Origin of the sequence: Paenibacillus sp. MMS18-CY102 (assembly GCF_009789195.1) — a bacterium.
In the GTDB taxonomy this organism is placed as follows: Bacteria; Bacillota; Bacilli; order Paenibacillales; family Paenibacillaceae; genus Paenibacillus_T.
This window is the reverse complement of the sequence record NZ_WSTC01000012.1, coordinates 115,343-158,169: the sequence shown is the minus strand read 5'-3', so window position 1 is coordinate 158,169 and position 42,827 is coordinate 115,343. Positions and strand designations below refer to the sequence as shown.

Genomic DNA, 42,827 nt, shown 5'->3' with positions numbered 1-42,827 from the left:
CATTTTCGGGTATAGTAGTCATCGAGTAGGGTCCTTTCTTGGTGGTCTCAGCAACCCCGAGGATACCCTACTTTTTTATGTTCTGGGAATACTCCAGATCATGGTACACAGACTATTGTACGTCATCAGCTAGAGCACGAATAGGGCAGAAAAATGTACCCTAAACAGCCCCCAGCCCTGCTAGAGCACGAATAGGGCAGAAAAATGTACCCTAAACAGCCGCCGGCCCGTCTAGAGCGCGAATAGGGCAGAAAAATGTACCCTAAACAGCCGCCAGCCCAGCTAGAGCACGAATAGGGCAGAAAAATGTACCCTAAACAGCCCCCAGCCCAGCTAGAGCACGAATAGGGCAGAAAAATGTACCCTAAACAGCCGCCAGCCCAGCCGGACAACTGTGCCGGTTGCCGACCGGGCAGGGATGCACCCGCGAATGCCTTGACGTACATACGCCGTTGCGAAGCAACTCTCTCTACATACAATAGCTTGTAAAAGTAGCAGATACGCTACTGCTCTCGTTAGCGATTCTGTTCATGAGGAGGTGATCGAATGGAGCGTATCGCGACAGGTGGCATCCGATCCCGCAAGGCTCCGGGCAGCAAGCGGCCGCGGGCTGCCGGATTGCGGCCGCGCGCTTCTTCGCGCAAGCGTGGCGTGGCGCAGCAGCAAGCCAGGCGCGCACGCCGCAGGACAGCTGGAGCTATTGCTGCTCCGACCGAACAAGCAGCCGAGCGTTCGCGAGCAGTGCCGCTCGTATCCGTCGTGATCCCCGTAATGAATGAACGCCATACGATCCGCCGTGTCGTTCGTGAAGCGTTGGCGGTACATCCTTCGGCAGAAGTGATTGTCGTTGCCAATGGTTCAACAGACGGCTCAGCTGGATTGGCGAGGCGTGCAGGCGCGCGGGTTATTGAATACGCCCATCCGCTGGGGCATGATGTAGGCCGTGCAGTAGGTGCAGCCGCTGCGCAAGGCGAGGTGCTGCTATTTATTGACGGCGATATGGTTATCCCGTCGGCGCAGCTGCGGCCGTTCATTCGAGCGGTAGCATCCGAGGGCGTCGACGTGGCTTTGAACGATTATTCAGGACCTACGGCCAAAACGGTTGTTCATGGCGTTGTGCTCGCCAAACATGCGCTGAATACGCTGCTGGAACGGCCGGATTTGAATGGAACCTCATTAACAGCAATTCCGCACGCCATGAGCCGCGCCGCTTTATCGATTATCGGAGCGGAGGCTTTGGCGGTTCCGCCGCTCGCACATGCAAGAGCGATCAAGTCTGGATTGCGCGTGGAGGCTGTCAAACGAATTAACGTTGGCAAACTGAATCGTCCTAGACGTGAGCGTGAGCGTGTTCAGCCTCTGGAAACGGTCATCGTTGGCGACCACTTGGAAGCGATCGATTGGTTGACCGAGCGGAGCGGCGAGCGTGGCGGCTTTCGCGATCCTTACAGGAGGCGGCAATATGCGAGGTGAGCATAAGCGAATGAATAGCAGGCGAAGGATCAAAAAAACGGAGCCGCGTGCAGCGGCACCAACGGCCACGCTCAAGGGCAGTGCCGCAGCCGTCATTATGGCGCACAACGAACAGGATACACTTCCTCTTGTCCTTAACGAACTTGGGAAGCTGCCCCTTGCAGAAACAATCGTCGTGTTGAACGGCTGCACGGACAATAGCTTTAGCAACGTCCGGTCATTCCCCGGCGTAACCGTCGTCCATTATGCGGAGAAGCTTGGGCATGATGTTGGCCGTTCAATCGGGGCTAGGCTAACCAAATCAGATATCGTCTTGTTCGTTGATGGAGACTTTCGCATTGGTGCAGACCAGTTGCGAGCGTTTCTTGTAGCAGTGGATCGTGGCGCAGACGTTGCGCTCAACAATATAACGCCATACTTACCGCTATTCCGCGATTGGGATGATGTGACGAGGCTCAAAGCTTTTCTGAACCTTTCAATGGGCCGGCCGGATCTGCTGGCGAATTCCATGACTTCCGTTCCCCATGCGCTCTCCCGCCGTGCAATTAATGTGATCGGCAGCTCGCTGCTTGCCGTGCCGCCGAAGGCACAGGCGGCCGCATTGCGTGAAGGGCTGGCCATCCGAACGGCATGCGCAGTGAACGTATTCGGGCCAAACCGGCTTCGCGGCAACAATGTGGGGGCTAATAACGATATGTCCCGCTTGATCGTCGGCGATCATGTCGAAGCGCTTAAGCATGTCATGGAGAAGGACGGGCGTAGGCTGGCCCATCTGGACACGATGCGGCAACGGGCCGGACGGTTAAGGAAGCCAAGCCAATGACGAAGCCAATGACAAGCATCATTATTCCGACCTATAACGGCCTGGGGCTGCTTCAGCGCCTAGTCCAGTCCATTCGTGAGCATACGAATGAGGCGGACACTCCTTATGAACTCATCATTGTTGATAATGGATCGCTCGACGGCACAGCACAGTGGTGCATCGGCCAGAAGCTCACGTTTCTCTCCCTAGGCTCGAATGAAGGCTTCCCAGCTGCGTGCAACAAAGGGCTGCGGATTGCGGCAGGTGACCAGCTTATGCTGCTGAACAACGATATCGTGGCGACGCCGAACTGGCTATCGAACCTATCGGAAGGGCTGAATGAAGAGCCGAACATCGGGCTCGCCGGTCCAGTTACGAACTATGCGAGCGGCGTGCAACAGGTCGATTATCGATTTGAAACGTTGGAACAGTTTATGGGCATTGCCACAGAAGTGAACGAGCCGAATCGGAACAAACGAGAGCGTGTCATGCGGCTAGTCGGCTTATGCCTTCTGTTTACTCGCGAAGTGTACGAACGGGTCGGCGAATTGGATGAGCGGTTCTCGCCGGGCCACTATGAGGATGATGACTTATGCTTGCGCATTCGGATGAATGGCTATGGTTTGCTGTTATGCAGGGATGTGCTCGTGTATCACGAAGGCAGCGCGAGCTTCCGCCATACCGATCAAGATGCGCTTGCACAGCTGCTGGCGGCGAACCGCCAGAAATTTGTGGACAAATGGGGCATTGACCCTAGCGCATTCGTTACTAGTTAAAAGCAATAGGATGGGCAAGCCAACTGATCGGTACAGGAGGGGTGTAATTTTGAAGGCTGTTATATTAGCCGGTGGAACTGGAACGCGGCTGAAGCCGTTAACCGGATATTTGAATAAGCATATGCTGCCGGTCGGCCGTTATCCGATGATTCATTATGCGGTGGCAAAAATGCAGGAGGCAGGCATAACTGAGATCATGCTCATTACGGGCCGAATGGCTGCCGGGATGTTCATTCAGTATCTAGGCAGCGGCGAGGAGCTGGGCGTGTCGCTGACCTATCGAATTCAGGAGGAGGCAGGCGGCATTGCGCAAGCGCTAGATTTGGCGGAGCCATTCGTAGGAAGCGGCGAGAAGTTCGTACTGTTGCTGGGCGACAATCTGTTCGAGCATTCGCTGCGGCCTTATGCGCAGCAGTATGAACGGCAAGAAGCAGGTGCGATGGTGCTGCTGAAACAAGTAGAGGACCCGCATCGTTACGGTGTGCCGACATTCGGCCACAGTGAGGGCGGCCCAATCATTACGCGCATTACGGAGAAGCCGGAGCATCCCGATACGGACTACAGCGTGACTGGCATCTATTTTTATGACTCGGCCGTTTTCTCGCTGATCGGGGACCTCGCTCCATCCCAACGCGGGGAGCTTGAGATTACGGATTTGAACAATGCTTACGCGCAGCGAAGCTTGTTATCCTTCGCAACACTCGAAGGCTGGTGGGCGGATGCAGGCACATTCGAGTCGCTTCATGAAGCAGCGCATCAAATGTTGGGTAATCGAAGCAGCGACGGTGAAACAGAGCAAGGAGAAGGAACGGGGTGAAGCGATGCGTCAGCCACGAATGAAGCCAGCAGTCGCAAGCTCAGGACGAAGCGTACGGAGCCTTCGGCGCCCGTTGCGTGCCGTAGTGCCGACGGAAGGTGCTAGGCGGAAACGAAAGGCTGCGGCTGTTGTGCCGGCCAAACGCCGCCGCAAGGCGCGCCGCCGCTCATCGAAAGGAACGCAAGCGGGCTTACGTCTACAGCCGGTTCCGGCGGCAGAGCCAATGTTCGCGGATGCCGTGAAGCCATTGGCAGCAACACAACCGGCGCCAGCGCCTCGCCCGATCGGCGAGAATGGGGTCGAGGACCCGTTTGAGGATGCAGTGTACGCAGCAGGCGAGCAATGGTTGGAGAAGGCAATTCCCGCGAATGCGCTGCTTCCCGATATCGAGCTGCGCGATGTGATTGCCGCAGGGGTAGAGAAGCTCCTGCCTACAGCGATACCGTTGCTAGATACCGAGGCTGTTTATCATGAGCTGGAAACGGCAATCCGGGATTCGGTGCCTTGCTCCGTCATTCGGATTGGCGATGGCGAGCTGATGGCGTTAGCGCAGGATGTCATCTATCCAACGGGCACGATTATGCAAGAAGCCCCTTACTTGCCGTATGCGGGGGTAACGCCGCCGGATCTGGCTGCACGTGATTTGCTGGCGCGAGCAGTGAGCAGTGCCCATATTGTTGGCGTGCCGCTTTCGCGCCGCAAATATTTTCAACCGCTCCTATTCCCCGTGCTAAGAGAACATGGCATTCCCGTGCGCCAGCTTCGAATGACGTCATCAACGATTAACTACAGCCTCTTTCAAGCGGGGCTGCTGCAGCCGCTCATTCGCGGCAAACGCCTGCTGCTCATCGGCAATACCTGTCCATCGCTGGCGAATGTGCTCAATGGTGCAGGATACACCGTCTCCGGAGTCATTGCGCCGGTGAGAGGGTTTGCCGACATTGAGCGGGTGATGGCGGAGGCACAGGCGGCGCAGTTCGATCTAGCGTTGGTCGCAGCCGGCATACCGGCAACGGTGATCGCATGGCGAATTGCAGAGGAGCTGGGGAAGGTTGCGCTTGATTTTGGCCATATGGCTGACGCTATCGTCAAAGGCCAAATACAGCTTTCGCCCTAAGAAATGGGAGAAAGGATGAAGGGCATGAGAAGCACCGCAAAGCCGCTTCGACGCTCGAATCGCAGAACAAGGCGCAGTGCGCCAAGGCAAAGGAAACCGGCCGAGCGGCTGCAGCAGCGTTACGAGAGAGGATATAGCGCGGGCTATGATGAAGGCCAACGCTCGGGATTCGAGAGTTTCGAGACTCATTTTGAAGGCACGAGCATTATCATTCCGACCTATAACAAAGCGAATTATTTGAAGTCCTGTATCGAGAGCATTGGCGACCATACGGATTTGCCCTATGAGATTATCGTCGTCGACAACCATTCGACCGATGAGACGAGCGCTTACTTGCGGGAAATCGGTACGCAGGTTCGCTATCGTATTCTGGACAGCAATCTAGGGTTTTCAGGTGCTGTAAATGCGGGCTTAATGATGGCAAAAGGGACGACTGTGCTGCTGCTCAACAATGACACGCTAGTCACGGACAACTGGCTGGATAATATGCTGGCTTGCCTGAACAGCGATGCGCGCATCGGCATGGTTGGTCCGGTGACGAATTATATTAGCGGCGACCAGCGTGTCGAGGTTCCTTATGAGGAAATTGAAGACATGTATGAGTATGCGAAGCACAATAACCAGACCGATCCTAGCAAGTGGCAGCGCACCGACCGATTGACGGGCTTCTGCTTATTGTTCCGCCGGGAACTGCTGGAGCGGACTGGCTACTTTGACGAAGGCTACGAAATCGGCAATTACGAGGATGATGACTTTAACATTCGTGTACGGTTGCAGGGCTACACGCTCGTCATTGCGCGCGATTCGTTCATTCATCATTACGGGAGCGTGAGCATGAAGGCGCTCGGCAGTGAATTCGAGTCGGTTAACGAACATAATATGCAGTTTTATATGGAAAAATGGGGAAATCCCTTCGAGTGGGTTCATCGCGTGAATGAGCAGCGCCGAATCAAGGAAGAGCCGAAAGATGGGCTGGTTGCGATTCCCCGGGGGGAATCTGCTTTCTATCCTGAAGGCGTGCTGGTCAAAGGAGTCGGGGACATCGTGTTCTGGCTGGAAAATGGCCAGCGGCGGCCGCTAGAAGGCGAGCTAGCCTTGCCCATAACAAGATTGTCCCAATTGGATATTCGCCGGTATTCGATCGGGCAGTCCATTCATGCAAGTGAATTGGAGGCACGGCTCCGTGCAGCCGAGCTTCAACGTTCGATATTTCGAGACGGTACGGTCGTAATGGGGGAGAGCGGAAACATTCGCTTTCTAATAGAAGGTAACGTTAAACGGCCAATCGTAACAGCTGCTGCAGCGATGAAGTGGGGCTTTGATAGGCGCAAGGCTTTAACATTAACAGATTCGGAGTTGGGCGAACTGCCGGAAGGGCTGCCCATCATTGCTCCAATTACCCTTCGCCAGCTGCTCTAGCGGCAGATAGCCAAGTGTGCCGGAGTCACCGCAATACATTCGCCGCATATGCTGGTAACAGCAAGGCATGGGGAGAGGGGCAACGCCCGTGGAGGATCCAATTGATGCGTTGATTGAGCATGTATCCCACACGAATCGCCAGCTGGTTAGGGTGTTGGAAGCAAAACGGCATGTTGCTGTCCGTATGGCGCAGGTCGTGCATGCACTCCCGGACGAAGATCCCGAGCTGGGCGGGTTCGCGGGGCTGCTCGATCAAGCTAATGGCGTGACGAACAGCGTCATTGCGTATTTGAATAGCGTGGCAGAGCTCCAAGAGATGATGGCGGAACAACTGTACCACGTCATCATGGAGATGGAAGAGGATGAAGAATAGCCTTTTGGCAGGGGAGGTTGCTTTGGACAATGGCGGACCGCGAACAGGCTTATAAGCGTATGCTCGACACCGCCGCCAAGCTGCAATGGAACGTCTCGATGATTCTGGAAGCGAAGGCGGTAGAAGCGGAAAAAGTACGAAACTGGATGCTCAATCATGTCTCATCGGATTCCTTCAATGAGCAACACCAGCAGTTGAAAGAAACGATGCGGCTGCATGACCAGATCGTTGAGGTGATCGATGGCTTGACGAAGCTGGGCCGGGGCATGAATGCGATTATGAAGGTTGCGTTGGAGCATGGGCTGGACAGCGGCGACGACGGCAGTAATCTGTTCGGGGGCGGACAATCAGGGGGCAGGTTGTGAGCCGATTACAGCATAAAGAGCGTGCCGTGAAGCTGGAGCTGGTGGCAGCTATTGCGCGGAGCCAGCACGCGCTTGCGCGAATATTGGAATCGATCGCAGACGTTGCAGAACGCTCCGACCCGCTCGCCCGCTCCTTGAAGGAGAATGTCGAGCGGCTCGCGCGCATGCAGCAGATGCTAGTGGAGTCCGCTGCTGGGACCCGGCTTGGCGAGCAGCGGCGTGGGCGGCCTGCAGGGCCGTGGCTGCAGCGGAAGGCGTGCATCAGCAGCCGGTTGGTTAAGGAGGATGAAGAATGAGAGCGAGCAAGAGTGCGAAGCGGGCAAGGCGGCCGGCGGCAGGGACGAAGAAACGAAGCCGGCGGATTGTAAAGCCGCGTGCCAGAAAAAGAGCCTCCACACGCAAGCCTAAGCCGGCTGCGAGAAGGCGAGCCGCGGCTGGGCGGAAGCGTCCGGCTCAAACGGAGCAAGGAGCGTACAACCAAGGGTTTGACCAAGCGTACAATGAGGGCTACAATGCGGGCTTTGCCAAAGGCTTCGAGGATGGTCATCAGCTTGCCTATGAGCAGCAGCCATAATCGGTGGGGGCGCCTTCGAATGCCCGGTTAGCGCCATGCGGATGGGAATGGCCCATCCAATGGTTGCCAATCGGGTTATTTGGCATGTATGGACAAGCCGAATAACGAATGGGACATTCGCCAATTTTGCCGGACACGCGGCACATACCCTATGTGTGTTCGACATGGAGAGCATATGGTGGAGATGAGGTGAACCGTATGAGCCGGAATAGGCGAGCTGGCATCCATAGCGCGATGCCAGGCCCGGTAATTGTGCCCCATGCCGATGCAGCGGTCGCAGGTTTTGAGGCAGGCTACCGGATGGGCTGGCGCGATGGCGCTTGCGAAGCTGTCCTTCGCCATACCGCGATGCCCGTTGCAAGAAGAAGGAACGTAAGGGCGATCTATGTGCCACAAGGGTTTCAGGCGATTGACGAAGGGGTCACGCACGCACTCAGGGAGACGGTCAAAGAGCTCCATGTCGTTCCGGCGGAACGGATGGCGGAGCAAGCAATGCTCATTCGTCCAGATCTCGTATTCGTGCTTAACGGGCTGCATGTGTTTCCTGATAATCACTTCGAGCAGATTGATACGATTCGAGCCGCCGGCATTCGCACTGTGATTTGGTTCGCTGATGACCCTTACGTAACGGAGGACACGGTCAAAGTGGCTCCGCATTACAATACGGTTCTGACGCATGAGCTGAGCACGATCCCGCTCTATCAATCGCTTGGGTGCAGCGATGTGCATTATATGCCGCTCGCCGTTCATCCTGCGTTGTTTAAGCCATTCTCCGTTGCTCACGCCTATCGGTCAGACGTTTGTTTCATCGGTCAGGCATTCTGGAACCGCGTAGAACTGTTCGATGCGCTTGCCGAGCAATTGGTCGGTTTAAAAGTGTTTATCGCTGGGGGGCTGTGGGAGCGCCTAGCTTCGTATGACCGTTTGAAGCGGTTTATTCGGCAAGGCTGGCTGCCTGTTGAAGAGTCCATTCAATATTATAACGGCGCTAGAATTGTCATTAATATGCATCGAACGACTGAAGCGGGACTGGATAATAAGAACACCTACCAATACCCCGGGAGGTCGATTAATCCGCGCACGTACGAGATCGCTGCATGCGGTACGCTACAGCTGACGGACATCCGGGATGATTTAATCCAGCATTACCAGCCGGGAATTGAGCTCGACACGTTCCAAAGTGCGCAGGAGCTAGGCGAGAAAATTCGTTTCTATCTCGCGAACGAAGAGCTGCGCAGTGCGATTGCCGTGAAGGGGCTTGCCCGAACATTGAGGGAGCATACTTACATGTCACGGATGGAGCAGGTTATGCAGGCGCTCGGTTATTTTAATTAAACTCAGATGGATCGAGAAGGAGGTGGCTATTTTGGCTACGCCGAGAAGTCAGATTATGCGGCAGGCCAGCCGAGAAGCGGCGTTCCGGCATGGGCGGGAGGAAGGATTCCGCAGGGGCTGGGACCATGGCTATTGGTACGGCAGATGTGAATCGCTGCTGCGGACACTGCCGCAGGACGTTCGTGTCACGCCAGCTCATGTGTTGTTCGTTGCGACGGGCAAAGGATTCCCTTATTCTCCGCTAGACGAATCGATCGCACAAACGCTTCGCGCTTTAACGGCAAGGCTTAGCATCACCACGTCCAATCAGCCCGTTGCGGAAGTAGCAGCCCGGCTCAAACCGGATGCCGTCATCGTGCTGGACGGGCTGGAATTTGATACGGAGCAGGTTGACGAGATGCGTCGCCTGGGCATTCGAACCGTTGTCTGGTTCACGGATGACCCTTACTATACGGACATAACATCCCGGCTCGCGCCGCATTATGATGACATTTTTACGCTGGAGCGCACTTGTGTTGATTATTATCGCGCGCTTGGCTGCAAGAATGTCCATTATTTGCCGCTTGGTGTAGATCCAGCTTCCTTCCGCCCGATAAATCCGCCCAAAGCGATGCGGCGGGAAATTAGCTTCGTCGGTTCGGCCTATTGGAGGCGCGTCGAATTCTTTAATCAAATTACGGGCTATTTGTCCACGAAGGATACCCTCATCAGCGGAATTTGGTGGGAGCGCCTGCGCGATTTCGCTATGCTCGAACCAAAGATCGCGCTTGGCCGCTGGATGGATCCCCAAGAGACTGCGCATACGTACAATGGGGCCCAGATCGTCATTAACATGCATCGGGCGCATGATGATGAAACATTTAATAATAACAGCGCGAACATAGGGGCCGTCTCGCCGAATCCCCGCACCTTCGAGATATCGGCTTGCGGCACGTTGCAGCTGACGGATTTACGTGAGGATTTGCCGTTGTACTATACGCCGGATGTCGAGATTATTACGTATGCTTCGCCAGAGGAAATGGTCGAGAAGATTGATTATTACTTGAACCATGAGCAGGAGCGGCAGCAAATTGCACTGCGCGGATTGTACCGGACGATGCGCGACCACACGTATACGAAGCGCTTAGAGACGATGCTGTCCATATTGTTCGGCTAAAGGAGGCGGGCAGACGCGCAGCGCGGCAGGCGCAGTGTCTGAACCGCCGATTTTTGTGCATTTGTTGAGGGTTCATCTGTCGTGCCATGACGGCCGTCTCGCCAATATATTGTACTACCTGGGATTGTTGTGAACATTGTAGTGGAGCATCAACTGTTAGGAGGTGAGCGTCTTCTTGCGTTCCAAGCCGCAATTGTACGTCTTCTCGCATATTTGCAGCCCGGCCTATGTCACCGGGGCGGAGAAGCTTCTGCTGTTCATGCTACAAGAGCTTAAGCCGTATTTTGCATGTACACTCGTCGTTCCGAATAATGGCTATCTGTCAGAGCGAGCGGCTGCTGCCGGCATTTCGATCTTCGTGCTTCCTGTGCCGCTCGCGGTCTCGCTTTATTTGGCGCAGTCTCATCTGATGGAAGAGCTTCACCAATTCCGCAGCACGCCCGAGTATGCTGCTCTCGTGCAATTGCTGGCTGAGCGGCGCCCAGACGCGGTGCTTGTGAATACGTCCGTTCATCCGATGCCGGCGATAGCGGCCAAGGAGCTAGGAATACCCGTCGTATGGATGCTGATGGAGACGATTCGGCGAACGGCATTTACTGCCCAAGCTGTCGGGGTCATCGATCAATATGCCGATTGGATCGTTGGCATCTCGGAATCGACGCTGGAGCCGGTCCAATGGGCTTGCCCGCATCGGAAGGAGTGGCTGCTGCTGCCGCCGTCCTGGAATGCGCAAGATTTGCAGCCATCGATGTGGCAGAAGCACCGGGAGCGCCGGCGCGCGAATCTGGCGATTAAGCCGCATCAGCAGCTAATCGGATTTATAGCCTCGTCCATTTATGAGAACAAAGGCTATCTCGCTTTCATGGAGATGGCAGTTGAACTGATAGGGCGTTATCCCAATGCTATGTTCCTATTAATCGGCAATCCCGTCGATGCGCCTTTGTTTGAAGCAGGCATGGACCTTGCGCGCAATAAAGGCGTGTTGGACCGGTTCCGCTGGATTCGATTCGAGGAGCAGATCGAGACGGTCTACCCGGCTTTCGATTTGGTTGTTGTGCCAAGCTTGGCCTCAGAGGGGTTCGGGCTGACAGCGCTAGAAGGGATATTATTCGGCAAGCCGGTCGTCGCCTTCGCCGCAGGAGGGCTTGCCGAGATTATGCGTGCGACTGGCAACCAGGCGTATGCGGTGCCGACTGGATATGTGCGGGGGCTTATCGCCAAGGTGAGTGAGTTGCTCGATGACAGGAAGCAAATGGAGGCGGTCGCTAGCCGCAACGGGCATGCAGCGGAGATGGCTTACGGCCTTGCTGCTTATCGAAGCCGGCTGATGAAGCTGCTCGATGCGATGGATTTCAAGGTGCAAGGTTTGCCTCATTTGATGAAAGGCAGTTCGCCAACCGTCTACCTGTTCGAGAATGGCCAACGCCGCCCGTTCACCACCGATACGGCGCTGTTGGAAGCGGGCTACACGTTCGAGCAAGTGAAGCAAGTGGACGATGCAACGCTGCATGCTTTGCCGCTCGGGGAGCCGATTGGCCCGTTGGCCGTGGAGCCTAGCGCGCTGCTCGCCCAGTCGGCTTGGCCGCCTTCATCGCCTAAGCAGCGCCGAGGGGCGCGAGCAAGGCGAAGGGGCAGCCGCAGCAGTGGCGGCAGCCGATCGAGAAGGCTTAGCCGCCGAACCGGCAAATCGCAACGCCGGAGGCAAGCAAGCCGTTCCCGCAGGGCAGGAAGCAGAAGAAGCAGACGTCGTTAATTGCTGGAAGAGAGGAGAGAAACAAGATGCGCGTCATGACCATACTCGGCACCCGTCCCGAGATTATTCGGCTCAGCCTCATCATAGCAAAGCTGGATCGGCTGGCGGAGAAGCATGTACTCGTTCATACCGGGCAGAACTTCTCGCCTTCACTTAGCGGCATCTTTTTCGAAGAAATGGGCGTTCGGTTGCCTGACTATACGCTCGCGGCCGGCAAACAATCGCTTGGCGCCCAGCTATCGGCGACATTCGGCGAGGCAGAGAACGTTTTTTTGCAAGAGCGGCCGGACGTCGTGTTGCTGCTCGGGGATACGAATAGCGCATTGTGCGCAATCGTCGCTGAACGAATGGGCATCCCCGTCGTGCATATGGAGGCAGGCAACCGCTGCTTCGACTTGAAGGTGCCGGAGGAGAAAAACCGCCGTGTCATCGATGCCGTGTCGACCATTAATATGCCGTATACATCCTACAGCAAAGGCAATCTGCTGCGGGAAGGGTTTCCTTCCATTCGGGTCGTGCAGACCGGCAATCCGATCTACGAGGTGCTTACACACTACAAACCGCAAATCGACCGCAGCGATGCGCTGCAACGGCTGGGGCTGGGCAAAGGCGAGTATGTGCTCGTCACCGCGCATCGCGCGGAAAATGTAGATGACGCCGCTCGCCTGCAGTCGATCTTCGATGGGCTGAATCGGGTAGCGGAGCAATTCGGCCTTCGCATCATCTGCAGCGTTCATCCGCGTACGCGCTCGAAGCTGCAAGCCGAGATGCAGCAGGGGCTTCATCCGCTTGTTGAGCTGCATGAGCCATTTGGGTTTTTCGATTTTGTGCAGTTGGAGCAGCATGCGCGGCTGGCAATTACGGACAGCGGAACGGTGCAGGAGGAATGTTGCTTGTTCGGCGTGCCGACCGTGACGATTCGCGATACGACGGAACGGCCTGAGACAGTTGATTGCGGCAGCAACGTGGTATGTGGCTTATCACCGGAACGGATTGCAGGGGCAGCGGCTGTCATGATGGGATTGCCGGCAGATTGGGAAAGCCCGGAAGGTTACAAGGCGGCGAATGTTTCGGATATTGTGGTGAAATTTGTGCTTGGAGGGAAATGGCATGTTTAATAATACGCGTATTCTAGTGACCGGGGGAACGGGTTCATGGGGGTACGAATTAATCCGTCAGCTGCTGCCGCAAAATCCGAAGCAAATCATCGTGTTCTCGCGCAACGAATCGAGCCAGGTGGCGATGAGCCGGACGTTCGAGGATGCCCGGTTGACGTTCTGCATCGGGGATATTCGGGATAAAGAAGCGCTAATGCGCGCATGCGAGCAAGTCGACTACGTGTTCCATTTGGCGGCGCTAAAGCATGTTCCAGTATGTGAAGACCAGCCTTATGAGGCTCTCAAAACAAATGTTATCGGCACGCAACATGTCATCGAAGCTGCAATCGCAAACCGCGTCAAACGAGTCATCTACATCTCGACGGATAAAGCGGCTAACCCTTCGAACTTCTATGGGATGACCAAAGCGATTGGCGAGAAGCTGATCGTGTACGCGAACCTACTTCGGTCAGAAACTAAGTTCGTTTGTGTGCGCGGCGGCAACGTACTAGGCACGAATGGCAGTGTCGTTCATTTGTTTATGAACCAGATTCGGACGAAGAAGCAAGTGGGAATTACGGATCTTGGGATGACACGGTTTTTCCTGACACTGCAGGATGCCATCTCCTTGCTGTTCAAAGCCTCATCCGAAAGCCTTGGCGGTGAAATCTTCGTCATGACGATGCCGACATGCCGAATCGTTGATCTTGCGCAGGTGCTGATGGAATCGCTTGGCGAAGAGGCAGAAATTATCGAGACGGGCATTCGTCCAGGGGAAAAGCTGCATGAGATTTTGCTTACCGAATTCGAGAGCTTAAGCACGGTCGTTTATGACGATGAATACCTCGTTATTTTGCCGGCGCTGGATATTCCGGGCTTGAAAAGCCATTACGCGCCGTATCCGCCTGTATCGTTCGAAAGCTTCAGCTCCAGCACAGAGATTATGGATAAGAAGCAAATTCGGGATATGCTCATTCGTGGGGGGTTCCTCGCATGAAACTGCTCGTTATCGGCGGCAACGGAATGGCGGGGCATATGATTGTCCGCTACTTCCAAGACAGATCAAACCTCCAAGTCGCCTATACGACGAGACGAGCGGACGATCCAAGCGGCATATGGCTTGATGCGGCCGATTATGGGCAGGTTCAGGCGGTTATCCAGCAGGAGCAGCCTGACATCATTATTAACGCTGTCGGGGTCTTGAACGAATCGGCGGAGCGTACGCCGCTCGCGGCCTTTCAGGTGAATGCGTGGCTCCCGCATTGGCTGCGCCACTTAGCTGATGCGATTGGCGCCAGAGTGATTCATATTAGCAGTGATTGCGTCTTCTCGGGAGACCGGGGTTCTTATACAGAGTATGATGCGCCGGAAGGCACTTCCATGTATGCGCGGACCAAGGCGATGGGCGAGTCCAGAGACCCGCGGCATCTAACAATCCGCACCTCGATCATTGGGCCAGACCCGAAGGAAGATGGAATCGGATTGCTGCAATGGTTTCTGAAGCAGAAAGGCGAGATCCGCGGGTACGCCTCTGTCTATTGGAATGGCGTGACGACGTTGGAACTTGCCAAAGCGATCGCGTATGCCATCTCGCATCCGGAGATTGGCGGGCTAGTGCAATTGACGGCACCGGAAACCGTCAGCAAGCTGGAACTGCTGCGGCTGTTCCAACAAGCTTTCGGGCATGAAGGCGTCACAATTGTGCCGGCTGCTGATCCTGTGATTGACCGGACATTGCTGGCGACGCGCCCGGATTGGGGCCATCAAGCTGCGCCGTATCGCGAGATGCTCGCTGAATTAGCGGATTGGATGCGGGCGCGATGAGCAGCCCGCGTCTGCTCGTTACGGGCGCAGGCGGATTTTGCGGGGAGCATGCCATGGCATATTTTGCGCAGGCGGGGTACGAGGCGGTTGCATCGGTGCGGCATTCCGGGGCGGCAGCCGGGAGCATGGGGCAGCTTGCGGATCAGCCGGCTACCGCCGCCATCGCATGCGATTGGACCGATTTAGCGGATGCGAAGCGAGCGATCCAAGCGGCACAGCCGGATTACGTTGTGCATCTTGCGGGGCTAAACGCAGCGGATCGGTCTTGGCATGACCCGGCCGGCTACCTGATGGCGAATGTGATGGGGACGGTCCATCTGTTGGAAGCGGTCCGGGCGCTGGGGAAGCCTTGCCGCGTACTTATCGCAGGATCGATGCTGCGGTTCGAGCTGCCAGCCGGCGATCAGCCGCCGGAACCGGCGCATCCCTACAGCGTGAGCAAGACGATGCAAGTGCTGCTTGCCCAGTGCTGGCCCGTTTTGTATGGCATGGATGTCATCATTGCGGAGCCGTCGAATTTAATTGGGCCTGGCCGGTCGCGAGGGCTGTGCATGCTGTTAGCAAAGTATGCCGCACAAGCGGAAGCGATTGCTGCAGCAGCGCCAAGCGGGCATGGAGTGGCGGGCCAGCCGGTTTCGCCAGCGCGGGAGGAGGCAGCGGGAGCCGCTGATACGGACCGGAAGCCTCCGCTGATTCAGCCGTTCCGGCTGTCATCGCGGACGGAGCAGCGTGATTACTTGGATGTTCGCGATGCTATGGCTGCGTACGATCTGCTCTTGCAGCATGGCGCGCCAGGCAGCGTGTACCCGGTTGCTTCGGGACGATTCGTTACATTGGAGCAATTGGCCAGCCAGTTCATGGCGCTGGCGGCATGCCCCCTGCATTTTGACATTGGCAACTCCACATCGCCGTCTCCTGCCCCCACTGATACGAGCCGCATCCGGTCGCTTGGCTGGGAGCCCCGTTTTACGCTGAAACAATCACTGCAGGATACATTAGAGGATGCGAGAGCAAGGTTGATTCAGAAGGGAGAGCCTGAGCGGCAATGAGCAGCCATGAACCGAAAGTTTCGATCGTCATTCCATTCTATAATGACCCTTATGTACGAGAGGCTGTTGACAGCGCCTTGGCGCAATCGCACCGTAACGTAGAGGTCATCGTCGTTGACGATGGCTCCACCGAGCATGCAGAGCTGCTTAAGCCGTACGCGAATCGCATCCATTATTTAGGAAAAGCCAATGGCGGCACGGCAAGCGCGCTGAACCACGGCTTTCGGCACGCCAGCGGGGAATATGTAGCGTGGCTCAGCTCAGATGATGTCTTTTACCCGGACAAAATCAAGCGGCAGCTCGCTGCCATGCGCAGCGTCGATGCGTGGATCGGCCATACTGGCTTTGATTGTATTGACGGCATAGGCCGATACACGCAGTTTGCTGTCGCGCCGCCAAGCCGAACGCATGAGCTGCTTCAGGCATTCCGCACTAGCAACCCGGTTAATGGCTGCACCGTCATGATGCGAAAATCGCTCTTTCGATCGATAGGCCCGTTCGACGAGCGATTGCAATATACGCAGGATCTGGATTATTGGATTCGCGTGCTGCTGGCCGGCGTCCCTTTTCATCTAACGCCGGAGCCGCTCATTGCTTATCGCTGGCATGAGCGCATGGGGACGCTTCGGAATAAGGTGGCGATTGAGCAAGAGACGAGAGCAACGTTCCGTACGTACGAGAGCAGATACAAAGCGTTTCTATCGCAGCTCGGCGTTAGATAGCGATCGATTGGATCACAAGCTTTGCAACGTATCAGCGGCAGCGGCCGGCGGCGGCTTCCATATCCAGTGTCCAGTGGGATAGGCCGCTTGCCTGTATCATTAGCGGAGGCAAGCTAAGCCGCCAGCTCCCAATTAGCGGGCCTGGACAAGCCTAATGCAGAGCTAAGCGGATGCGGCATCCCTCGCGGCTTGGTTTTATTGCCAGCCGCAAGAAAGTAGCGTTTCATCCGCTCTAATCTGTGAAAGCTTTGCTTGGCGAGCCCGCATTATCCTGGCAACTGGGCGACAAGCGCCGTTAGGGATTGCCGGTAGATGTTCATTATGGCGGTTGCTTCTTTCACGATCGTATCGAAGTGGCGTGCCGTCCCCATGCCGGGATGGCGCCTGTAGACCGTGAGGGATTCGTTAATAAAATGAAAATCATGCCGGGCAAGCACTACGCGAATCCACAGCTCATAATCATGCGTATAAGGCAAACTTTCATTAAATCCGCCCATCTGCCTGAAAAGGTCTTTCGTCATCATAATCGTACACCCGTTTATGGCACAGCCCGTTAATAATGATGCGATAAAAGCTTTGGCCGAATGGAATTTAGCCGATGCGGAGGTAGCTGTAATTACGCTGTTCTCGTTCGTCAGGTCATAATCGGTATGGCTGATCTGCGCATTGGTCCGTTCCATATACGCGACTTGTTTTGCCACTTTGTCCGGCTTGAATTGGTCGTCCGAGCTGAGCCATGCGACGTATTTGCCAGTTGCGAGATTCATGCCGTAGTTCAGTGCGCTGGCGGTGCCGCCGTTTCCTTTGCCAATATAGTGAATGCGGCCGAGAAAAGGAGTGATCTTATCCTGATGGCGGGTTGAGCCGTCGTCGATGACGATAACCTCGATATTCGGATACGTTTGGCCAAGCGCGCTGGAGATCGAGTGGCTTACATAAGGGTCATTATAGAATGGGATGATAATGGATACTTTCGGGAGGCCGGTTGCCGGCAGCATGAAGGTACACCCCGTCTTTCCTAGTTCGTTATATGCTAGTATACGAGAGCCAGGGAAGTAGGGTCACGTCGAATGCCCGAGCAGCGGCCTGCATTTGGCACCCATTTCGATATGCACCAAAAAGCCCGTTTCGCCAGCCTCTCAGAGGCTGCGAAGCGGGCTTTATAGCGGAGGGCGAATGCCGAGTGCTACGAGCACGTTGTTCAAATCAGCGCAATACCGATTCGGGCTGAAGGCTGTTTTCATTAGGCTGTACGCTGCGTCGCGCATCCGATTGGTTGCTTCGCGGTCATTCAGCAGCTGAAGCCCGTAGAGGACGCCTTCCTCCACCTTGCCCGTACGGAAAAATAACCCAGTCCGCCCATGCTCAATAAAAGTGCGTACGCCATCGGAGTCAGTAGAAAGCACTGGGCAGCGGCAGCTCATGGCCTCAGCTATCGCATAGCCGAATCCTTCCGTGCCGGAAGTCGACAGGAGAAAACCGCCGCTGTCGCCAACTGCTGATAAGTAATCAGCCATTTGATGATGGGGAATGTTAGAGAGCAGCTTTAACCGATTGCTGAGGTTTAGCTCATGAACAAGCTTCTCGAATGATTGCCGTTGATCAGGTTCGCTAAGGGAGAGGTCGACAAACATCCACAACTGCAAATTCGGGACAGCACGCGCGAGATGTGCAGCGATGCGAAGGCAGAGGGAAACATTTTTATTGCTCTCCAGCCTGCCAATCCATGCTAATACGGGCGCACCGTCAGGGTTCGCTTGCGGCAGCGTACGGTAATGAAACTGCTCGATATTGACGGGATTGTGCATATAGAAACGGGGGAGATCGGGAAAGTAGCCAGTATAGGCAGCTATAAGATGGGAGGTTTGCGGCCCGAGCACGGCTTGGGCATGCTTGCGAATGTAGGGGGAAGCTTCCCGAAGTGTCGATAACGCTTGTTCCCTTGTGCCAAGGCCCTGTGCTTCGTACAAAATCGGGCCTTTATAGCCATGTCCCCGCAATCGGTCTAGCAAGAAGTGATCGCATGTTACGATAATTGCATCGTATTGGTGAAGGGCGAGCATCGTGGCGATATGATGGTCGTCGTTAGACACCAAATAGGGGATGTCGGTGTGGATGAGATTCTGGACGCCGGCGCCGTCCCATAAGTAGAAGAGATGGCTCTCAATTCCGATACGGCGCAGGATGCGCGCGCGAAGCCGGTTCAACGTTTCAATGCCGCCGCTCGGCACGAAATAAGTAAACAATAGCTTCATTCGGTATACTACCCGCCTTCCTGGCAAACGTATGAAACGGACACCGGCATCGCCACGCGTCTGGTTCATATTATGCTAGGCAAGGCAGGCCCGAGCGGGCGGTTAAAAACGCTTACTTCGTATAGGCGTGCGAGTGTTATTTTGTGCAAAAACGGCTGTTAAGCCTTAGGAAGGCTCCAACGAAGAATAACGCCAGCCTGCGTTAATCCGGCGCCGAATCCATATAACAGCATGAGCTGCCCTTGCTCCAGCCGCCCTTCGCGAACCGCTAGATCCAGCGCGAGCGGGATGGATGCAGAAGAAGTATTGCCATACTTCACAAGCGACACGAGCGAGCGTTCGATCGGAATGCCCGTGCGTTCGCAAATCGATTCGACGATACGCAGATTCGCGCTGTGCGGTACGAACCAATCGAGATCCGACACTTGCAGCTGCGCACGTTCCAGCAGCTTCTCCACGCCTTCGGGCACCGTGCCGACTGCCCATTTGTACACCTCGCGCCCGTTCTGTACGACCTTCCCCGGATTGTCGAGCTTATGCTCGCCAACGACTTCCGACAGTCCCGTCAAGTACACATGATGCCCGCCAGACCCTGTCGTTACGGAGTAGGAAGCAAGCACGTCGCCCTTCCGGTTGTCTTCGGCTTCCAGCAGCAAAGCGCCCGCACCATCACCGAACAGGATGCAGGTCGAGCGATCGGTATAATCGGTAATTTTGGACATCGTATCTGCCCCTACGACAAGCACTTTACGCGCTGCGCCGGACAAGAGCAGGCCGTTCGCATTTTGTAGGGCAGCGGTGAAGCCCGCGCATGCTGCTTGGAGATCGATTGCTCCGCAGTTATTCATGCCGAATGCTTGCTGTAGTCGCGCAGAGGTAGAAGGGAATGGGGAATCCGGCGTCGTTGTGGCAACGATAATATAATCGACATCATCGAGCTGAACGCCATACCGGCGCTGCAGATCGGCAACGGCTTGTATGCATAGGTCACTGCTGAATTGATCCGGTGCCGCAATACGCCTTTCCTCGATACCGGTGCGGCGCACGATCCACTCGTGATCTGTCTCCACCATTTTCTCCAAATCCGCGTTGGATAAAATTGATTCAGGTACGTAAGAGCCAATTGCCGTTATACGTGCGTTAGATAAAAGGTTGTAGGATTGTGCCATGCCGCATTCATTCCTTTCATAATTTAGTACCAGATACTAATACCTAATATTAGTACTGGTTGGAGGCGGGTGTCAAGCGGCGAAAGACCTTGTGTGGTGCCATAATTAGTTAGAAAATAATTCAGGCTGTTGGTTATACGAAGGATGAGCTTAACTACAAAGACTGTAAAACTCTTGAAGAGTTACGTCTTCAGGTCAATGGGTGCGTGCCCCATTACAAATTTGACTGCTGCCATTGAACATTAAAAAAGATGGCTCCTGAGTGAATTCAGAAGCCATCACCTGAACAAAGATTACAATTTCATTCGCCAACAACTTTTCCAGTAATCAATCGCTGCGGGAGGGGACCCAAATGTAAGCTATCCAAGCTACGCAACCAGTCATCTCCGACGATAAAGATGGTTCCGTCCGGCACAGTTACAGATTTCAAAGAAAAGTCGTATACATCTTTTAAGATAACTTCTTTATTGATATTGTGACTATCAGGTAGTTGAAGAAAGGCTTCTCTGGTCATTCCACCTCTGTGTGCTTGCCCATAAAATGTATTCAATTTTTTTTCGTTCACGTATATTTGCCCCTTATGAACTTTTATGGACTCGCCGGGAAGGCCGATCACTCTGCTAATATCGCCTTCTCTTAGCCTTGGATCGAAAGCCTGCCCATGAAAGTAAATAATGTCACCTCTCCGAATTGGATTTGTTTTGTAGTAATTGGGATCAATGACGGCATGGTTAACCAACTCATTATGCCCCCGATTCATATTGTCGTACATTGGATTGACTTCAAATAAATCGCTGGTAAGGGTTGCTTCCCCTAGTGACTCCTTTGTTATTGAATCTGTAATTGTTGTCGACCCGGATCCCCAAATGTTCATGACATAAGAAAGTTGAGGAACAAAAAAGACAAGTAGAAGGAGTAGGGTGCCGAGCCCCACCCATTTAACGCGGGTGTATGTTTTATTCTTTAATGGTTTGCCCGTAATCCTATCCTTTATAGGGTTGTTATCATTCATGTCAGGATTCTCCCTGCTTTCAAACGCATCATATAGGTAATCGGCCATACTATATAGTCCGACACTGAAGGATACAGAACATAAAATTAAAAAATGGCCGCTGGATCACTCCACGACCATTAATCATCGTTCCAATCTAACTTACGTTGAGTTGCTGTTGCTTGTCCATCGATTTCTTAGGCATGTAGTGCCGGTAGAGATTGCCGAGCCCGAAGTAACCTGAATTTCTCCCTGCGTAGATGATGACAAAAGCGCAGAGAAGCATTTGTGGAATCGAGCTGATAGAGCCAGAAAGAAAGAAAGTGAAGTTTAATATCCCTCCCATGCATGCGCCGAATACGGTGAAGAGCCCGAGAATTAACGATATGCCTACTAATAACTCCCCCCAAGGGATCAAGATGTTGATAACATTTACATTAGGCAAAACCGTAGAACCGACGAAATCGCCCCACCAGCCCTGAACGGTAGGTTTTGCGCCAGAAGAATTTTCGACTGCATTCTTCAAATACCCCGATGCGTCAAAAGCTTTATCCGAGGTTAGTTTTCCCCAGCCGGCGTCTAGCCATTTCCATCCTAAATAAAAGCGAATCACGAGCAGCAACATAGCACTAACTTTGTTCTCTTTAATCAATTGATCGATTCTAGACATAGCACATCCCTCTCTTGGAATTTGTAAATCACTGATACATTAACCATTTCCTTCATGTTTAAACCATGGCTTTTCATAATGGCTCACAGCAGGCGGTAGTTTCGAAAACTGTAACGTAGTACCTTAAAGGAACCTTAGCCGCGGGTCGACGCCATACCGTTGCCCTTAAATCGGACGGCAAACTAATGGCTGTGGGTTTGAATAAACATGTCCAATGCGAGGTAAGCGGCTGGCGCGGCATCCAACTGCCTGGTGTTTCATGCAGTTAATTCGAGGCGTGTGAGCTTATTTTATTTTGCCTATCGCAATAATTTTTCAAACATATGTTAGATTATGAGTTAGTTATAAAAATCCAAATATTTAATTTTTTATTAACATAAAAAATGATAAAAAAACGAGCGGGTAACGAATGTCATGGGCGGCAATATTGAGCTTTCAGCATTATTCAAGAAGGCACCAGCCTTTCTTCGTTTCCTCCAGAAAGGCTCCAGCAGCCGAAGCGCTGAAGTAGCCGCGTGGTAGAAGCCGTTGTGGGTCGGGCGAAGATTATTTTCTCTACATTAATATAGCAGCTGGATTGTTGCAGTTTCCTGCCTGCCCATCGTACATATGTAACCGCTTTAGAAGAGTGCAATTGGAAAATAATCGGCCCTGTTGAGGTCACTGAGCAAATGCCAGGCGGATCGTGAAGTATAATAATATTCTTACATCTAATTACAACTTATAAAAAGTATGTATTTAATAAATTATTGTAAATAAGGTAGTGCAAACATGGTAAAAAGGCCAGAGCCGAAGCTTTGGCCTTTATTTTATTCTCGTAAATATCCAACCTAATCTATAAAATAGCTAACGCTATCGGTTCAAGCCTGCTTCCACATGGAGACAGCAAACACATGCAGATTCGGCAAATTCGGCAATACGATCCGTACGGCGGTTGATCCTGTACGTGATAGAGGCGCTTCGTTCGCGAACAAATGGACGATTTCTTCGGTTTTGCCCAACGAGGGCCTGTTGAGATTGGCTGACCAAGCGACCTTCTCGCCGGCAATAGGGAAGCGGCTCCACCAATCCGCGAATCCGAGCTGGACCTGTTCGCTCGTTCCATCCGCGTATTCGACGGTGAACGCGTCTGCGCTGCCCCCGTATTGGCTGCTAGCAAGCACCGAAATGCCATGATAGTGGCCTGGCGGGATCGGAATGGCTTGCCCATCGCAAGCGGTGTTGTCGCAATCCGCTTCGTTTTGGCTGGCGGGGAACACGAAGGATAGGTCTCCGATTCGCAACAGCCCGTCCACAGGAAGGCCCTCCCGGCTATAACTGTGCCCATCTCCGTCGACGTCCGCTGTGCCAAGGCTGTTATGGATTCCTCGAATGGCGCATATCCCGCTTATATCGATAGGAACGATGGTTCGCGTAGTTTCGCCTGTGGATGACGCGGCAGCGACCATCGCTTCCGAGTCTAATCCTTCGCCGTCAATGAGAGCGATTACGCGCTGCAGCACCTGTTCTTCCATTTCCGCCGCGCTGCGGATTTTGGCGCCAAGGCTAGCCATTAACTTGGCATCCCGGTGTTCTGGGGGCATGAAGTTAATTTTGGCCAGCATGCCGCGTATCGTGCTCCATGGGTTGCTCAACCGGCGAACATCTTCGGAGCAGGATGCGAGAGCTGGAATGCCGAACCGGTCCGCGACGTAGTTAAGCATGAGGGAGTAGTTGATCCGCGCCGTATGCATAACGTTCAGCTTGATGAACAACGGGCTGGCAACGAAACGCGAACTGCCTTCTTCGGCTTCTGCATCAAAGTTGATGTCGCCAATTTCATCGGCGAAGCGCCGCAAATGATTGGGTGAAGCATTCAAATGCTCCCGAAGCAAATGGAGGAGGCGGTCCATCAGCCGGCTGCGGTCGAAAGTCCAGCCTGGCGTGGGCTCGACGGTCATAATGCCTTGCAATCCGCCTGCATATAGCTCCATAGAGATTCGTAAATCCTTCTTCGAGAAATAGGGGTCGACGATTATTAGCTCTTCGGTATTCGGGTCAAACCCGACCACGATCATCACATGCCACATCTGGTGATAGACGCCAAAATGCTGGTCCCATGGACAATAGAAAGTGTCGAAGTTCAGGCAGACGGGATTTCCCTTGCTGAGCTGCTCTTGGATGAGCGTGAGGCCCTCGCTGGGCGTAGGTTTCCGTACAACTTCAATGTTGTATCCATGGAATTCGCCGAGCAAATCGAGTGCATTGGATACCCCGGTTTGCATTCGGCTTCCTATTGTGGCCCCAGGCGCAGGAGGCGACCATTCGAATTTCAGGGCATTCGCATACATGAGCTCGTAACCTTTGCGGTACCAGCCATCCACGGTCACGATCACATCGTCAAAGCAGTCTCCGCCAGCGCTCTTGACGGGTTCAACGTCAAGTACTTTCATCGTTCATCATGACCTCCTCTTTGGAACGGAGACCGATTAATAGGCCTCCGTTATTCATGGATATCTTAACGGAGAAACACAAGGCTGTAAATGACTGGCGCCATTGATCTATACTAGAAAATCACTTGACGGTTTCCAGAATCCGCAAGTATGATAAGAGTCACATTCGGATAAATATGCGTGTTTATTCGGCATGAAACCCCAAAATAACCTCTTAGCCCGAGCATGCAATGACATCTGTCATGACCTTTATTTCGACGGAAAATGCGACCCAATCCATCATGTACGAACCCCATGAGTGTTACTTCCCAGCCAACAAGATTTTTCAGCCGGCCTAAATTACAATCGATTTCAAAAAAACACTAAAAATGAATAACTAATTCACGCTGGAGGGGTTGCCAAATGAGTGCCACGCGATATCCTCTGACGCATCCGCAGAAGCGCGTATGGTATACGGAGCAGATTTATCCGGGCTCCGCACTGCACAATATTACAGGATCGATTCGAATCCAAGGACCGCTTGATTACCATCTGCTCGCACAGGCGATCCATGAACAGAAGCAAAAGCATGATGCGCTTCGGCTTCGGATCGAAGAAGTAGACGGCATTCCCGCACAATATGCTGTGCCTTTGGGCGAGACGGAAAAGGACGAGCCTTTTGTCGATTTCTCGAATTTGCCGAATCCAGAGTCGCAGTGGCAACGCTGGGTAGAGGAGACAGCTGCTGAACCGTTCTCATTGGACGGCGGAGCGCTCTGCTCGTTCCCGATGTTCCGAATAGCTGAAGGGGACGGGGGATTCCTCGTCAAAATACACCATATCGCATCCGATGGCTGGTCCAGCACGATGCTGATCGGCCAAATCCGGGAAGCTTACGAACGCCTATCGCGCGGCGAAGAGCACGCGCATGGCCAAGAGCCATCTTATCTGGACTATATTGAGCGCGAAGCTAGTTATCTTGAATCCACTCGATTCAAGCGCGATGGGGACTTCTGGCGTACGAAGTTTGCCGGATGGCCACAGGAAGAACCGCCGCCTGCATCTTCTGAATCACTTGCTGGAAGGCGCAAAATCTATATGCTAGACGCAGCCAGGTCCACAGCCGTCAAAGCGTATCTGGCAGAATTGGAATGCAGCCTCACCGCTTTGTTTCACTTTCTCGTCGCCTTATATATCCGGAAGAAGGACGGGCTCGCCGATACGGTGATTGGCATGCCTGTATTCAACCGGTCTGGCCCGAAGGAGAAGGCGACTGTCGGCATGTTCACGAGCACGATGCCGCTGCGTTTTGCCTTTGACGCTGAAGCCCCAATCAAGAGCGAGTTAGCACGGTTTCAACGTGAACTGACGGCCTGCTACTATCACCAGAAATATCCGTACGATGTGCTCATTTCGGACCTGCAGCTTAAGAAACGCGGCATTGACGGCATTTTTGATATTAGCGTTAACGTCTATAACACGAAGGTTATTACCGAATGGGCGAGCGGTACAGCGGAAGTTGTAGAGCATCACTGTGGCAGCCAGACCCATGCGTTGCAGCTCGTTGTCAAGGACTGGCCAGCATCTGGTGAACTGCTAATGGAAATCGATTTCAAGCCGTCGGATCATTCCGAAGCGCAAATCGACCAGCTATACCGGCGGTTAGTGACGCTGATTGATGGCATGCTTGCATCTCCAGAGCTGCCCGTTGGCCGCTTGCCGATGTTGTTCGAAGAGGAGAAGGAACGGCTTGCCGCATACTTGTCGACCCGCGAGGCTTATCCTGCGGACAAGACGGTGACGCAGTTGTTCGGGGAGCAGGCGAATCGTACGCCAGAGCGGACCGCTGCTGCATATGGGTCGGATCGGTTGACCTATCGCCAATTGGACATGCGGTCGAATCAGCTTGCCGCGTGGCTTGCCTCGCAAGGCATCAGCAAGGAATGCGCTGTTGGATTGTTTATCCGGCATTCGCTGGATACGGTCGTTGCTATCCTAGCTGTGCTGAAAGCTGGCGCTGCTTATGTGCCGATCGATCCAGATTATCCAACAGAACGTATTGGCTACATGCTGGCGGATGCGGGTTGTAGGCTGCTGCTTACGAACGTTCCGGTACCGGAAGGCACCGGCTACGAAGGGGTGATCGGTTACCTGGACGATCCAGCACTATACGCGGCAACACCGATCCAGGATCTAGTACGAGCTGCTGGACCTAACGATTTAGCATATATCATCTACACATCAGGTTCGACAGGCAAGCCTAAGGGGGTCATGATCGAGCATCAAGGGCTCGTTAACTATATTTGGTGGTGCAAGCAGCAATACACACGAAGCGAGGAGGAAGTATTCCCGCTTTATTCGTCACTCGCTTTTGATTTAACCGTCACCTCGGTCTTCACACCGCTTATTGTGGGTGGGCGGATCGACATTTATCGGGATGATGAAGAGGAATATGTGCTAGAGCGCATCATGAAGGACAATCAAGCGACGGTCGTCAAGCTGACGCCTTCGCATCTGAGCTTGCTGCAAGATCGGGATAACCGGGGAAGTTCCATCAGGCAATTCATCGTTGGGGGGGAAGATTTACGAACAGATCTAGCCAAGCGCATTTATGATAGCTTCGGCGGACGAATCGAAATATGTAACGAATACGGCCCGACCGAGACGGTTGTCGGCTGTATGATCCATCGCTACGACCCGGATGGGGATGGCAGAGCTTCTGTTCCGATCGGTGTCCCTGCAGCAAATGTGGGCATTCACCTGCTGGACCGGGATGGGAATCCAGTGCCTGAGGACGTGTTGGGCGAAATCTACATTACGGGAGACGGGTTGGCGCGCGGTTATCGGAACTTGCCGCTGGTGACGGAGGAGAGGTTTGTTCCATGCCCATTCCTTCCAGGCGAGCGCATGTACCGGACAGGAGATTTGGCGCGCAGGTTAGAGACAGGCGCAGTCGAATACGCGGGACGCGTGGACTTGCAAGTGAAAATTCGTGGCCACCGGATTGAATTGGGAGAGATCGAACGGATGCTAGTTGAGCACCCGACGGTCCGGGAGGCTGTGGTCATTGACCGCCAGACGAATGACGGCAGCAAGTATTTATGCGGCTACGTTGTGCGGGATTCGGAAGATACGGCTGATACGGCAGATTTGTCTGCTTACCTAAGTGAGTGCCTGCCTGCTTACATGGTTCCGGCACACATCATCGGAATCGAGAGCATTCCGCTGAATGTGAACGGCAAAGTGGACCGTGTACGGCTGCCAGCACCTGTGTTGAACAACGTTGGAGCTTCTGGCGAACGAACGCCAACCGGACAATTGAACCCAGCAACAATCGCCCTTCTTGCGGTAGCAAGAGATGTGCTGCACGAGAACGGGCTTACGGAAGAAGACCATTTCTACACGTGGGGCGGAGACTCCATTAAAGCGATTCAACTCGCTTCACGGCTCCGCAGCCGCGGTTTTGCGATCAAGGTTGCCGATGTTTTGGATAACCCTGTGTTCGCTGATATGGCCACATACATTCGGGCGATTGGTTTTGAAGCGTCCGGTGAAGGCAAGCGATGTGAAGGCGAGCAACGCAAGACACCGATCCTGGATTGGTTTTTGGCTCGGCCATTCACGGATCGGCAACATTACGTCCAATCGGTTTTCTTGCAACTGGACGCAGAACTGTCCGCTAGCCAACTGGATGTCATTATTCGAAAGCTGGTCGATCGGCATGACTCGCTTCGGTTGAACCTTGATCCGTCGACTGGCGTGATTGCTTACAATAGCGATGCCCTCATCGAATCAGTGAAGGTTTATGACTTAACGGAATTGAATAGAGCCGGCCAGCTTGATCACTTCAAGGCAAATGGAGAGCGGCTGAAGGCCAGTTTCCAACTGGACCGTGAAGCGCTCCTAAAAGCTTGTATGTTCGAGCTTGGAACGGACGGAACTATGGTGCTGCTCACCGCCCACCATCTTGCTGTTGATGCGGTGTCGTGGTCGATTTTGTTGGAGGATTTTATTGCGCTATACCGGAATCTTGTGCATCCGGAGGCACTTCCGCTCCCTGCTGCGACAACCTCCTACCAACAATGGGCGGAGCATCTGTGGAACCGATTGGATGAGGCAGAGGGCCAGCGGGCCTATTGGCAGTCTGTATTGGAGGACGAGCGATACATCTACCACGATGCGTCCGGTCAAAATACGGGATCGCGTCCGGGTACGGTGACGGAATCGCTGTCCCAAGAAGAGACGGACCAATTGCTCAAGCTCGCTTCCGTTGCCTATGGAACGAATACGCAAGAGCTGCTTGCAGCTGCACTTGCTGCGGCAATCAGGGATGTCTTCAGCATTGATCACCCTGTGGTCGAGCTGGAAGGGCATGGCCGCGAGCCAGCTGATTCTTCTCTGGATCTCTCGCGGACGGTCGGCTGGTTTACATCGATGTATCCGGTCCGACTACAAGCCGTCGAAGGCGGTTCGTGGGATGAAAGTGTCAAGTCAGTTAAAGAAACGCTGCGCAACCTCCCTATGCGAGGTTTGGGCTTCGGCTTGCTGACAAGGCTGTCGCGCACGCTCCAAGATCCCGGCGAGGGCAACCGCGTCCGTTTTAACTACGTCGGTGAGCTTGATTCCTCCTTGAACGGAGGAGAATTGTTTAAGCTGTCAGAGGAGCCGACAGGCGCTGACAGTGGCCCGGGCAATCCAGCCACGGCGCCGATTGACATCGTTGCGATGGTGATGGGCAACAGGCTGCAATTATCCGTCGGTTACGACCGTAGCCGAATCCGGCCGGAGACGGCAACTGCCTTTGCTGGGCGCTTTGCCGAGCGGACGAACGAGCTGATCCGCCATTGCTGCAACGTTCAGGAAAGGGCTTATACACCGTCGGACTTCACGACCATTTCTTTGTCCCAGGAAGCACTTGACAGCTTGTACCTATAGGGAAGCAGCAGTTGGACGAAAACCCAAATAAACCGAAAGCGTGGGATCGAAGATGAGCAATCCGACGACGACAACGGTGGAACACCTTTCCATCTTTCAATACACCAGGGGAAGGGAATACGTGGGCAATCGATTCGACACAAGCCCCAGGCCAGAACGCTTCAAATCCTACAATGGACCACGCGTGAGATTGAAAACGTCGATTTATAAAGGGGAAAAAGCCCCGCCTCCACCAGGTTCCCTAACCGGTGTGGAGTGGCTAAAACGGCTGTTGCTGCCAGCATTTGGCGTCACCTCCGTCAAGTTTCATGGGCATGAATCGGAGCTGTTGTGGTCGTTCCCGTCAGCTGGGGGCCGCTATCCGGTGGAGGTATATGTGTCAGTCCGCCGGCTGGAAGGCATTCAGCCTGGCCTCTATCATTACAACGCACTGCATGCGTCTCTCTACGGGATAGGGGATGCGAAGGCGGCGGACCTGCTTAGCGAAACGCTGCCTGCTGCTGAACGGGACGCAGACGTATGTTTCATTTTATCAATCGTCCCATGGAGGACGTGCTGGAAATATGCACATAAGGGCTACCGGTTCGGCATGGTCGACGCCGGCCATGTCGCAGCGAATCTTCAACTGGTGCTTAGGGCCCTGGGATGGCGGTTCTCCGCATACACGCAGCTCCGCTCCGAGGAACTCGCCACGCTGCTGAAATTGGATGCTTACGAAGTGCCAATCGCATTGGTCACAGCTTGCACAGAACCTGCTTCAGATCATGGCAAAGCGCCAATATCGTCTGCCTCCCCCCAGCGGTTACAGCTGGCCCAGCGATGCGAATCGCAGGACGATGCTGATTCCCAATTGTTTAATTGGACGCCAATTATGGATTTTCAGCGGAGGGTGAACGCAACGGTTCCAGAACACTCGGAAGGCTGGCTGACGCGTTTGTCACTGCCAGAGGAATGGACGGATTATGACCGATTGCTTCCGCTCATTATCGAGCGGCGCTCAAGCGCCGCGTTTCAATGCTGCGAGCTGCGTGCGGAGGAACTGGACACGATGCTGGCGTTTATCGACAGCCTCGGCATTCTTTTCACATTCCACTTGGTAATTCATGGCGTAGAAGGCTTGTCACCAGGCGTTTACCGCTATGAAGAAGGCAGGCTTCAATGCCTGAAGGAAGGCAATTACCGGAATGACTCTGCCGGAATTTGCCTCGGCCAAACCTTTATTCGCGACTGTTCGGTCTTATTCGTCTTCACAGTCGATATGTCGCAAATTCCGGATGAAGAGTTTTCGAAGTATCAGCAATGCTCCATCGATGGAGGGGCATTGGGCCAGTTCATCCACTTGAAAACAGAAGAGATGGGGCTTGGCTTTTCAATAATCGGGGGCTTTTACGACGATGAACTGCGAGACTTGGCGCAGCTGTCCGACGACCATCAGATCGTTTATGCCGGCGCTTGGGGACGGAATGCCCCGAATGCCGATGATGTCCGCAAGAATGACCGTTATGTGATGAACAGGCCACAATCGTAGGAGGAAGTCATGACGAGAGGCATTTATTTTGGCGTGGACCTGCATGGGCACGTCAATCCGACACTGGGGCTCATACGTGAGCTGGCTGATCGGGGCGAAGAGATCCTGTACTATTCGGGTGAACCGTTCCGGGCTCGAATTGAAGCGACAGGCGCTACGTTCGTCGCTTACAAGGAGCCGCTGGGCTTCAGTACGCACGACGCAGGGGGAATCGAGACGTTCCTCGTGACAGCTGACTTTATTCTGGGCAATAGCCAGAAGATTGTCGAAGCTGAGCTGGAAGATGCGCGGGCATGGGGACCTGACTATATTGTGCATGACGCGTTCTGTTATTGGGGCAAAGAAATGGCTCGCCAGCTTGGCGTGCCGGGCATCTCGGTATTTGCGAATTTTGCTTATATCGATGAGATGGCAGATGTCGATCCCGAATTTTTTATGGAATATGTGCTGCGGGCGGGGAACGATCCCGTCTATGCCAAGAACAAAGGGCGGACTGACGTCTATCGCAAGTTGGAAGCCAAGCTATCCAAGATCATCGCGCTTAAGTATGGGATTCATACGTCGAGCATAATCAACGATATTTTCTGCGGCAAAGAAAAACTGAATCTCGCGCCAACATCTCGCGAATTTCAGCTGTACGGGCAAGTTTTCGATGACAGCTATGTGTTCACGGGATACGCCGTCGAGCCGCGTACAGAGCCTGACGGTTTTCCATTTGAATGGCTGGACGGCCGTCCGCTGGTCTATGTCGCGTTAGGCACTATTTTTAATGATGCGGAGCATATCTACAAGAGGTGTATAGAAGCTTTCGCCGGCCAAGAAGTGCAGGTTGCTATGTCGATTGGCCATGAAGTGCCGGCAGAGCGGCTTGGGCAATTGCCGGATAACGTGATCGTTCGTTCCCATATGCCGCAGTTGGCACTGCTAAGCCGAGCAGCCGCATTTATTACCCACGGCGGCGCGAACAGCATTCACGAAAGCCTGTGCTCGGAAGTGCCAATGGTCGTCGTGCCTCAGAGCTTCGACCAATTCATGGGTGCAATCGCGGTAGAAAAGGCAGGGACCGGCATCTTCCTGCAAGGCGAAGACTGGCAGCCAGCCGATGTGGCGGATGCAGTCCGTCGCGTCCGCACGGAGCCAGCCTATCGCGAAGCTTGCGGACGCATTCACCAGTCGCTCAATGAGGCAGGCGGACCGCCTCGGGCAGTGGATGCGATTCTTGCTCATGTTGCACAGGAGCGCGGAAAGGTGATGCAGCCATGATGCTTAGATTTAGAAGGCTATTGGCACCGCTGCTCACGCTAGTTGTAATCTTCGTTATGCTGTCGGGGCACGTAGCTGCTGACCCTCATGCTCCAGTAAGCGAGCGCTTAGACGAGATTGATGCTTATATACGCAGCGAGAAGAAGAAAGCTGATATTCCCGGCCTCGCTGTCGTCATTGTAGAAGGGGACAAAACCGTACTGAGCCAAGGGTACGGGTGGGCGAACCGGGAAGAGAAGAAACCCGTAACGAAGCAGACGCTGTTCGAGATCGGTTCGACAAGCAAGGCGTATACAGCACTTGCGGTATTCCGCCTCGAAACGGAAGGCAGGCTGGATCTGGATGCACCGGTCAGCCATTATGTGCCGTGGCTTAACTTTACGTTCAAAGGCAAGGAAACGGAAGTTACGCTTCGCCAGTTGCTTCATCATACGAGCGGGATCCCGTTTCGAACGATCGGTATCATCCCTCAAGCGGACGACGAAGGCGCACTGGAGCGCACGGTTCGTACGTTAGATGGGATGGAGCTGGAACGCGAACCGGGAGAGAAATACGACTACGCCACGATCAATTATGATGTGCTTGCGCTCGTCGTCCAGCAAATTTCGGGCGTACCGTTCGAACGGTACATGCGTGAGCAGATATTGGACCCGCTTGACTTGACTGGCACATATATGTACAAAGCGCCAGAAGGAGCTGAGATGGCGCAAGGGTACAGGCCAGGCTTGCTTCGCACATGGGCTTATGACGCTCCCGCATTTCGCGGCAATACAGCAGCGGGCTATGTGATATCGAGCGCTGCGGAGATGGAGAAGTGGCTGAAAATTCAAATTGGCGCCGTCTCAGGTCTCGGGCTTGATCCAGAGATCATCAAAAAGTCGCACGAGCCGGATAAGACGGTTCCTCCGAACCCGGATGGATCATCTTATGCGGCCGGATGGGGCTTGTACTATAAAGGAACGGGCGAGCTGGCGCATGAAGGCAATAACCCGAACTTTTCCTCCTTCCTCATCATTCGGCCGACAGATGGCATTGGCGTAGCGATATTAGCCAATGAAAGCGACATTCGAACGATGACTATGGGCCAAGGCATCATGAGCATGATCATGGACAAGAAGATGCCAGATCCACTTAAAGATATGTGGAAAGGGCTGGACGCTACCGCATCCGCGGCCCTGTTCGTCTCAGCGCCAGTCATCATCTTAACGATGTGGCAGCTTATAACCGCGATTGTGCAATTGGCGAGGCGTCAGCGCAAGTTTAGTGGAGGAACTGCAAGGGTAGCGGGTGTCTGTGTGGCGCTGGCAGCAGGAATCGCTGGATTCGGATACTGCTTGTACGAGATTCCGGACTCATTGTTTGGTGGATTGAATTGGGAGTTCGCTTCCGTTTGGGCGCCATTCACGATACCACTTGCTGCTTGGACGGTCTTTATAGCAGCCGCGCTCTTCGGCGTCTACTATGCCCTGACCGCATTGGCTCCGAAGCCAGGTGAAAAAGCGATGCTTCCATTGATCGTATTGAGCGTAGCCAGCGGCCTTGGCAATGCCCTCATCATCTTTATTGTCAACGCTGCCCTTGGGCACGTAGAAGACGAGAAGTTTCCAAGCGGCCTGCTGCTTTACCTCATCGCCGGCATTTTCTTGTATGTCGTTGGCCAGAAGTTAGTGCGTACGCGCTTGATTCGAATTGCGAACGAAATGGTCTATGGAAAAAGGGTCCAACTGACCCAGTTGGTTTTGAAGGCGCCATTCCGCCGGCTAGAGCGGATGGAACAAGGGAAGATTCAGGCTGCACTTAATAACGATACGGAGGCAATTAGCGAGTTTTCCAACATCGTCGTATCCGGAGCTACAAGCCTCGTGACGTTGATCTGCTGTTTCGTCTATATGGGTACGATTAGCGGCTATGGCCTGCTTGTTTCTCTCTTTGTTATTGTTACCGCTGCGGGCCTTCATTTCTTGTTCGGGCGCCAAGCCCAGCGAATCTGGGAGCAGACGCGCGATATCCAGAATGTGTTCTTTGGCTTCATTCATCACATGACTACTGGATTTAAAGAACTCGCGCTTAACGAAGGAAGACGGGAAGATTTTCAGTCGGATATGATCGCGAGCTCGAAAACTTATCGCGACAAGCGCATTCGGGGTGACATGAAGTTCGCGAATGTGAACGTCATTGGAGAACTGCTCTTTTCGTTTGTCGTTGGCGTTGTTGCGTTTCTATTCCCTGTCTTATTCCCTGCGATGAAGGCAGCATCGATTCAAACCTATGTTTTCGTCCTGTTGTATATGACGGGACCCATTCATGCCATTCTCGGCTCGATTCCGAATCTGATCAGAGTTCGAATTAGCTGGGGCCGAATTAACGCACTTGCGGCGGAGTTGTCGGAAGGGCAAGCTGGTTCGGAGTCGCCTGAGGCTGCTATACCGTTGCCGGAAGGCGTGCCATTCCGTTCACTGGAGCTGGATCGTGTCGTATACAGGCATCCATCTCGGGGAGAAGGAGCGTCGTTCGAGGTTGGGCCGATTAACCTGGCATTCCGTGCGGGTGAAGTCACGTTCATCACAGGCGGCAACGGCAGCGGCAAATCAACGCTGGCGCGGCTTACAACGGGATTATATACGGCGGACGGCGGAGAGATAAGAGTGAATGGAATGGCGCAGGAGCCAGAATGGCTCGGTGGGCAATTTTCCGCAATATTCAGCGATTACCATCTGTTTGAGAAGCTGTACGGCATTAATGCGGCAGACAAGGGCGATGAGATTGACCGGCACATGACGCAGCTCCGCCTGCATGGCAAGGTGCAAATTGGCGAAGGAACTATGGATACGCTCGCTTTATCAACCGGCCAACGCAAGCGGCTTGCATTACTAATTAGCTACTTGGAAGACCGCCCTATCTACCTGTTCGACGAATGGGCAGCTGACCAAGACCCTGAATTCCGGCAATTTTTCTACGAGTCACTGCTGCCTGAGCTGAAAGAACGAGGCAAGTGCGTGATCGCAATTACACATGACGACCGTTATTTCGATTTGGCAGACAAGATTGTCAAGCTTGAGCTAGGCCAGGTCGTTGGCATCGAAGAGGGGAACCGATTGCCGCGAACGACGAATGTGGCGGGGTAACCGTAACCAAGAAGGAGGAATTTTTGATGAGTGACGCGGCCAAGCTGGACCGTGCGAGCATCGAGGACATTACGGCATTGACGCCCACTCAGGCGGGGCTGTTGTATCACTACCGCAGTGGCAGGGACGAAGACAGCTATGTGCAACAGCTCGGCATTCGGTTTACTGGAGAACTGCGCATGGATGCGATGCGCGCTGCCTGGCGGCATGTAGCCATGGCCAACGAGATGTTGCGGACGGTGTTCCGTTGGGAGAAGCTGGAGCACCCCGTTCAAATCGTGCTGCGCGAGCCGAACATCAAGGTCGAGGAGCGGGATTGCTCTGCGTTAACGTCAGAGGAGAGCGAACGGCTTGTCGCACAGGCGATCGACGATGAGCGGCGCAAGCCAGCTGACCTGGCGATGGAGCCATTGCGCGTGCTTATATGCGTGTTAGATGATCGCAATTTCGAGATGGCCGTTAGCTGGCATCATATCCTGTTCGATGGCTGGAGCAATGGGATATTGCTCAAAGAGTTTATGCAGGCCTACGACGCTTGCCTGGCAGGAACAGAACCGCAGTTTGCCCAAAAGACACGTTTTCGGGAGTTCGTGGCATGGCAGCAGCGTGCAAACAACGAAGCTAACCGTGCCTATTGGACGGGCGAGTTAGCCGGGTTTGGGGATCGGGCCATGCTGCCATTTCGATCCGAAGCGAGCGCGGATGCCTCACGGCGCAAAGTGCCGGGCGCCTTTGCGGCTCCTTTCTCGCCTGAGACCACTTTGTTGTTGGCTGATTATGCAAAGCAGCTAGGCGTGACCGCCGCGACGGTGCTGTACGCCGTCTGGGCATTGCTCCTCCATAAGTATGGAGGAGCGCGCGATGTTGTCTTTGGAACGACGGTCTCTGGACGAACACCGGATCTCGACAACGTGGAAGAGATGATCGGGCTATTCATTAATACGGTGCCTGTTCGTGTCACTGTGGACGAAGATGCGGCAACGGAGCAGCTTATCCGCTCGGTTGATGCGGCGCTTCGCCGCAGGGAGCCACATGAGAGTGCGTCGATTACGGATATTGCCAGCTGGGGCAACGCGGGCGGAGCCAATGAGCTGTTTGAGACGGTTGTCGTGCTCGACAACTATCCGCTCGACGCATTGGCGATGCAGGGCGGCAATCTCGCAGCTACCGGCTATCAGATGAGCGAATCGACCCATTACAAGCTTACGCTGGGCATTCGCACATCCGGTGAATGGATGGTTGAATTCGATTACGATGCGGCGAGCTTATCCGCTGGCGAAATTAAGCGCATGGCAGGCCATTACTTGCATTTGCTGGACCAAGTTGTCCGCCAGCCGCTGCAGCACGTCAGTGAACTTGATTTGGTAACGCCTGAAGAACGGGAGAGCATCTTAAATGTGTTCAACGCCCCGATTGGAAAGCCGAGCGAGGCATTGGTGCATCGCGTCTTCGAGGATCAAGCTCGCGCAAATCCTTCGCATGTCGCTGTTATTAGCGGCGGGCAGAGCTTTACGTATGGCGAGCTTGACAGCCGGGCTGATAAGCTTGCCCGCAGGCTCCGGCGTGAGCCGCTCAAGAGCGGCGACAGGTTGGTTGCCCTGCTTGCGGAACGTTCGGACCAATGGATCGTTGCGATGCTGGCTATTTTGAAATCGGGTTGCGGATATATTCCAATTGATACGGCTTATGCGCCTGCCAGAATCGCTTACATGTTACAGGACAGCGCGGCAGAGTTGTTGCTGATCGGTGACGGCATCGAGGTTCCGCCATCCTTCTTGGGACGGGCTATCCCAATTAGCGATGCGGAGTCGGCAACGTCCGGCGAGGACGATGGCGTGGATGCTCCCTTGCATGAGATTGAGGCGAGCCAGATCGCTTATGTTACTTACACGTCGGGCTCGACAGGCGCGCCAAAAGGGGTTATGACGGAGCATCGCCAACTGCTTGCTTACGTTCATGCTTTCCAGCAGGAATTCCAGCTAAGCACCAATGACGTCGTTCTGCAGCAGGCTTCATGCTCCTTTGACCATTTTGTCGAAGAGGTTTATCCGGCGCTGCTAAGCGGTTCTACGATCGTCATCGCGAAGCGGGAAGATGTGCTTGATCCTGATCGGCTCATCGTGCTGATTCAAGAGAGCGGCGTGACGGTCGTTACGATTCAGCCGCTGTTGCTCAGCGAATTGAACAAGCGGGGCGGCGTTCCGGGCGTGCATACGTATCTCAGCGGCGGAGATGTGCTGAAGGCGGCACATTACGACCGTTTGGCCAGCCAGGCTCGCGTGTACAACACGTACGGGCCAACGGAAGGGACTGTGTGTGCAACCTATTGGCGATGCGATCCGGAGATCGAGAAAAATATTCCGATCGGATCGCCAATCGATGGCTACAACGTCTATATCGCGGATCAACGCGGGAAGTTGCAGCCAATCGGCGTTCCGGGCGAGATTTGCATCTCGGGCAACGGGGTAGCGAGAGGGTACTTGCACAACCCAGCGCTGACGGGCAGCAAATTCGTGCCGGACCCTTACCGTTCCGGCGAGACGATGTACCGGACTGGGGACGTTGGCGCCTGGCAGGAAGACGGGACTATTCGATTCGAGGGGCGCAACGACGAGCAAGTTAAAATTCGCGGCTACCGGATCGATCTCCGCGAGATCGAGCTGGCGCTGCAGGAGCACGCTTCTGTTACCGAGGCGTTCGTTATGGCAACGGACGACGCGGCAGGGGAGAAGCAGATCTCTGCTTATGTGGCGACGGACAAGGAGACGACGGCGCATGAGCTGAGGGAGCATCTCGGAGAACGGCTTCCAGCCCACATGTTCCCTTCCGTGTATTATCGAATCGAGTCTATTCCCCGTACCGGCAACGACAAGGCCGACAAACAAGCCTTGCTTCGATGCACTGATCGGCTGGCTTCTGGACGTATCGGCATCGAGGCACAAAGCGAGACGGAGAAAGCGGTCATCGCCGTCTGGTGCGACGTGCTGAAGCTTTCCGAGATTGGGCCAAATGATCACTTCTTTGATATCGGCGGAAATTCCTTGCTGCTTATGACGCTGCAATCGAAGCTGGAACGGGCGTTCTCGGCTGGAATCACAGTTACGGACCTATTCTCGCTGCCGACTGCCGCAAAGCAGGCTGCGTGGCTGGATGCCCAGCGGAATCGCCGTGAAGCGTATGCGATAACGGGCTATCAGCCACTTCCTGAGGATTGCTTCGAGTGGCATTCGGCAGAAGGGACCGTCGGCACTGCCGATCCGGTACGGCTGCAAGTTGAGCCTGCAATCGGGGCTGCCCTGAATCGTTTGGCAGCGGAGCACTCGTTAGAACGTTACGACATACTGGCTGCAATGTGGGGCTATTTGTTCGCGGAGGCCTCAGGCCAGAGATCGGCTGTCTTCCATGTAGCTGTGCACTCAGGGCACGGGGCTGCAGAAATCCGGTTTGATCTTGATGCGCTGCAAGATTTTACTGGCTTGTTCGCACATGTCAGCACATGCCGCCGGAAAGCGGAATCACAGGATGCTGCAGCAAGCGTAATTCCGCTAGAGCAGGTTGACCGGTTCCTCCCAGAGCGTGGCCGGTTCGAGGCGCTGCCGTTCCTTTGCCAATCAGGGGATTTGACGGATAGTGAGCGCAGCGGGCTAATCGGTTTGTATGATCTGATGTTATGTGTTGAGGATGGGAATTTGGGAGAGGAAGAAGGCTTCGGCTTGACGCTGCTTCATCGGAAGGGAAGGTTCCAGGCGGGAACGCCGGAATGGCTGATCCAATCCTATCTTGACCTGCTGAAGCAGCTGTCCGGAATCGAGGTGCCGTCGTGAGCCTAGCATTCAGTTTGTTTTTCTTCTCTTCCGACGGCGAAGGGAAGGACCATGGCAAATATGCTGCGCTGCTAGATCTCGCTGCAGAGGCAGATGAGCGCGGATTCGAAGCTGTATGGACGCCAGAGCGGCATTTTCACCGCTTCGGCGGTCTGTTTCCGAACCCGTCGGTTTTAGGCGCAGCCATAGCAGCGCGAACCAAGCGCATCGGCATTCGTGCTGGCAGCATCTCGCTTCCGTTTCACCACCCGGTCCGTGTAGTGGAGGATTGGTCGATTGTTGACAACTTGTCAAATGGCCGTGCGGGCCTGTCCGTGACGTACGGCTGGCATCCGAAGGAATATGTTTTCGCGCCAGAGTTGTTCACGATTCGCAGGGAAGCGATGTTTGAACGGCTGGCGATTCTACAGCAACTGTGGCGCGGTGAACCGGTCACTTTCCAATCGCATGAAGGCGAGCAGGTGATTGAACGGTTTTATCCGACCCCAGTGCAGAATGAGTTGCCGGTTTGGATTACGACGTCAAGGACGCGGGACACGTGGCGGCGAGCGGGCGAGATTGGCGCGAATGTGCTAACCGCGCTGTACGCGATCGATAAGTCTGAACTCAAGGAACACATTGCGGTTTACCGTGAGGCGCGCCGGCTGAATGGCCATTCGCCAGATGGGCGTGTAACGGTCATGCTGCATACATTCCTTGGCGACGATCCACAGGAAGTGCGTGAAACTGTGCGCGAGCCAATGATTCGGTATCTTTCTTCCCATACTGAATTGTTTGATGATGCTACGATCGCCCGGGAGCTGCGGATCGATCCGTCCCGGATCACCGACAGGCACCGCCGGATGGTCGCTTCGTCTGGCTTCGAACGATACTGGAACGATAGCGCCTTATTTGGCACACCGGACACATGCATGGCTATGGTTGATGAGCTTCAGGCAATGGGCGTGGACGAGATAGCTTGCTTGATTGATTTTGGCGTCCCAGAGCGTGATATGGCGGAGAGCTTGGCACGTATCGACCAGCTTCGGCTGCGGTATGCGGGTTCAGCTGTAATGGAGGGGAGCGGAGCGAATGGATAAATGGGCGATGCTTTTTCCAGGCCAGGGATCGCAATACGCGGGAATGGGCAAGGAGCTGCACGAGGAAAGCGAGATCGCGCGGCGCGTATTCGAGGAAGCGGATGACACGCTCGGCTATAAGCTGAGCGGGATCATGATGGGTTCGGATACGGCGCAGCTGACTCGAACCGAATATACCCAGACGGCTTTGTTGACGCTCGGCGTTGCCGCTTACCGCGTCTTCCAGGATCAGATTGGCGGTACGCCTGATTACGCTGCGGGCCATAGCCTTGGCGAATGGACCGCCCTCGCGTGTGCGGGAGCGATGACATTCGCAGATGCGCTTCGGCTAGTGGCGATGCGCGGGCGCTTAATGCAAGAAGCTGCAGATGCAGGGGAGGGCGCGATGTGCGCCATTATCGGTTTGGACGCCCACAAGGTCGAAGCCGTGTGCATCAAGCTCAGCGCCCCTGGCGCGGAAGTGGTCATTTCTAATTTTAACTCTCCTTTGCAGACGGTTATTTCCGGCCGTGCGGATGCAGTCCGTAGTGCTGTTGCCGAACTAGAGGCACTTGGTGCAAAGGCTGTTTATTTGAACGTTGGAGCAGCGTTTCATAGCCCATTGATGGCTTCGGCTGCGGAGCGGCTGGAAGAAGAGATTAGCAAAACGGCTATTGCCGCCCCCCGCTGGCCGGTCCTATCGAACGTGACGGCGCTGCCGTACGCTTCGCCTGATGAGATCGCTGGCCGCCTCGTCGAACAGATCGTATCGCCTGTCCGATGGGATGCGACGATGCGCTTCTTGGAAGGGGCGGGCGTGAGTGCTGCCATTGAGCTGGGCCCACAGGCCGTGCTAACGCGGCTGGCCAAAGTGAATGCAGCAGGGATGGAAGCTTTTTCGTTCGAGAAGCCGTCACAGTTGGATGAGATCCAACAGAAGCTCAAGCCGCTTTTGCCGGGGGCACGGCAGCATGCGCGCGGGTTTGCCGCGAGCTGTTTAACCGCCGCAGCCGCTACGCGCAACCGCAACTGGGATGAGCGGACATACCGGGAAGGCGTTATCGAGCCTTATCGGGCAATCGAAGCGATTCAAGAACAGCTGGACGCGGAAGAGCGCGGGCCAGAACCGGATGAGATGCGAGAGGCGCTTCGCATGCTGGTACGGATTTTCCAGACGAAAGGCGTGCCGAGTAAAGAAGCAGCGGAAAGGCTGCGTGACATCGTCTCCCGGACGAGAACAGGGGATTTGTTCCCCGAGTACGTGGAGACAGCTGACAATCCGGAACGCGCCGCGGCAGCGGCAGGAAGGTGATTGAATGGAATTCGGAACGGTTCGCTTAAAAGGAAGGGAAAAGGAAGAAGGGCTTGCGAATGTGAAGCGCCCAGCATCCGAGGGGGATATTGCGATCGTCGGGATCGGGCTGCAGCTTCCAATGGCCAAGACCGAGACGGAATTGCTGAAGCTCCTTAGGGATGGGACGGACGCGATACGGCCGTTGCCCGGAACGCGCCGCAGCGATACGGACCGTTACTTCCGCGCTGAGGGGAAAGATTTATCCGAGCTCGCCTACGGCGAGGCAGCTTATCTCGAGGCGATCGACCGTTTTGACTATTCGTTTTTTAAGCTGTCGCCCAAAGAGGCAAGCCTGCTCGATCCAAACCAGCGGCTGTTTCTAGAAACTGCTTGGCATGCCATAGAGGACGCTGGCATGGGCGGCCGCCGATTAGAGGGCAGCCGGACTGGCGTCTACGTCGGCTACGGCTCGGACTCCGAATACAAACGGATGATCGATAAGATGGAGCCGGAAGCTTCATCGATGGCGTTGCCCGGCAACGTAAAGCCGATCATTGCCAGCCGCTTGTCTTATTTGCTAGACCTGAGAGGGCCGAGCCTGCTCGTTGACACGACCTGTTCTTCGTCGCTTGTGGCGGTCCATCTCGCGTGCCAGGCTATCCGGAACGGGGAATGCGATCTGGCGATTGCCGGGGGCATTCAATTGCATCTGCTGCCCGTTCGGGAATTCGAAGTAGGCATCGAGTCGTCTACAGGCAGAACGAGGACGTTCGACGATGCGGCTGATGGCACTGGCACGGGGGAAGGCGCGGTGGCGATCATGCTAAAGCCGCTCTCCCGCGCACTGCAGGACCGAGATACGGTCTACGCTGTCATCAAGGGGAGCGCGATCAATCAGGACGGCAGCTCCGTGGGCATCACAGCGCCGAACGCAGACGCACAGGCGGATGTAATCGCTGAAGCGTGGCGGAAGGCTGGCATTTCGCCTGAGACGGTGGGGTATATCGAGACGCATGGCACCGGCACGAAGCTTGGCGATCCGATTGAGCTGGAAGGCATTCGCCGCGCGTTCGCCCGGCACACGAACCGGAAGATGTTCTGTGCGGTTGGCTCTATCAAAAGCAACTTCGGCCATCTCGACAACGCAGCGGGCATCACCGGCCTGTTGAAAGCGGCGCTGTCGCTGAAACATCGGCAGCTGTTTCCAACGCTGCACGTTGAACGGCCAAACCGCGCGATTCCGTGGGTTGAATCAGCGGCGTACATTAACACCCGGCTATCCCCTTGGGAAGCAGGCGATTCACCGCTGCGTTGCGGGGTCAGCTCCTTCGGCATCAGCGGAACGAACTGCCATATCGTGATGGAGCAAGCGCCCGCACCAACGGCAGCCCCGTCTTCGGAACCGAGCGTTCGGCCCTATCTGTTGCCGTTCTCGGCACGTTCAGAGGCTTCACTGCTTGAATTAGCGAGCAGGTATGCGGACTACCTTGACGCACATCCTGATGCCCGCTTGGCGGATGTTTGCTATACCGCTGCTGTTGGCCGCGGCCATTATCCATACCGAATTGCTATCCGCGGGGCTGGGCGTGAGGAGATATTAGTAGCGTTGCGGGGGCTGCGCCAAGGAGCAATCGGTGAGCCAGCCGCCGCAG

At 54.6% G+C, this 42,827-nt stretch carries 32 protein-coding genes and 1 pseudogene (1 of these 33 cut by a window edge); 27 read left to right on the top strand and 6 right to left on the bottom strand.

Going from position 1 to position 42,827, the window contains the following annotated elements; translation table 11 throughout:
- Positions 1–546: 546 nt before the first annotated feature.
- The 18 genes from GON22_RS11175 to GON22_RS11090 all read left to right on the top strand — a co-directional run bounded on the left by GON22_RS11175 (position 547) and on the right by GON22_RS11090 (position 16,652).
- Positions 547–1,473, top strand: a complete 927-nt coding sequence (locus tag GON22_RS11175) for a glycosyltransferase family 2 protein (protein ID WP_160396173.1) — start codon at positions 547–549, stop codon at positions 1,471–1,473.
- Positions 1,463–2,296, top strand: a complete 834-nt coding sequence (locus GON22_RS11170) for a glycosyltransferase family 2 protein (RefSeq protein WP_160396172.1) — start codon at positions 1,463–1,465, stop codon at positions 2,294–2,296. Before GON22_RS11175 ends, GON22_RS11170 begins: the two co-directional genes overlap by 11 nt.
- On the top strand, positions 2,293–3,051 hold the full coding sequence (locus GON22_RS11165; RefSeq protein ID WP_160396171.1) for a glycosyltransferase family 2 protein: 759 nt from the start codon (positions 2,293–2,295) through the stop codon (positions 3,049–3,051). The genes GON22_RS11170 and GON22_RS11165 overlap by 4 nt, the downstream gene beginning before the upstream one ends.
- Positions 3,052–3,100: 49 nt before the next feature.
- On the top strand, positions 3,101–3,868 hold the full coding sequence (locus GON22_RS11160; RefSeq protein WP_160396170.1) for a sugar phosphate nucleotidyltransferase: 768 nt from the start codon (positions 3,101–3,103) through the stop codon (positions 3,866–3,868).
- On the top strand, positions 3,795–4,985 hold the full coding sequence (locus GON22_RS11155) for a GT-D fold domain-containing protein (RefSeq protein ID WP_160396169.1): 1,191 nt from the start codon (positions 3,795–3,797) through the stop codon (positions 4,983–4,985). Before GON22_RS11160 ends, GON22_RS11155 begins: the two co-directional genes overlap by 74 nt.
- 24 nt (positions 4,986–5,009) lie before the next feature.
- Positions 5,010–6,404 (top strand): glycosyltransferase family 2 protein, encoded by a 1,395-nt coding sequence (locus GON22_RS11150; protein ID WP_237179106.1) that lies wholly within the window; start codon positions 5,010–5,012, stop codon positions 6,402–6,404.
- An 88-nt stretch (positions 6,405–6,492) separates the two neighbouring features.
- Complete coding sequence (locus GON22_RS11145) at positions 6,493–6,777, top strand: nucleoside-diphosphate sugar epimerase (protein WP_160396167.1); 285 nt, start codon at positions 6,493–6,495, stop codon at positions 6,775–6,777.
- 29 nt (positions 6,778–6,806) lie between these two features.
- Positions 6,807–7,142 carry a restriction endonuclease subunit S gene (locus GON22_RS11140; RefSeq protein WP_160396166.1) on the top strand — a complete coding sequence of 112 codons (336 nt, stop codon included), beginning with the start codon at positions 6,807–6,809 and terminating at the stop codon, positions 7,140–7,142.
- Positions 7,139–7,438 (top strand): hypothetical protein, encoded by a 300-nt coding sequence (locus GON22_RS11135; protein WP_160396165.1) that lies wholly within the window; start codon positions 7,139–7,141, stop codon positions 7,436–7,438. Before GON22_RS11140 ends, GON22_RS11135 begins: the two co-directional genes overlap by 4 nt.
- Positions 7,435–7,716 carry a hypothetical protein gene (locus GON22_RS11130; protein ID WP_160396164.1) on the top strand — a complete coding sequence of 94 codons (282 nt, stop codon included), beginning with the start codon at positions 7,435–7,437 and terminating at the stop codon, positions 7,714–7,716. The genes GON22_RS11135 and GON22_RS11130 overlap by 4 nt, the downstream gene beginning before the upstream one ends.
- 198 nt (positions 7,717–7,914) lie before the next feature.
- Positions 7,915–9,051 (top strand): CgeB family protein, encoded by a 1,137-nt coding sequence (locus GON22_RS11125; protein ID WP_160396163.1) that lies wholly within the window; start codon positions 7,915–7,917, stop codon positions 9,049–9,051.
- Between the two features lie 31 nt (positions 9,052–9,082).
- Positions 9,083–10,207, top strand: coding sequence for a CgeB family protein (locus GON22_RS11120; protein WP_160396162.1), 1,125 nt, complete (start codon positions 9,083–9,085; stop codon positions 10,205–10,207).
- Positions 10,208–10,382: 175 nt separating this feature from the next.
- Positions 10,383–11,960: a glycosyltransferase family 4 protein gene (locus tag GON22_RS11115; protein WP_160396161.1), complete on the top strand. Its 1,578-nt coding sequence runs from the start codon at positions 10,383–10,385 to the stop codon at positions 11,958–11,960.
- Between the two features lie 26 nt (positions 11,961–11,986).
- Positions 11,987–13,078 (top strand): non-hydrolyzing UDP-N-acetylglucosamine 2-epimerase, encoded by a 1,092-nt coding sequence (gene wecB / locus GON22_RS11110; RefSeq protein WP_160396160.1) that lies wholly within the window; start codon positions 11,987–11,989, stop codon positions 13,076–13,078.
- Complete coding sequence (locus GON22_RS11105) at positions 13,071–14,054, top strand: polysaccharide biosynthesis protein (RefSeq protein WP_160396159.1); 984 nt, start codon at positions 13,071–13,073, stop codon at positions 14,052–14,054. The genes wecB and GON22_RS11105 overlap by 8 nt, the downstream gene beginning before the upstream one ends.
- Positions 14,051–14,881 (top strand): dTDP-4-dehydrorhamnose reductase family protein, encoded by an 831-nt coding sequence (locus GON22_RS11100; protein ID WP_160396158.1) that lies wholly within the window; start codon positions 14,051–14,053, stop codon positions 14,879–14,881. The genes GON22_RS11105 and GON22_RS11100 overlap by 4 nt, the downstream gene beginning before the upstream one ends.
- Positions 14,878–15,930 carry an NAD-dependent epimerase/dehydratase family protein gene (locus GON22_RS11095; protein WP_160396157.1) on the top strand — a complete coding sequence of 351 codons (1,053 nt, stop codon included), beginning with the start codon at positions 14,878–14,880 and terminating at the stop codon, positions 15,928–15,930. The genes GON22_RS11100 and GON22_RS11095 overlap by 4 nt, the downstream gene beginning before the upstream one ends.
- Positions 15,927–16,652 (top strand): glycosyltransferase, encoded by a 726-nt coding sequence (locus tag GON22_RS11090; RefSeq protein WP_160396156.1) that lies wholly within the window; start codon positions 15,927–15,929, stop codon positions 16,650–16,652. Before GON22_RS11095 ends, GON22_RS11090 begins: the two co-directional genes overlap by 4 nt.
- Before the next feature lie 266 nt (positions 16,653–16,918).
- Here the strand turns inward: GON22_RS11090 and GON22_RS11085 are convergent, their stop codons facing one another.
- The 5 genes from GON22_RS11085 to GON22_RS11065 all read right to left on the bottom strand — a co-directional run bounded on the left by GON22_RS11085 (position 16,919) and on the right by GON22_RS11065 (position 21,737).
- Complete coding sequence (locus GON22_RS11085) at positions 16,919–17,650, bottom strand: glycosyltransferase (RefSeq protein WP_160396155.1); 732 nt, start codon at positions 17,648–17,650, stop codon at positions 16,919–16,921.
- 162 nt (positions 17,651–17,812) lie between these two features.
- A complete protein-coding gene (locus GON22_RS11080; protein ID WP_160396154.1) occupies positions 17,813–18,907 on the bottom strand; it encodes a glycosyltransferase family 4 protein in 1,095 nt (364 codons plus the stop codon).
- Positions 18,908–19,065: 158 nt separating this feature from the next.
- Positions 19,066–20,076 (bottom strand): ketoacyl-ACP synthase III, encoded by a 1,011-nt coding sequence (locus GON22_RS11075; protein ID WP_160396153.1) that lies wholly within the window; start codon positions 20,074–20,076, stop codon positions 19,066–19,068.
- A 301-nt stretch (positions 20,077–20,377) separates the two neighbouring features.
- Positions 20,378–21,088, bottom strand: a complete 711-nt coding sequence (gene lepB / locus GON22_RS11070; RefSeq protein WP_160396152.1) for a signal peptidase I — start codon at positions 21,086–21,088, stop codon at positions 20,378–20,380.
- Positions 21,089–21,224: 136 nt separating this feature from the next.
- Positions 21,225–21,737 (bottom strand): DoxX family membrane protein, encoded by a 513-nt coding sequence (locus tag GON22_RS11065; RefSeq protein ID WP_160396151.1) that lies wholly within the window; start codon positions 21,735–21,737, stop codon positions 21,225–21,227.
- 143 nt (positions 21,738–21,880) lie between these two features.
- On the opposite strand from GON22_RS11065, the pseudogene GON22_RS26745 reads away from it, so the two are divergent.
- Positions 21,881–22,006 (top strand): annotated as a pseudogene (locus tag GON22_RS26745) (RCC1-like domain-containing protein); the annotation flags it as partial.
- Between the two features lie 591 nt (positions 22,007–22,597).
- Here GON22_RS26745 and GON22_RS11055 read toward each other — a convergent pair.
- Entirely contained in the window at positions 22,598–24,169 is a 1,572-nt protein-coding gene (locus tag GON22_RS11055) for a C39 family peptidase (RefSeq protein ID WP_160396150.1), read from the bottom strand.
- A 402-nt stretch (positions 24,170–24,571) separates the two neighbouring features.
- On the opposite strand from GON22_RS11055, the gene GON22_RS11050 reads away from it, so the two are divergent.
- The 8 genes from GON22_RS11050 to GON22_RS11015 all read left to right on the top strand — a co-directional run.
- A complete protein-coding gene (locus GON22_RS11050) occupies positions 24,572–29,083 on the top strand; it encodes a non-ribosomal peptide synthetase (RefSeq protein ID WP_160396149.1) in 4,512 nt (1,503 codons plus the stop codon).
- A gap of 121 nt (positions 29,084–29,204) precedes the next feature.
- A complete protein-coding gene (locus GON22_RS11045; RefSeq protein ID WP_160396148.1) occupies positions 29,205–30,611 on the top strand; it encodes a SagB family peptide dehydrogenase in 1,407 nt (468 codons plus the stop codon).
- 9 nt (positions 30,612–30,620) lie between these two features.
- Positions 30,621–31,874, top strand: a complete 1,254-nt coding sequence (locus GON22_RS11040) for a macrolide family glycosyltransferase (RefSeq protein WP_160396147.1) — start codon at positions 30,621–30,623, stop codon at positions 31,872–31,874.
- The gene (locus GON22_RS11035; RefSeq protein ID WP_160396146.1) at positions 31,871–34,999 is read left to right on the top strand and encodes a cyclic peptide export ABC transporter; all 3,129 of its coding nucleotides are present in this window, start codon (positions 31,871–31,873) and stop codon (positions 34,997–34,999) included. Before GON22_RS11040 ends, GON22_RS11035 begins: the two co-directional genes overlap by 4 nt.
- A gap of 26 nt (positions 35,000–35,025) precedes the next feature.
- On the top strand, positions 35,026–38,823 hold the full coding sequence (locus GON22_RS11030) for a non-ribosomal peptide synthetase (protein ID WP_160396145.1): 3,798 nt from the start codon (positions 35,026–35,028) through the stop codon (positions 38,821–38,823).
- Positions 38,820–39,902: a MupA/Atu3671 family FMN-dependent luciferase-like monooxygenase gene (locus GON22_RS11025; protein WP_160396144.1), complete on the top strand. Its 1,083-nt coding sequence runs from the start codon at positions 38,820–38,822 to the stop codon at positions 39,900–39,902. The genes GON22_RS11030 and GON22_RS11025 overlap by 4 nt, the downstream gene beginning before the upstream one ends.
- On the top strand, positions 39,895–41,193 hold the full coding sequence (gene fabD / locus GON22_RS11020; protein ID WP_160396143.1) for an ACP S-malonyltransferase: 1,299 nt from the start codon (positions 39,895–39,897) through the stop codon (positions 41,191–41,193). The genes GON22_RS11025 and fabD overlap by 8 nt, the downstream gene beginning before the upstream one ends.
- A gap of 4 nt (positions 41,194–41,197) precedes the next feature.
- Positions 41,198–42,827, top strand: partial view of an SDR family NAD(P)-dependent oxidoreductase gene (locus tag GON22_RS11015; RefSeq protein WP_160396142.1) — the beginning only. 5,435 nt of this gene lie beyond the right edge of the window; the window shows 1,630 of its 7,065 coding nt (coding positions 1–1,630); the start codon lies at positions 41,198–41,200; the stop codon falls past the right edge of the window.

Excerpts from the sequence above, each read along its gene's own strand:
- GON22_RS11165 (WP_160396171.1), top strand. The coding sequence starts at position 2,293 with ATGACGAAGCCAATGACAAGCATCATTATTCCGACCTATAACGGCCTG.
- GON22_RS11170 (WP_160396172.1), top strand. The coding sequence starts at position 1,463 with ATGCGAGGTGAGCATAAGCGAATGAATAGCAGGCGAAGGATCAAAAAA.
- GON22_RS11095 (WP_160396157.1), top strand. The coding sequence starts at position 14,878 with ATGAGCAGCCCGCGTCTGCTCGTTACGGGCGCAGGCGGATTTTGCGGG.
- GON22_RS11030 (WP_160396145.1), top strand. The coding sequence starts at position 35,026 with ATGAGTGACGCGGCCAAGCTGGACCGTGCGAGCATCGAGGACATTACG.
- GON22_RS11140 (WP_160396166.1), top strand. The coding sequence starts at position 6,807 with ATGGCGGACCGCGAACAGGCTTATAAGCGTATGCTCGACACCGCCGCC.
- fabD (WP_160396143.1), top strand. The coding sequence starts at position 39,895 with ATGGATAAATGGGCGATGCTTTTTCCAGGCCAGGGATCGCAATACGCG.
- wecB (WP_160396160.1), top strand. The coding sequence starts at position 11,987 with ATGCGCGTCATGACCATACTCGGCACCCGTCCCGAGATTATTCGGCTC.
- GON22_RS11105 (WP_160396159.1), top strand. The coding sequence starts at position 13,071 with ATGTTTAATAATACGCGTATTCTAGTGACCGGGGGAACGGGTTCATGG.
- GON22_RS11040 (WP_160396147.1), top strand. The coding sequence starts at position 30,621 with ATGACGAGAGGCATTTATTTTGGCGTGGACCTGCATGGGCACGTCAAT.
- GON22_RS11150 (WP_237179106.1), top strand. The coding sequence starts at position 5,010 with ATGAGAAGCACCGCAAAGCCGCTTCGACGCTCGAATCGCAGAACAAGG.
- GON22_RS11085 (WP_160396155.1), bottom strand. The coding sequence starts at position 17,650 with ATGCTGCCGGCAACCGGCCTCCCGAAAGTATCCATTATCATCCCATTC.
- GON22_RS11075 (WP_160396153.1), bottom strand. The coding sequence starts at position 20,076 with ATGGCACAATCCTACAACCTTTTATCTAACGCACGTATAACGGCAATT.
- GON22_RS11125 (WP_160396163.1), top strand. The coding sequence starts at position 7,915 with ATGAGCCGGAATAGGCGAGCTGGCATCCATAGCGCGATGCCAGGCCCG.
- GON22_RS11055 (WP_160396150.1), bottom strand. The coding sequence starts at position 24,169 with ATGAAAGTACTTGACGTTGAACCCGTCAAGAGCGCTGGCGGAGACTGC.
- GON22_RS11100 (WP_160396158.1), top strand. The coding sequence starts at position 14,051 with ATGAAACTGCTCGTTATCGGCGGCAACGGAATGGCGGGGCATATGATT.
- GON22_RS11065 (WP_160396151.1), bottom strand. The coding sequence starts at position 21,737 with ATGTCTAGAATCGATCAATTGATTAAAGAGAACAAAGTTAGTGCTATG.
- GON22_RS11130 (WP_160396164.1), top strand. The coding sequence starts at position 7,435 with ATGAGAGCGAGCAAGAGTGCGAAGCGGGCAAGGCGGCCGGCGGCAGGG.
- GON22_RS11175 (WP_160396173.1), top strand. The coding sequence starts at position 547 with ATGGAGCGTATCGCGACAGGTGGCATCCGATCCCGCAAGGCTCCGGGC.
- lepB (WP_160396152.1), bottom strand. The coding sequence starts at position 21,088 with ATGAATGATAACAACCCTATAAAGGATAGGATTACGGGCAAACCATTA.
- GON22_RS11080 (WP_160396154.1), bottom strand. The coding sequence starts at position 18,907 with ATGAAGCTATTGTTTACTTATTTCGTGCCGAGCGGCGGCATTGAAACG.
- GON22_RS11090 (WP_160396156.1), top strand. The coding sequence starts at position 15,927 with ATGAGCAGCCATGAACCGAAAGTTTCGATCGTCATTCCATTCTATAAT.
- GON22_RS11155 (WP_160396169.1), top strand. The coding sequence starts at position 3,795 with ATGAAGCAGCGCATCAAATGTTGGGTAATCGAAGCAGCGACGGTGAAA.
- GON22_RS11050 (WP_160396149.1), top strand. The coding sequence starts at position 24,572 with ATGAGTGCCACGCGATATCCTCTGACGCATCCGCAGAAGCGCGTATGG.
- GON22_RS11035 (WP_160396146.1), top strand. The coding sequence starts at position 31,871 with ATGATGCTTAGATTTAGAAGGCTATTGGCACCGCTGCTCACGCTAGTT.